The following is a 54696-nucleotide window of genomic DNA, read 5'->3' as shown; positions in this document are numbered from 1 at the left end:
CGAGCGCAATGCCATTGTTGCGTGCCGTCGCGGCCAGTTCCTCCGCGCCATAGCGCCAATAATCGAGTCCGCCGAGCAGGCGCACCACGATCACCCTGGCATGGCGAGCAGTCTTCTCGATATAGAGGTCAACAGACATCGGATGGCGCAGCTTCTGCAACGGCGCCAGGCGCAAATCGTCAAGGCCGGAAGCGGCCGCCAGAGCGAGGTCGCTATCGGTCAGCGAGGCGAACACGATCGCGCCGGGTGCCTGACCCAGATCGATGGCGGCCTCGCTGGCGTCGAGCGAACGCGTATCGGCCGGCAGCAGATGCATCAGCCCTCCAGCGTCTTGCGGATGCCGGCCTGGTCGATACCCTTCTCGCCGATGATGACGAGGCGGCTCGAACGGGTTTCCTCCGGCGCCCAGGCGCGGTCGAAATGCTGCGAGAAACGGGCGCCGACGCCCTGGACCAAGAGGCGCATCGGCTTGCCGTCGACAGCGACGAAGCCCTTGATGCGCAGGATATCATGTTCCTCGGCCGCCGCCTTCAGCTTGTCCACCAGGGCCTCGGCATCGAGAATGGCGGGCAGGTCGACGATGAAGGTATCGAAGTCGTCGTGGTCGTGCTCGGCCTCGTGGTCGTGGTGGGAGGGACGCGCCTCCAGATCGTTCTCGGCCGCGGCCCCGAGGCCGAGCAGCACGGCGGCATCGATGCGGCCCTCGGAGGTGCGCACCACCTTGACGGCGCGCGGCACCGTCTTCTCGATGTCCTTCTCCACGCTGTCGGCTTCGCCGGCGGAAAGGAGATCGGCCTTGTTGAGCACGACGAGGTCGGCGCAGAGGAGCTGGTCCTCATAGACCTCCTCGAGCGGATTGTCGTGGTCGAGGGAGGCGTCGCCCTCGGCCTGGCGCTTGAGCTCTTCCGGATCATCGGCAAAGCGTCCGGCCGCAACCGCGGCGCCGTCGACCACGGCGATGACGCCGTCGACGGTGACACGCGAACGGATCGCCGGCCAGTTGAAGGCCTTGACCAGCGGCTTGGGCAGAGCGAGGCCAGAGGTCTCGATCACGATATGCTCGGGCGGGTTGGGGCGCGACAGCAACATTTCCAGCGCCGGCACGAAATCATCCGCCACGGTGCAGCAGATGCAGCCATTGGCGAGTTCGACGATGGCGTCTTCCGGGCAGCTCTCGATGCCGCAGGACTTCAGGATATCGCCGTCGACGCCGACATCGCCGAACTCGTTGACGATCAGCGCCAGCCTGCGGCCATTGGCGGTGGCCAGCAGATTGCGGATCAGCGTTGTCTTGCCGGCTCCGAGAAAGCCGGTGACGATGGTGCAGGGAACTTTGGTGTGCGCGTTCATTCGGCGGCGTCCTTGAGAGTTGGCATGGGTGGAATGCGCGCGATCATGCTGCGCTTGAAGACTTCAGGACGGCCGCGCCAGGGCATCAGGCCGTCGGTGGAATGGGCCAGCAGGCTGACGCCGGTGAGGACGTCGGGGCCGCTCTCGGCACTGAGATCACCGAAGACATAGGTCCAGGTACCTTCGGCCGTGAGCGCCACCGTGCAGGAACGCTTGCAATTGCCCAGACATTCGACCCGCTGCAACTCGACGCCTTCAGGCAGCATGCCGGCGAGCGCATCGCGCAGCCGTGCCCCCTGGCGCGGCGCGTCGGGATCGTCGCCCTCGCGCCTGCAGGTCACGCAGACGAGCAGCCGAACTGGAAGAGGTGTTTGTGGCATCGGCCCTGTTCATCGCCGCCGAAGCGGATGGAGGGCGCGGGACCGACGGCGAGGCCGACGATCGTCCGGGAAAACGGAACCGGCCTCCGAGGCGCCCCGCCCGGACCGATGACAAGGTTGCGAACGGCAGGTCTCCTGGCTCGCAGCTCATCGCCCCCCGCCGCCTTCCCGGTTACCCAGTGGCCTCGAGGCGGGGCGCTCGCCGCTTACAGTTGCGGGGGCAGCCGCGGCTTTGGCATCCAAGGCAGCCATCGACTGGCTGCTCTTCATCCGCACCGCATTCCCTCTTCTCTCATAACGAGAGACCGATCGTGGCTGACATAAGGGGTGTGCGGACGGGCTTGTCAATGTTCCCGCTTCCAAAGCACGCGCAAAATCCGGCATAAAGGGCGGCGACGTCGCCACACCAACGAGGTTGCCATGCCCGAAGAGAAGCTGCCGCCGATACCGTCATCCGAGCCGCAGAAGATCGACGTCATCTTCCGCGGCGGTTCGGTGACGGCCATCGGCGTCGTGCTCGCCTTCTCGCTGGGCTTTCTCAACAACTGGGCATCGCAGCCAGGAACCTGGATCCCGGAAGACCTGGCCGCCGTCTTTCTCATCGGGGGCGGCATCATCTTCCAAGTCTGGGCGCTGGCCGGCATGCTCTCGGTCAAATCACTGGAGGCGCCAGTCTATCGCCGCATCGTGCGCACCTTCATGATCGGCCTCATCCTCGTATCGGTCGGCGTCCTCGTCGCCATCGCCGGCGACGCGCTCGGCTACAGCCGGATCTGGTTCAAGCAATAGGCCGGGGGGCCCTTCGCAACTGGCGGCCGCATTTCTCGACCGTTTCCAGACTGCACAAACTCTCACGTCTGCGTTACCCGTCACCCCGCCGCCATGATTGCCGCCACAATTCTGCCTTCCCGCAATCGCCCACCAGAAGGCCGACGCCGATGGGCCCGGCACTTCTGCCCGGCATCAGCCGCTGGAAGGCCTGCCCATGGTTGCCATCACCGTCAATTCGACCGTCCACCGGCTCGACATCGAGCCCGAGACCCCTCTGCTCTGGGTCCTGCGCGATGAACTCGGCCTCACCGGCACCAAGTTCGGCTGCGGCATCGCCCAATGCGGCGCCTGCACCGTCCATGTGAACGGCGCCGCCATCCGTTCCTGCCAGACCCAGATCGGTGACGTCGACGGCGCCACCATCACCACGATCGAAGGCCTGTCGGCGGACGGCAAGCATCCGGTCCAGCAGGCCTGGCTCGCCGAGGACGTGCCGCAATGCGGCTATTGCCAGTCGGGCCAGATCATGGCCGCCGTCGCCTTCCTGAAGGATACGCCCACCCCTACCGACGCGGATATCGACAACGGCATCACCAATATCTGCCGTTGCGGCACCTATCCGCGCATTCGCGCCGCCATCCATCGCGCCGCCGAACTGATGAAGGGATGAGGCCATGAACGCAATCGACCGCACGCCCACCGCGCTGAGCCGGCGCAGCTTTCTCGCCATCGGCCTCTCTGCCGCCGGCGGCCTGATGATCGGCGGGCTCATCCCCGCTGCATCACAGGCCCTTGATATCGCCGACCAACCCTGGGGCGGTGCTTCCACCGACGGCGAGATCAATGCCTGGATCCTGATCGAGCCCGACGACACCGTGATCATCCGCGTGGCGCAATCGGAAATGGGCGAAGGCATCTTCACGGCCCTGCCGATGATCGTCGCCGAGGAACTTGGTTGCGACTGGGCCAAGGTGAAGCCCGAATATGCCTCGGCCAACCGGAATTTGCGCGAGAACACCGTCTACAAGCGCATGGGTACCGGTGGTTCGGGCGCCGTGCGCCGCTCGCGCGAATTCCTGCAGGCAGCCGGCGCCAATGCCCGCGAAAGGCTGGTGCAGGCTGCTGCCTCGCGCTGGCAGGTGGCGGCCGAAAGCTGCAGCGTCGATGCCGGCAAGGTGCTGCATCAGGCCAGCAATCGCAGCCTGCGCTTTGGCGAGCTGGCCGGCGAGGCTGCCAAGGTCACGCTGACGAGGGAGCCGGCCATCAAGACGCCCGAACAGTTCACGCTGATCGGCAAGCCGCTGGCGCGTCTGGATACGCCGCCCAAGCTGACGGGGGCGGCGCAATTCGGCATCGATATCCGCCTGCCTGACATGGTCTATGCCGCCGTGGTGACCTGTCCCGTCTTCGGCGGCCGCGTGAAATCCCATGACGAAGCCGCCATCAAGGGGCGCCGCGGCATCCTGGCGGTGGTGCCGATCGAGGGCGGCCTCGCCGTGGTGGCCGACCGGTTCTGGCGCGCCAAGGAAGCGGCACTCGCCTTGCCCGTGATATGGGAAGAAGGCTCGGCCGCCGATACGGACAGCAAGGGTTTCGATGCCGACTATGTCGCAGCCCTCGACGGCCCCGCCGTCACGGCGCGCAAGGAAGGCGATGTCGACGCCGCCCTCGCTCGCGGCAAGCGTGTCGACGCCCTCTACCAGGCGCCGCATCTGGCCCATGCGCCGATGGAACCGCTCAACTGCACCGCCCATGTCCATGACGGCAAGGTCGAGGTCTGGATGGGCACGCAGAATCCCGACATGGCGCTCCAGCTCGCCGCCAAGGCGGCCGGTGTCGCGCCCTCCGAGGTGGAGATTCACAATTGTTTCCTCGGCGGCGGCTTCGGCCGGCGCGCCGTCAACGACGAACTCGTGCAGGCCGTGACGGTGTCGAAGGCGGTGGGCAAGCCGGTCAAGCTGGTGTGGACGCGCGAGGAGGACATGCGCCACGACCGCTATCGCCCGCAGGCCGCCATCCGCTTCCAGGCGTCCCTCGGTGACGACGGCCTGCCGGCCGCAATCCATGTCCGCACAGCCGTGGGTTCCATCCAGCGTTCGCTCGGCTGGGGCAAGGTGGAGAACGGGGTCGAACCTTCCGCGGTCGAGGGCCTTGCCAACATGCCCTACCGCTCCGGCGCGGCCCAGGTCGACTGCATCCTCAAGAACACCCATGTGCCGGTGATGTTCTGGCGTTCGGTCGGCTCGTCGCAGAATGCCTTCGCCCTGGAGAGCTTCATCGACGAACTCGCGCTGGCCGCCGGCCAGGATCCGTATCGCTTCAGGCGCAAGCTCCTCGAGGGCAAGCCTGATTTTCTCGCCGTGCTCGATACGCTGGCTCAGAAGAGCGATTGGGGCAAGCCGCTGCCCAAGGGCCAGGGGCGCGGCATCGCCATCCATGAATCCTTCGGCACCATCGTCGGCGAGGTCGTCGAACTCGCCGTCAGCCCGCAGGGTGAGGTGAAGGTTCAGCGCGTGGTGGCAGCCGTCGATTGCGGCCATGTCGTCAATCCGCTCACCGTGGAGATGCAGATCGAGAGCGCGGTGATCTATGGCCTCTCGGCCGCCCTGTTCGGCGAGATCACCATCGAGAAGGGCGCGGTGGTGCAGGGCAATTTCGACGACTACCAGGTCGCCCGCCTTGCCGATACGCCTGTCATCGAGACCCACCTCGTGCTCAGCGGCGGCAAGAAATGGGGCGGGATCGGTGAGCCCGGCACGCCGCCGATCGCCCCGGCGGTCTGCAATGCGATCTTCGCCGCTACCGGCAAGCGCATCCGCAGCCTGCCGGTCAGGAACACCGACCTGAAATGGGGACCGGTGTGAGCTTGTTCGGAGCGCGGACTTCCAGTCCGCATCTTGGAAACCTGGCGCTTGCGGTAGAGGAAGATGCGGACTGGAAGTCCGCGCTCCACTTGCCTTCCTGCCCAAGACCCGGCAGGAAGGCTCCATGTCCCAGCCTCGACTCACCCTGGTCCTCGGCGGCGCGCGTTCCGGCAAGAGCCGGCATGCGGAGAACCTGATATCGGCCCATCCCGCCCCCTGGACCTATATCGCCACCGCCGAGGCCTTCGACGACGAGATGCGGGCCCGTATCGGCGAGCACCAGGCCCGGCGCGACGCCAATTGGCGCACGGTCGATGCCCCTCTCGCCCTACCCGGAGCACTCGCGGCAACGCAGGGCCCCGTGCTGGTCGACTGCCTGACGCTCTGGCTCACCAACCTCATGCTCGGCGGCCACGACCTCAAATCCGCCTTCCTCCGGCTTCAGGAGAGTCTCGGGGCGACGTCCGGCCCGGTGGTGATGGTCTCGAACGAGGTCGGTCTTTCCATCGTGCCTGACAACGCCCTGGGCCGCGCCTTCCGCGACGAGCAGGGCCGGCTCAATCAACAGATCGCAGCCCTCGCCGACCAGGTGATCTTCATGGTGGCAGGCCTGCCGATGGTGGTGAAGTGATTGGATGCTGACATGACCGACGATGCCGCGCGCCACAAGGCGAAGATGGAAAAGCGCAAGGCGGTGCAGGACGCCGAGGTCGCCTCCAAGACCATCACCGAAAAGGGCCTCTTGATCGTCAATACCGGTCCCGGCAAAGGCAAGTCCACAGCCGCCTTCGGCCTGATCATGCGCGCGCTCGGCCATGGCTGGCAGATCGGCGTGGTGCAGTTCATCAAGGGCGCCTGGTCGACTGGCGAGCGCAAGGCGCTGGAACGCTTCGAGGATCTGGTGACCTGGAAGAGCATGGGCGAGGGCTTCACCTGGGAGACCCAGGACCGCGAGCGCGACGTCGCCGCCGCCGGCCGCGCCTGGGAGGCGGCCAAGGCGATGCTGGCAGACCCCGCCATTCGCCTCGTCGTGCTCGACGAGATCAACATCGCGCTACGCTACGACTATCTCGACCTCATCGAGGTCGTCGAGACCCTGAAGGCACGCCGGCCGGACCTGCATGTCGTCGTCACCGGCCGCAACGCCAAGCCGGAGCTGATCGAGGCCGCCGACCTGGTGACGGAGATGACTCTGGTGAAGCATCATTTCGCCGCCGGGGTGAAGGCCCAGCAAGGCATCGAGTTTTAATGATTCGATACGATACTTGTCATCCCCGGCAAGGCCGCAGGCCTTGGGAAGGGGATCCAGGGGTTGCAGGCAGCGCTTTTAGGCCCCTGGATCCCTTTCCCCTCACGTTCACAAGCAAGCTTGTAAACGCTCGGCCGGGGATGACAGCCGGCTCCAGCGTCTTCATCGTTAGCAGAGCCTCGCAATCCTCATGATCCAACAGCATCCCGAGCGCTCGGCGCTGGTCGCCATCCTTTGCGTCGCCGGCGCGGCCCTGATCTTTGCCGTGCTGGCCGGCCTGGTCACGCAGGGAGGCACGGAAGCCTTCGATCGCGCCATTCTCCTGATGATGCGCAATCCCGCTGATCTCACCGATCCGCTCGGGCCGGGCTGGCTCGAGGAAATGATGCGCGATTTCACCGGCCTGGGCGGCGTCGGCGTGCTGACGCTGACCACCCTGGTCGTAGCGGGTTTTCTTGCGCTTTCGGGATCGCCGCGCAGTGCCGTCTTCGTCATCCTCGCCATCGGCAGCGGCATTCTGATGAGCTCGCTCTTGAAATACGGCTTCGACCGGCCGAGGCCGGACCTGGTGGCGCATGGGTCCAGGGTCTACACCTCGAGCTTTCCCAGCGGCCATTCGTTCATGTCCGCCACCGTCTATTTCACGCTCGGCATCATGCTGGCCCGCAGCTTTCCCTCGCGAGCCCTGTCGATCTACATCATGGTGGTGTGCACGCTGCTGACCTTCGTGGTCGGCATCAGCCGCGTCTATCTCGGGGTGCACTGGCCCACCGACGTGATCGCCGGCTGGGTGATCGGCGCCGGCTGGGCCCTGTTCTGCTCGCTCCTGGCGCAGCGTCTGTCGGGACATTGATCAGCCAGACTTCGCCGGCGGCGCATAAACTTCGATGGCGTGGCGCCGGAGCTTGAAATGCGCCGGCGTCCAGGTGGTAAGCTCGCCGTCGGTGTTGACCGGGCGCGGCCGGTTGGTGCGGATCACCAGTTCGGTGGTAGCGAAGGCCCGCACATCGTCCCACTGGCCATGGGTACCCTTGCGCAGGCTCGGCAGCAGCTTGAGCAGGCGCCACCAATGATCGACCTCCAGGCTGTAGAAATCCAGCTTGCCGTCGTCCGCCGTGGCGGTTTGCTCGACGCTCATGCCGCCACCGTAATATTTGCCGTTGCCGACCGAGACCTGCAGGGTCTTGATCCTCTCGGTGTGGCCGTCATGGTCGAGATAGGCGGTGAAAAGCTGCGAGCGCGCCAAGAGCCGGGCCGCCACGATGCCATAGCCGAGCTTGCCGAACATCTTCTTGGCCTTCTCGGAGAGCTCGGCGGCAAGGTCGGCACTGAAGCCGATGCTGGCCACGTTGAAATAGAGCTGGCCATTGACTTCGCCCAGGTCCATGGGTCTGGGCTGCCCCGATACGATGAGCTCGGCAGCTTGCACAGGATCGGCCGGGATCTCGACCGTGCGGGCGAAATCGTTGGCGGTGCCGAGCGGCAGCACGCCCAGCGGCAGGCCCGCCTCCATCAGCCCTCGGGCGGCGGCGTTGAGGCTGCCGTCGCCACCACCGACGATGACGAGGTCGCACTCCTCCCGGCGCCGCAGGATCACGTCGGCGATCTTCTCATCCCCTTCCGGGCTCGCCTCGAGGAGATCGATGCCGCCCGTCTCCAGCACCTTGCGGATCGCATCGGTGCCCTTGCCGCCATTGCGCGCGTTGGGATTGACGATGAAAAGGGCACGCCTGCCCTGTCGTGAATCAACCATACTCTTCCCCAGTGCCCCTCGCGCAGGGCGCGAGACCTAAAACCGAATTGCCTAATCGGCAATCTGGCGCATTCCGTGGCCATGGCACGGCGAAGTTCGGGATCTCGGCCCTGTCGAAAAGCGCGGCATCCGGTGTGCCGGCCACGCTCCATCGGCCTGATGGAGCTGGGAAGACCTATTCCGCCGCCTCGGCCTTCGTCGCCTCGTCCGCCTCGATATGACCGGAACGGATGCGAATCATGCGGTCGCAGCGGGCGGCAAGACCGAGGTCGTGCGTCACCAGCACGAGGGTGGCGCCGCGCTCGCGCTTCAAACGGAACATCAGTTCGACGATGCCCGCGCCGGTGCCCTCGTCGAGATTGCCGGTCGGCTCGTCGGCGATCAGGATGGCCGGCTCGGGCGCCAGGGCGCGGGCCAGCGCCACGCGCTGCTGCTCGCCACCCGAGAGCTGGGCCGGATAATGGGCTTTGCGTGCCCCGAGCCCCACAGCCTCCAATTCGGCTTCCGCCCTGGCGAAGGCATCGCGCCGACCGGCCAGTTCCAGCGGCACGGCGACATTTTCGAGCGCCGTCATGGTGGGGATGAGGTGGAAGGACTGGAAGACGATCCCGATATGCCGCCCGCGGAACTTGGCGAGGCCATCCTCGTCGAGGACACCAAGATCCTGCCCGGCGATGCGGATGCTGCCGCTGTCGGGCCGCTCCAGGCCGCCCAGCGTCATCAAAAGCGTGGATTTGCCCGAACCGGAAGGACCGACGAGGCCAACCGCTTCCCCCTGCCTTATTTTCAGCGTAACGCCCTTGAGAATGTGAACGCGCGCCGCACCGGTGCCGAGGCTGAGATGGACATCAGCCAGATCGATCGCTTCGCTCATTCGCATCCTGCCTGAAAGGTTTTCGTGATCGTGTATCGTATCTATGCATCGATTGTGGCAATTCTCACATTGCTTGTCATGACCCCGCTCACGAGCGTGTCGGCAGCCGCCGAACCGCTGCGGCTGGTGGCCCTGGGCGACAGCCTCACCGCCGGGCTTGGCCTGGAAGCCAAGGATGCCTATCCCGCCAAGCTGCAGGCCGCCCTCGCCAAGCTCGGCGTCGAGGTGGTCATCGACAATGCCGGCGTCTCCGGCGATACCACCGATGGCGGCCTCGCCCGGCTCGACTGGTCGGTGCCCGACGGTACCAAGGCGGTGCTGATCGAACTCGGCGCCAACGACATGCTGCGCGGGCTCGATCCCAAGCTCGCCCGGGCCAATCTCGCCGCCATGCTGGAGCGCCTCAAGGAGCGCAAGATCCCGGTCCTGCTCATGGGCATGCGCGCCGCGCCCAATCTCGGCGCAGACTATCAGAAGGCGTTCGATGCTGTTTACCCCGATCTCGCAAGCCAATATGGGGCTGTACTCTATCCCTTCTTCCTGGATGGCGTCGCTGGCACACCGGGCCTCAATCAGGCCGACGGCATGCATCCGACCGCCGCCGGCGTCGACGTGATCGTTACAAGGCTGGCGCCGGTGGTAGCGGAGTTCGTAAAGAAATTGCGATAAGGCTGCGCATCAAAGGTTGAGCGCGTCAGGCGCCGAGGCAATTTCAAGGGAGGCAGCACGAATGGGCATCGAGGCGCGAGCGAAGGGTGAATTGCGGCTCATTCCGGCGCGCAAGGGCGTGGCCGAGCGGGTGAAGGCCGGGCAGACTGTGACGGTGATCAACACCCATGGCAGCCAGGTCGTCGACAGTTGGGCCTTCAATGCCGAGGATCCCGGCGAGTTCATGTCGATGGAGCACAGCCGCGGCGCCATGCTGCGCGTCAATCCCCAGGTCGGAGACACGCTGCGCAGCAATCGCCGCCGCCCCATGCTCACCTTGACCGAGGACAATTCCGGCGGCATCCACGACACGCTGATCGCCGCCTGCGATCGCTATCGTTATGAGCAGCTAGGCCATGTTGGCCATCACGACAGTTGCACCGACAATCTGGCGAATGCCCTGGCTTCGGTCGGCGTCACCGACGCGGAGACACCGAGCCCGCTCAACCTGTTCATGAACATCCCGGTCGGTGAGGACGGCAGCGTCTCCTTCCAGCCGCCGGTGTCGACGCCGGGATCCCATGTCCGCCTCAGGGCCGAGATGGACCTGATCATCGTTTTCTCGGCCTGTCCCCAGGACCTGGTGCCGGTAAACGGCGCCGACTGCATCCCCCAGGATGCGCATTACACCATCGACTGACCGCCTCAGGCGCGGCTTGAGAGCAGAGTGCTCTGTCATCCCCGGCGCCGCCATAGGCGGCGGGAAGGGGATCCAGGGGCCGAAAGGACTTCGCCTGGAATTCCTGGATCCCCTTTCCTCGCCACTGCGTGGCTCGCCAGGGATGACAATCTCTTCGATATAACCCTTCAGATAAGAGCCCTCTGGCTCCCCGGACAGGAACGAAAAAGTGAGCAGCAACAATTCCTTCCAGCCGCTCGATTCGGGCGTGGTGCCGCGCTTTGCCGGCCCCTCCACCTTCATGCGCCTGCCCATGGCAAGGCCGGAGGAGGTCGAGATCGCCCTGGTCGGCATTCCCTTCGATGGTGGCGCGACCAATCGTACCGGCGCTCGGCACGGCCCCCGTGAGATCCGCAACCAGTCGAGCCTGGTGCGGCGGGTACACCACGTCACCGGCATCTCGCCCTTCGACCGGGTACGGGCGGGCGATTGCGGCGATGCGCCGATCAATCCGCTCGACCTCATGGCCAGCCTGGAGAGCATCGAGGCCTTCTATGCCGAGATCCATGCCGCCGGCGCCCGCCCATTGACGGCGGGAGGCGACCATCTCACCACCCTGCCCATCCTGCGCGCTTTGGCAAAGCAGGCCCCGGTGGGCCTCATCCAGTTCGACGCTCATTCCGACACCTATGACAGCTTCTTCGGCAGCCGCTACAACCACGGCACGCCGTTCCGCCGCGCCATCGAGGAAGGGCTGGTCGATCCCAAGCGCATGATCCAGATCGGTATTCGCGGCGCGATCTCCGACGCAGCCAATTACGACTTCGCCCGCGCCGCGGGCGTCCGCATCGTATTCATCGAGGAGTTCATGGCCCGCGGCGTGGCCGATGTCATGACCGAAGCGCGCGCCATCATCGGCGAGCACCCCGCCTATCTCACCTTCGACATTGACGCGCTCGATCCTTCCTTCGCGCCTGGCACGGGCACGCCGGAGATCGGCGGGATCTCCTCGCGCGAAGCCCAGGCGATGATCCGCCTGATGGAAGGCGCCAATCTGGTCGGCGCGGACCTGGTGGAAGTCTCTCCGCCACTCGACCCCTCGGGCCTCACCGCCCTGACCGGCGCAACGCTGATGTTCGAGCTGCTCTGCGTGATGGCGAGTGGCGGCTGAGGTAATCCGGTTTTACGGTTATCCCGGATCTGCGGCGCAACACTGCATGCCGCACCGCGCGAGGGATGACCGACGTCCTCACATCACCAGGCGCAGCGGCTTGTCGATGGCCTGCAGCACGCGCGCCAGATCGTGGCCGCGCTTGAGGATCATGCCGGTCGGCGCCAACACGCTATAGGCGCCCTGGCGCTGGGCGAGCGAGGGATCCTTGACGATGCGATAGAGCGGCATCTCCGAGGCGCGCCGAAAGATGGAAAACACGGCCTTGTCGCGCAGGAAATCGATGGCGTAGTCGCGCCATTCGCCATGGGAGACCATGCGACCGTAGAGATTCATGATCTGGCGCAGTTCGTGCCGGTCGAAGGCGATGGCTGGTGGATCGGGGCGGCGCGAAGCGGGAAGGTGCGCGACATCTGCGCTTTCGCTTCGCGAAAACAGCGATCCAGGCGGATCAGCCTCCGTCATGACGCCTCCTGTGTAAGCGGCTTGTCGTCACAGTGTCATGATTGCGCCGATCCGCCTCGCATTCAAGTTTTATTGCCTCCCGAACCGGTCATCGCAGGGGAAGACTGCCGTCTCCGGTGGAAAGCCGGCCGTAAAGCTCGGGCCGGCGATCGCGAAACAACCCCCAGGCGGCGCGTTCGGCGCGAATCGCCTCAAGATCGAAGCTTGCCGTCAGCACGGCTTCGCCGGAGCGCCCCGCCTCCGCCACCAGCTCTCCGTGCTGGCCGGCAATGAAGGAAGAACCGTAGAAGGTCAGATCCTGCTCGCCGAAGCGCTCGACACCGATGCGGTTGGCCGCCATCACCGGCATGATATTGGCGCCGGCATGGCCGCGCATCACCGTGCGCCAATGCTCCATCGAATCGAAGCCGGTGGCGGGCTCGGAGCCGATCGCGGTGGGATAGAGCAGTGCATCCGCACCCATCAGCGCCATGGACCGCGCCGCTTCGGGGAACCACTGGTCCCAGCAGATGCCGACGCCGATGGTGCCGAAACGGGTAGGCCAGACCTTGAAGCCGGTATCGCCGGGCCGGAAATAGAACTTCTCCTCATAGCCCGGCCCGTCCGGGATATGGGACTTGCGATAGAGGCCGAGGACGCCGCCATCGGCGTCCACCATGACGAGGCTGTTGTAATAGGCTTGGTTGGCCCGCTCGAACAGGCTGACCGGCAGGACCACGCCGAGCTCGGCGGCAAGGGCGCGCATGGCCTTGAGGGTCGGATGATCCTGGTCCAGCGTGCGCGCCTTGGCGAAATGCTCGGCCTTCTCCTCCTGGCAGAAATAGAGATCCTCGAACAGTTCCTGCACGAGCACGATTTGGGCACCAGCACCGGCCGCCTCGCGCACCAGGCGCGTTGCCGTGGCCACATTGTCGTCAACGCTGTCGGTGCAGGCGAACTGCACCACGCCGAAGGTCGTGTTGGCCATCATACCTCCTCGAAGCCGGTAAGGACGCCAACCGCATTCACCGCGATTTCGGCCACGGCATAACCGCCTTCCATCACGAAGAGCGTCGGCAGCCCGAGCTTGGCGATCCGCGCGCCGATGAGCGGATAATGCTCGGTCTTCAGCTTAAAGGCGCTGATCGGGTCCTTCTCGAAGGTATCGACCCCGAGCGAGACCAGCAGCACGTCGGGCTTGTAGGCCGCCGCCTTGGCGCAGGCATCGTCCAGTGCCGCGCCCCAGACTTCGAAGGTGGTACCTGCCGGCATGGGATAGTTGACGTTGAAGCCCACACCCTTGCCGGCGCCTGTCTCGTCGGCATGGCCGAGGAAGAAGGGATATTCGTTGGCGGGGTCGCCATGCAGGTTGAGCACCAGCACGTCGTCGCGCTCGTAGAAGATCTCCTGCGTGCCATTGCCGTGATGATAGTCGACGTCGAGGATGGCGACCTTGCGTGCGCCATTGTCCAGGAACCATTGCGCCGCCACGGCCGCATTGTTGATGAAGCAATAGCCGCCCATGAAACCGGAACCGGCATGATGGCCGGGCGGACGGCAGAGGGCGAAGGCCGACTTCTCGCCACCCTTGACCAGTCCCGCGGCCGTCAGCGCCACCTCATAGGAGGATTTGATCGCGTCCCAGGTGCCCTCCACGAAGGTCGCCCCGGCGTCGAAGGAATAATAGCCGAGCAGCGCCTCGATCGATTCCGGCGGCTTGTCGCCCCTCAGGCCGCGCGTCGGCCAGGTAAAGGGCATCGCCGTGCCCTCGCGCCCGGCAGCCTTCCACATCGGATAGGCCCGCCCGAGGAAATCGATGAAATCAGGCTTGTGCACGCGCAAGGCGGCATCGAGCGAATGGGTTTGCGGCGCCAGCACCGGGCCGAGCCCGACCGCGTCGATGCGGGCGCGGATGAATTCGGCACGCGAGGGCATCTCGAAGGCCGGCACGATGGCGCCGGCCACCAGTTCGACATTGCCGGCATGGCCCTTGTGACGCTCGGAATAGACGGATTTCATCGGGGAGCGGGTTCCAGTGACTGTTCCTGGAATTGTGATCACAATTTCCAGGCCTTAGCAAGGGCAACCAGATCGAAGGGGACAACCGGCGCCATTCTGCCCCTATTGCTTTTACCTAGGGGCAATGTTTCATTCGCCGGACGGGATGACATTTGCATGATACGAGCTAAGAAGCATTCCGATACCACCCAGGGAGGTTCTATGCGTTTCGTAAAATTCGCGGCCGGCGCATTGGCGCTGATGGCCAGCATGGGCATGGCCAGCGCCAAGGATTGGTCGACCATCAAGATCGGCACCGAGGGGGCCTATCCTCCCTTCAACAGCCTGACGCCATCGGGTGAGATCGTCGGCTTCGACGTCGACATCGCCAAGGCCGTCTGCGAGAAACTGAAAGCAAAATGCACCGTCGTCGCACAGGATTGGGATGGCATCATTCCTGGCCTGAAGGCCGGCAAATACGATGCCATTTTCGCCTCGATGTCGATCACGGACGAGCGCAAGAAGCAGGTCGATTTTTCCAGGTCCTATTACCAGACGCCGGCCGTCTGGGTCGCTCCCAAGGACAGCAAGATCAAATCCTTCGACTCCGAAGGCCTGAAGAGCGCCATCGTCGGCACCCAGTCCTCCACCATCCATTCCAACTTCCTGGAGGGTGAGATCGGCACCGGCGGCGCGCAGGTGAAGCTCTATCCCGCCCAGGATGAGGCCAATGCTGACCTGGCCGCAGGGCGTATCGACGCCGTCGAGGCCGACAAGAGCGCCATGACGGAGTGGCTCAAATCCGATGCCGGCAAGTGCTGCGAGATCAAGGCCGAGATCGACATCAAGAAATATGTGAAATATTTCGGCACTGGCGTCGGCGCGGCCGTGCGCAAGGAGGATACGGATCTTCGCGACGCCATCAGCAAGGCGATCGAGGAAATCCACGCCGACGGCACCTACCAGAAGCTGAACGCCAAGTATTTTCCGTTCGACCTCTGGGTGCCCTGACGCCACCGCCTGAGACGCGTGACGCATAGGCCGCTGGCCCCGTATGAGGCCAACGGCCATGACGTGACGGCGCATTGATCGGCCTGGCATCGAATCCGGTGCCAGTGCCCTATCCCGATGGCTCGGCGGCGGGGAGACGGAATGGAACTTCTGGGATTTGGCGCAACGGGATGGGGACCCCCGCTGCTGCAAGGCGCCATGATGACCCTGGGCCTGGCCTTGTGCACCCTGCCTTTCGGCCTGTTGCTCGGGCTCGCCGTGGCGATGGCCAAGAATGGCGGCCCCATATGGCTCGGCGTCGTCTGCGGTATCTATACCTCGCTGTTTCGCGCCTTGCCCGAGCTTCTCACCATCCTGATTGTCTATTTTCTGGGCCAATCCGCCATCAATGCGCTTCTGACGGCCCTGGGGATCGGCATCCAGATCGAAGTCAGCGGTTTTGCCGCCGGTTTCATGGCCCTCGGCCTGGTGCTCGGCGCCTTTTCCAGCGAGGTCTGGCTCGGCGCCCTGCGCAGCCTTTCCAGAGGACAGAGCGAGGGGGCGACCGCACTGGGCCTCAGCCGCGGCCAGACATTCCGCATGATCATCCTGCCGCAACTGATCCGCACGGCCCTGCCCGGCCTCGGCAACAATTGGATGGCGCTCCTCAAGGACACCTCGCTCGTCTCCGCCATCGCCGTCAGCGAACTGATGTACATGACCAACCGAGCCGTGTTTGCGACCAAGCAGCCCTTGATGTTCTATGCAGCCTGCTGCCTGCTCTATCTGGTGATGGCCATCCTGTCCGGCGTCGCTCAGACGATGCTGGAAAGGTATTTTAATCGCGGCCAGAACCTGGCGAGGGCTTGAGCATGGATACGCTTTGGTCCGGTTTTCTCGGCCTCGTCGGTGATATCGGCCTCAACGCCGATCTGCTGGCGACCTACGGCCCGCGCTTCCTGGCCGGCCTGCGCCTGACGCTGCTGCTGGTCGCCCTGGCAATGGTGCTCGGCGCCTTGCTGTCCTTCCCGATCGCTCTGGCGCGCATGTCGCGCAATTCGATCCTGAGGGGGCTGGCCTATGGCTATATCTATTTCTTTCGCGGCACGCCGCTGCTGGCGCAGGTCTATCTGATCTACAACGGTCTTGGCATCTTCCTTGGTACCCACAAATCCTTCTTCGAGGATCTCGGCCTGTGGTGGCTGCTGCGCGACGGCTTCTACTACGCGGTGGTGGCCTTCACCCTGAATACTGCCGCCTATCAGGCCGAAATCCTGCGCGGCGGCATCGAGTCGTTGCCGAGGGGCCAGACCGAGGGAGGCCTCGCCCTTGGCCTGCATGCAGGCCAGATTTTCCGCAAGATCATTCTACCCCAGGCCCTGATGGTGAGCCTGCGCCCCTATGGCAACGAGTTGATCCTGATGCTCAAGGCGAGTTCGGTCGCCGCCCTTGTGGCGGTACCGGAACTGATGGGCGTGACACGTCTTGCCTTCTCGCGCACATTCGATTTCCAGGCCTATATGTGGACCGCGATCATCTACCTGATCATGGTCTTCGCCATCGCCCATGTCTGGAACCTTCTGGAGAAGCGGCTGACGCGGCACCTGCATCGCGCCATGCCGCAATTGGCGGCGACCGCTCAGGCGCATTGAGTCCCGGTGGGCCGGTCTTCTCGGCTCCGTCGAGAGATGGAGCGGAACCGGCACACCAAAGCTAGATCCTGTCGACCAGGGTGGCGCCAGCCTGCCGCATGGCGTCAATCCCCGCAGCGACGGAACCATCGAGATCGATGCCGCGGCAGGCATCGAGTACGACGATGGTCTCGAAGCCCAGGCGCCTGGCATCCTCGGCCGAGAAGCGCACGCAGAAATCGGTGGCGAGGCCGACGCAGAACAGTCGACCGAGACCGCGTTCCTTGAGATAGCCCGCGAGCCCGGTCGGGGTTTTGCGATCGTTCTCGAAGAAGGCCGAATAGCTGTCGATGGCGCGATTGTAGCCCTTGCGGATGATCATCTCCGCCCTGGGCAGGGCCAGGCCGGGATGGAATTCGGCCCCCTGGCTGCCCTGGATGCAATGATCGGGCCAGAGCGTCTGCTCGCCATAGGGCATGGTCGTCGTGGTGAACGGCGCCTTGCCCGGATGGCTGGAAGCAAAGGAGGAGTGGCCGGGCGGGTGCCAGTCCTGCGTCAGCACGCAATGGGCGAAATCCACGGCCATCCGGTTGATATCAGGCACCACTGAATCACCGTCGGGCACCGCCAGAGCCCCGCCCGGGCAGAAGTCGTTCTGCACGTCGATCACCAACAGGACGTCGTTCGGGCCGGGCTTCATGAAATCTCTCTCTTCACGGCGTTATGCCTCTATCTTGATCACCCCGGCTGGAAGATCAACTTGCCTTTGATTCTCAGGGAGCTACACAGAAGAATAGGCTGCGGATTGCGACTCGCGGCCGGCAAAGGCAGGACCCCATGCGTCCAGATTTCTCTCCCGCCATCGTCGACGCCGAGCACAGCTATTTGCTGCATGGCCAGCGCTTGACCGCCCCCTCCCTGTTGCCGGGTCTCCATGTGGTGGCGACGCCCATCGGCAATCTTTCGGACATCACGCTTCGGGCGCTGACCACGCTGGCGGCCGCCGATCTCATCGTCTGCGAAGATACGCGCGTCACCAGCCGCCTCACCAATCATTATGGCATCAGCGCCCAGCTCCTGGCCTATAACGACCACAACGCGCCCCGCGTACGGCCCCAGATCCTGGAGCGCCTTACCAGCGGCCAGGGCGTCGCCCTGGTTTCGGACGCCGGCACGCCGATGGTGTCGGATCCCGGCTTCAAGCTGGTGCGCGAAGCGATCGAAGAGGAAATTCCCGTCTTCGCGGCGCCCGGCCCCTCCGCCGCGCTTGCGGCGCTGGCCGTCGCAGGCCTGCCGACCGACAGCTTCTTTTTCGAGGGCTTCCTGCCCAACAAGGACGGTGCCCGGTCCAACCGCCTCGCCGAGCTCAAGACCATTCCCGCCACCCTGATCTTCTACGAAAGCGGCCCGCGCCTCGCCGACAGCCTAGCCGCCATGGCGACGGCACTCGGCGATCGAGCAGCGACCGTGGCGCGGGAACTGACCAAGGCCTACGAGACCGTCTATCGCGGCACGCTGGTGTCGCTGGCCACCGATTTCGCCATTGCCGACGAGCCGCGAGGCGAGATCGTCGTGGTGGTCGGCCCGCCCGTCGAGGAACCAGCCAGCGCCGACGACATCGAGGCATCGCTCGCCGCGGCCCTCGAAACGCTTTCGGTGAAGGATGCCGCCGCCGCGGTCTCGGCCCGCCTTGGCCTGTCCAAGCGCGACGTCTATGCCCGCGCCGTCGAGATGGCCTCGGAGCGCCGCAGCAGGGCCTCTTGAGCAGGCTCGAACGCCAGGCTGCCTTCCGTGTCGGCCTCAATGCCGAGACAAAAGCGGCCTGGGTGCTGCGCCTCAAGGGCTATCGCCTGCTCGCCCGCCGCTTCAAGGTGCCGGGCGGCGAGATCGACCTGATCGCCCGGCGCGGCAGCACGCTAGTGTTCGTTGAAGTCAAGGCACGAGCGGATCTGGCGGTGGCGCTCGAAGCGATCACGCCCACCCAGCAGCGGCGTATAGCCACCGCCGCCCGGGCCTGGCTGGCGCGCCATCCCGATCAGGCCCAGCTCACCCAGCGTTTCGATGCGATCTTCGTGATGCCACGGCGCTGGCCGCGACACCTGGAGAACTGGTTCGAAATGGATCTGGGATAAGGGGAGCTGATCTTCAAACGACTGCGTCACGAATGAGGCACGACCCCACCCTCCCCACGAAGCTGGGGAAGGATTACCGCGCCCTACCAGCAACCGCCACATTGCAGGCCGGTCCTGCAAACCAGTCCTCCAAGACTTACCGCCCCAGTACCCGGTTCAGCCAATCCGCGATCGGCCGGCCGGTGTTCCGCGGCGCATTGGCCGTCATCACCGGCTCGACAGCCACCGGCTGGTCCTCCGGCGCTCCGTCGAATTGCGGCTGCGCCGCGATGACGTCCTCCGGCGGCGGCGCCTCGCGCACCCAGGGCTTGCCGGGCAACGGCGCCGGCGACACGCCCTTGTGGGCACCGCGCATGAACTCGTTCCAGATCTGGGCCGGCAGGCTGCCGCCGGTCATGCGCGAGGTGGAAGTGCCGTCGTCGTTGCCGAGCCAGACGGCCGTCACCATGTGGCTGGTATAACCGATGAACCAGGCATCGCGATAATTCTGGCTGGTGCCGCTCTTGCCGGCCGATTGCCAGCCTGGCAGGCCATATTTGCGCGCCGTGCCGACCGTCAGCGTCTGGCTCATCATCGCATTCATCATGCCGACCTTGTCGTCCTCGATGACGCGCTGATTGCCGGGAGCCTGGCGCTGGAACAGCACCTTGCCCTTCTCGGTCTTGATGCTCCTGACCACATAGGGGATCACCATGCGCCCGCCATTGGCGAAAGTGGCATAGGCCGAGGTGATCTCCAGTGGTGTGACTTCCGAGGTGCCGAGGGCGATGGAGGGATTGGGCTCGAGATTGGAATTGATGCCGAGGCTGTGGGCAACCGCCACCACCGCCTTGGGGCCCACTTCGGCGCACAGGCGCACCGCGACCGTATTGAGCGAGAGGGCAAGCGCTGTGGTCAGCGAGACCGGGCCGCGATATTCGCGCGAGAAGTCCTTCGGGCTCCAGCCCGCCAGAGTGATCGGCGCATCGTCACGCACGGTTTCGGGCGTGGCGCCGTTCATCAGCGCGGCGAGATAGACGAAAGGCTTGAAGGTGGAGCCGGGCTGGCGATAGGCCGAGATCGCCCGGTTGAACTGGCTTTCGGCATAGGAGCGCCCGCCCACCATGGCGCGCACGGCGCCATCGGGATCCATCGCAACCAGGGCCCCCTGGCTCACGCGCAGCTTGCCGCCGGACTTGTCGAGGCCCTGGCGCAGGGATTGCTCGGCAAGGTTCTGCAGCTTGGCGTCGATGGTGGTCTCCACCACCACGTCGGTGTCGAGCGGGCCAGTGAGATCGCTGAGCTGGTTGGAAATCCAGTCGGCCGGATAATTGCCGGAAGAGCGAACCGCCAATTTGGAAACCTTGACCGGCGTGGCCTGAGCCGCCTTCTCGTCCTGTGCGGAAATCGCCCCGGTATCGACCATGGCGTCGAGCACGAGCTGGGCCCGGTCATGCGCACCCTTGGGGTTCTTGGTCGGGTCGAGTGACGACGGAGCCTTGACCAGGCCGGCCAGGGTCGCGGCTTCGGCAATGGTGAGATTCTTGGCAGGTTTGCGGAAATAACGCTGCGCCGCCGCCTCGATGCCATAGGCACCCGCGCCGAAATAGACGCGGTTGATATACATCTCCAGGATCTGGTTCTTGGAGAATTTGCGCTCGAGATAGACGGCGAGGATGGCCTCCTGGATCTTGCGGCGCAGGCTGCGTTCCGGCGTCAGGAAGACGTTCTTGGCCAGCTGCTGGGTCAGCGTCGAGCCACCTTGGGTCAGGCGATGGGTGGTGAGATAGACATAACCGGCGCGGGCCAAGCCCTGCGGGTCGACGCCGTAATGGGAATAGAAGCGCCGATCCTCGATGGCGACGAAGGCCAGAGGCACATATTTCGGCAGATCCTTGAGCGAGACGGCGGCGCCGCCCATTTCGCCCTGATTGGCGAGCACGGTGCCATCAGCCGAGACGATCTTCACATTGGGCGGCCGCGGCGGCACTTCCAGGTTCTGGATCGGCGGCAAATTGGCGGCATACCAGGCCACCACGCCGCCAACGCCGAGCAGGCCCCACATGCACATCACGAAGGACCAATAGGTCAGGCGGTAGAGCATCGAGCGGCGGCGCTTGGGCTTGCGTCCTCCGCCGCCAGAACTACCACCGCCTCCGCCGCGGCGGGACGAACCACCGCCACTTCGAGAGGAGGATCCGCCGAACAGGCTCCAGCCCTTCTTCGAACGCACGGCCTTGGCGCGCGAGGGCGCGCGATCGCGCTGCTCCAGCGGTACGGGCGCGGGCCGATCTTCCCGGGTCAGGCGAAACGTATCGCCCTGATCGGCCTCCTGGCCTGCTTCCGGCTCGAAACGCGGCTCGACCCGCTCAACCATGCGCCGTTGCCCTTGCGCCATCCTTGCCTTCCAAAACTCCAGAACAAAGCGCGTTCAAGCGTGGACGCTCCCTTGCTCTAACTCATCATTTCCAGCCGATCCGACGGATTGGCTATCGCGTCATTACGATTGTCTTGCCAATTCTTGGCGATACCGCCAATCGCAAGACGCCCCTGCAATCAGACCAGTCATAGCAGCGTTGGGTTAACAACGGTTACCACCGGAATTTCCTCCTGCTTTCCGCTGCGCGAAAGGCATGAACAAGGCGTCAATCCGTCATTGTCGTGGCGCATTCAAGCATCGATGCCGTGCAAAGCGTGGAAAAACCATGCAGGCCGCGGCAGGCGAGAGCAAAACGCGTTTGGACGCAAACGCTTCTTCGCCCTCGCTCTATGTTTTGATGCGTCATTGCGATTCTTAGCGATTCCGCCAAATCGCAAAACGCTTTGGCCCTTTCGTAAAATCTCCGCGCCTTGTAGGAGACGTTTCCTGGAGCGTTTTGCGACACTTGGCTATTCAGCCAAATCGCAAAACGCTCCAGGAAACGGCAGGAGGATCTATGGCGCTCATCTACAAGATCTTGACGGTGCAACAATGGCGCAATGCCGAGGCCAGCGGGCGCTTCGATGGGGCGCCCGTCGATGTCCAGGATGGCTACATCCATTTTTCCTCCGCCGAGACAGCGCAGGAGACGGCCGCCCGGCATTTTGCCGGGCAGGACGATCTCATTCTCGCCGCCGTCGAGGCTGACAGGCTGGGCGAGGCCCTCAAATGGGAAGTCTCGCGCGGCGGTGCCCTGTTCCCGCATCTTTATGCCGCCCTGCCCCTCGATTTGGTCGAATGGACGGCGCCCCTGCCGCTCGGAGCGGACGGCCACCATGTCTTCCCGCTCGAGTTCCTTTCGAGCCAGCAGCCATGATCGGCGCAGCCTTCGCCCTGATCCGTCCCCGCTTGTTCCGGATGGATCCCGAGCAAGCGCATGAGGCTACGCTCTCCGCCCTGCGCAGCCTGCCGATGCCGCCTTCCCTCCCCGATCCGGCCTCGCTCAAGGTAAAGGCCTTCGGGCTCGATTTCCCCAATCCGGTCGGCGTGGCCGCCGGCTTCGACAAGAATGCCGAGGTCGTCGATCCGCTGTTCAAGCTCGGCTTCGGTTTCGTGGAGATCGGCAGCGTCACGCCGAGGCCGCAGGATGGCAATCCCCGCCCCCGCCTGTTTCGCCTGCCGGCGGACGAGGGCGTGATCAACCGCTTCGGCTTCAACAATCAGGGCCATGCCGCCGTACTGGCCCGCCTCAAAGCCCGCAAGGGCCGCGGCATCCTGGGTGTCAATGTCGGCGCCAACAAGGACAGCGAGGACAAGGCCGCCGACTATGCCGCCGGCATCATCGTCTTCGCCCCGGTCGCTTCCTATTTCACCCTCAATATTTCCTCGCCCAACACGCCGGGCCTGCGCAATTTGCAAAAGCGCGAGGCGCTCGACGAATTGCTGGCCCGTGCGGTGGAAGCGCGCGATACGGCCGCGCTCATCGGGCCGCGTCGCCCGCTTCTTCTCAAGATCGCGCCCGACGTCACCATGTTCGAACTCGACGACATCGTCGACCGCGCCCTCGCCCACAAGCTCGACGGCATGATCGTCTCCAACACCACGATCTCCAGGCCCGAGACGCTCAAGGAGCGTGAGACGGCCAAGGAAACCGGCGGCCTGTCGGGCGCGCCCTTGTTCGAACTCTCCACGCAGGTGCTGGCCGAAACGGCGCGGCGTGTCGGTGGCCGTTTCCCCTTGATCGGGGTCGGCGGCATTCATTCAGCCAGGACCGCCAAGGCCAAGCTCGAGGCCGGCGCCACGCTGGTGCAGCTCTATTCGAGCCTGGTCTACAAGGGCCCCGGCCTGATCCGGCAGATCAAGAAGGGACTGCGGTAATCGTCCGGGATCGCAGGCGTTCTTGCCCGCGATCCCAGAAGTCATTACGCCGCCTTCTTTTCCGGCTTGAAGCGCTGGTAGAAACGCTCATCCTTTGCAGCCATGTCGCGCAGCAGCTTGTTGGGCTGGAAGCGCGGGCCAAAGGCGGCTGCCAGCTTATCGCACAGGGCCACGAAGGCCTTGCTGCCCATGCCGTCGATATAGGACAGGGCTCCCCCCGTGAACGGCGCAAAGCCGAAGCCGAGGATGGAGCCGACATCCGCCTCGCGCATGTCGGTGATGATGCCGTCCTCCACGGTACGAGCCGCTTCCAGTGCCTGGACCACGAGGAAACGGTGCTTCAGGGTCTCCTTGTCGATGGTGTCGGGATCGAGTTTCACCGCCTGAAGATCCGACAGGCCCGGCCATAGCCGCTTGGAGGCGCCGGCGGGATAATCGTAGAAGCCCTTGCCGTTCTTGCGGCCGAGGCGGCCATGCTGATTGAGCAAAGCATCGAGCAGCTTCTCCTGCGCCGGATCGATGGCGGCCTCACCGAGATCCTTCTTGGTGGCCTGCAGGATCTTCCATGCCAGGTCGATGGCGATCTCGTCGTTGAGCGAGAGCGGCCCGACCGGCATGCCGGCCGCGCGGGCGACGTTCTCGATCATCGCCGGCGGCACGCCCTCGCCCAGCATCAGATGGCCTTCGCGGATATAGTTGAGCACGCAGCGATTGGCGAAGAAGCCGCGGCCGTCATTGACCAGGATCGGCGTCTTCCTGATCGCCCGCACGAAGTCGAACGCCACGGCGATGGCCTTGTCACCGGTCCTGGCACCCTTGATCACCTCGACCAGCAGCATCTTGTCGACCGGCGAGAAGAAATGCACGCCGACGAACTGTTCGGGACGGGCCGAGTTCTCGGCCAGCGAGGAGATCGGCAGCGTGGAGGTATTCGATGCGAAGACGGTATCCTCGCTGATCACTGCCTGGATCTTCTTGATCACCTCGGCCTTGACGGTGCGATCCTCGAACACGGCCTCGACGATGAGGTCGACGCCCGCGAGCGCGTTGAAATCGGCCGTGGCGGTGATTCGGCCGAGCAAGGCTTCCTTGTCCGCCATCGAGGCGCGGCCCTTCTTGATCTGGCCGGTGATCAGGCCGTCGGAATGGGCCTTGCCCTTGTCGGCGGCTTCCTGATCGCGGTCAACAAGCACCACGTCGAGCCCGGCCAGTGCCGAGACATAGGCGATGCCTGCGCCCATGAAGCCGGCGCCGACCACGCCGACGCGCTTGAGGTTGGACGGCGGCAGGGCCGGACGGCGCGCGCCCTTGTTCAACTCCTGCATGGAGACGAACAGAGTGCGGATCATCGAGCGCGCCTCGGTCGAGCGCAGCACATGGGCGAAATAGCGCGATTCCACCGTGAGCGCGCGGTCGAAGGGCAGCTGGAGGCCCTCATAGACCGATTGCAGAATGGCCCGGGCGGCGGGATAATTGTCGTATGTCTCGCGGCGATAGAGCGCGTTCGCCGGCGGGAACACCATCATGCCGGCCTTGGAATAGACCGGGCCGGCCGGCAGGCGGAAGCCTTCGACATCCCAGGGCGCCACCGGCGAGCCACCGTCCCTGATCCATTCCTTGGCCTTTACAACCAATTCCTCACGCGGCGCGACGGCATGCAGCAAACCCATCTTCTGGGCCTGGCTGATGCGCAGTTGATCGCCCTTGAGCAGCATCTGCAGGGCCTGGTCCGGCTTCATCAGGCGGGACACGCGGGTGGTGCCGCCGGCACCGGGGAACAGGCCGACCTTGACTTCGGGCAGGCCGACGCGGGCCTTGTCATTGTCGGAGGCGCCGATGCGGTAATGGCAGGCCAAGGTAAGCTCGAAAGCGCCACCCAGGCAGACGCCGTTGATGGCGGCAGCGAAGGGCTTGCCTGCGGTTTCGATGCGTCGATAGAGCTGGGAGAGAAAGCGGCTCTCGGCGAAGAAGGTCTCCATCGCCTTCTCTTCGCCGAGCTCGGCGCGCGCCTTGGCATAACGCTGGCCCATGCCCTCGAGCATGGTGAGGTCGGCGCCGCCGGAAAAAGCGTCCTTGCCCGAGGCGATCACGCACCCCTTGATGGCGGCATCGGAGGTCACGCGCTCGAGGATCTGGCCGAGCTCCTCCATCACCTCCACGGTGATAACGTTCATCGAGCGGCCGGGCATGTCCCAGGTGGCGAGAGCGATACCGTCGCTGTCGACATCGAAGCGGAAATTGTTCATCTCAGATCCTCTCGATGATGGTGGCGGCGCCCATGCCGGCGGCAACGCACAGCGTGATCAGGGCGGTCGACTTGCCGGTGCGCTCGAGTTCGTCGAGAGCGGTGCCCAGGATCATCGCACCGGTGGCGCCGAGCGGATGGCCCATGGCGATGGCGCCGCCGCAGGGATTGACCTTGGCGGGATCGAGATCGAAGGCCTGCATGTAGCGCAGCACCACCGAGGAGAAGGCCTCGTTGATCTCGAACAGATCGATGTCGGCCTTGCTCATGCCGGCCTTGCGCAGCAAGAGTTCAGTGACGTCGACGGGACCGGTCAGCATCAGGGCGGTATCCGAGCCGATCGAGGCAGCTGCCCGGAGACGGGCGCGCGGCTTGAGGCCGAAGCGCTTGCCGGCCTCGGCCGAACCGATCAGCACGGCGGAAGCACCATCGACAATGCCGGAGGAATTGCCGGCGTGATGGACGTGGCTGACCTTCTCGACTTCCGGATGCGACTGTACCGCGACCGCGTCGAAGCCGCCCATCTCGCCCATCTGCACGAAAGAGGCATTGAGCGAGGCCAGGGACTGCATGGTGGTGGACGGGCGCATATGCTCGTCCTTGTCCAGGATGGTCAGGCCGTTGATGTCCTTGACGGCAATGACGGAGTTGGCGAAGCGCCCCTCGCTCCAGGACTGGGCGGTACGGCGCTGCGATTCCACCGCATAGCCGTCGACGTCGTCACGCGAGAAACCGTATTTGGTGGCGATCAGATCGGCGGAAATACCCTGGGGCATGAACCAGGTCGGCACCGCGCTGGAGGGGTCGAGCGCCCAGGCACCACCCGAGGCCATCATGCCGATGCGCGACATGCTCTCGACGCCGCCGGCAACGACGAGGTCCTTCTGGCCGCCGGCGATCTGGCCGGCCGCAAGGTTCACTGCATCCAGGCCCGACGCGCAGAAACGGTTGATCTGCACACCCGGTACCTTCTCGCCAAGGCCTGCATGCAGGGCCGCGATGCGGGCGATGTCGCCGCCGGCCTCGCCGATCGGATCGACGCAGCCGAGGATGACGTCCTCCACCGCATTCTCCGGCAGCTCGTTGCGCTTGGCCACGGCCCTCAGCGTCTGGCTCGCCAGCGACAGGCTGGTGACCTCGTGCAGGGCGCCATCGGCCTTGCCCTTCCCGCGCGGCGTACGCACGGCGTCGTAAATGAAGGCTTCGCTCATTGGGTCTCTCCCTGGGAGCGCGGGCATCTTGCCCGCTTTTCCCGATCAGACATACAGCTTACAAGAGCGGACATCGCGACATGTCTGCATGTCGCCGAGATGGCCGCGCTCCAATCAAAACGCCTCGGCTTCCAGAGCCATCACGTCGCCGGCACCAGCCGTGACACGGGCCAGGCGCAGCCCGGTTTCCGGCAGCAGCCTGTCCGCGAAGAACCTGGCCGTCACCAGCTTGTTCCTGGCAAAGGCATCGTCTCCCTTCGCCAGCGCCGCCTTCGCCATCTGCGCCCACATCTGGCCGAGCGCGACCAGGCCGAAAAGGTGGAGATAATCGGTCGAAGCCGCGCCGGCATTGTCCGGCTTGGCCAGGGCATTCTGCATCAGCCACATCGTGGCCTGCTGCAGGTGGCCGGCCGAAGCCTTCAAGGGAGCAATATAGGGCTTGAGCGCCTCGTCTGCCTCATGGGCCTTGAGAAAACCGTTCAATTCCCCCAGATAGGCCATCATGGCGCGGCCACCGTCGCGCGGCAGCTTGCGCCCGACGAGGTCGAGAGCCTGAATACCGTTGGCGCCTTCATAGATCAGGGTGATGCGCGCATCCCGCACGAACTGCTCGACGCCGACCTCGGCGATATAGCCGTGACCGCCAAACATTTGCTGGCTATTGATCGCATTCTGCAGGCCGTTTTCGGTAAGGACGGCCTTGACGATCGGCGTCAGCAGGCCAAGCCGGTCATCGGCCGCCTGGCGCGCGGCCGCATCGGGGGAACGACGATGGATATCGGCCTGGAGCGCAGTGGCGAGCGCCAAAGCGCGGCCGCCTTCGTTGAGGGCCCGGGCGGTCATCAAGGTGCGCCGCACGTCGGGATGCACGATGATGGGATCGGCCGCCTTGCCCGCTTCCTTGGCGCCGGTGAGGGCCCGGCCCTGTAGACGGTCGCGGGCATAGGCAGCTGCGTTCTGGGTGGCGACATCGCCGAGCGCCAGACCCTGCATGCCGACCGCCAGGCGCGCCTCGTTCATCATCACGAACATGGCGGCGAGGCCCTTGTTCTCGGCACCGACGAGATAACCAATGGCCTCTTCATAGTTCATCACGCAGGTCGAATTGGCGTGAATGCCCATCTTCTCCTCGATCTTGCCGCAGGAGACCTTGTTGCGGTCACCGAGGGAGCCGTCGGCGTTGACCAGAACTTTCGGGCACACGAACAGCGAGATGCCCTTGGTGCCTTCAGGCGCGCCCTCGATGCGAGCGAGCACCAGATGCACGATGTTGTCGGCCAGGTCATGCTCGCCGGCGGAGATGAAGATCTTGGTGCCGGAGATCTTGTAGGAGCCATCGCCGACGGGCACGGCCTTGGTGCGGATCAGGCCGAGATCGGTGCCGCAATGCGGTTCGGTGAGGTTCATCGTGCCGGTCCATTCGCCGGCTATCATCTTGGGCAGGTAGGCCTGCTTCTGCTCATCGCTGCCATGCTCCAGGAGAGCGGCGATGGCGCCCTGGGTCAGTCCCGGATACATGCCGAAGGCCAGATTGGCGCCCGACACGAATTCCTGCATCACCGAGTTGAGCACAGCCGGCAGGCCGGCGCCGCCATATTCCGCCGGGGCCGGCAAGCCGACCCAGCCGCCTTCGCGATAGGCTTGATAAGCCTGCTTGAAACCATCCGGCGTCGTCACCGCGCCATCGTCGGAGCGAATGCAGCCCTCGCGGTCGCCGCTGACATTGAGAGGCTGCAGCAGCTCCTCGCACATCTTGGCGCCTTCGCCGAGAATGGCGCCGACGGTTTCCGGGGAGACGTCCTCGAAACCGGGAAGATTGTTGTACTTGTTGATGTCGAGCACGTCGTTAAGGAGGAACATCACATCCTCCACGGGAGCCTTGTAGCTGGGCATCTGTCTGTTCCTGTTCGACTATTTCTGCTGACGGGCGAGGCGGCTGCGCACGGTGTCGCGCGCATGGCTGAGTTCGGCATAAGCGTGGTCGATGTCGCGACGGCGACGGTCGAGCTCGGCGAGCTTCTCTTCGAACCGCTCGAGGGCGACGCGCAGCTGCGTGGCCTGGCCATCGCCGAGATCGTAGAGGTCGAGCATCGACTTGACCTCCTCGAGCGAGAAGCCGACGCTCTTGCCCATTAGGACAAGCTTGAGGCGCGCGCGATCACGACGGGAATAAATACGCTCCTGGCCCCGCCTCGTGGGGGTCAGCAGGTCCTTTTCTTCGTAGAAACGCAGGGTACGCGAAGTCACCTCGAACTCGGTGACCAGTTCGTGGATGGTGAACTGCTCCTTGCGCTGTCCACCCTTCCGCAGGTCGGCGGCTTCATCGGAGAAGGCCATCTCGCTCAGTGACATCGTACACCTCTGCATCGCGGATGAGGAGGAAATACATTCAGTTTACGTTAACGTCAAGATGCGGTCGCAAGAATGTGAAGCCCGCGAGGTCGAGGATTCACTCCGCCCAACCCTGCCCTCCGTGTTTTATCGGCGCCGTTGCCCACAGAGTTCGTAGAGCGCTCCGCTATGGGGCGGCGGCAGGCTGGTCGACCCCAACCGCTGCGGACCAAGCCTTCTGGCTACGGCGATGGGGGCCGCGTTGTCGGGATGGATGACATGGACGATCTCCTGCCATCCGAGCTCCTCTAGACCCAGGTGACGCAGCGCGCCGCAGCCTCCGTGGCATAGCCCTTGCCCCAATGGGAACGATACAGCGCCCAGCCGATTTCCGTGCCTGGCCAGCCTTCGGGCTGCCAGGGGCCGACGCGGCCGACCCACTGGCCCATCGCCGTCTCTACACCGACACGCGCCGGTCATCAAAGTCATCGCCCGCCACGCCGGCGCGCGCTCCATCAGGCCGCCAATGTAGCGCGCCGTCTGCGGAACCACCATCATCGCGGCCCATGGCTCGAAAATCCTCCGGCCCCGGCGGGCGCAGGACAGGCCTGGCTGTCTCGAGTGCGGGTCCCAGCATGGCTGCCTCAATGTCCCCCGTCGCCATGCCCGCAGCCGCCATGGCCATCCCCACAGCCGACTGGAGCATCGGCACCGCCAGCATCCCACTCCGATGCGGCAAAAACGAAAAAGAGCGGGCGCAAGCGACGCCGCCTGTAAAGCTGCCGCCGCCTTTCCCAGGCCGCAGACCCCCACAGGATGGCAACTACCAGCCCCAAACCGGCGAACAGGCCGCCGATGGCCAGCAAGGTCGTCGCGTAAACGTCGGTCGCCATGCTGCCTCCCGGCTTCACCCTGAGAACAAAGAGACGCCTCTCGGGAATCCTAACCGAAATCGACGCAGGGTCCAGAGCAACGCGTGGTGACGACCAGACGATCTTGGCTCCAACGCCTTGCTTCGACGCACCCTTGCGTTTCCCGGTGGCTCCGCCGAGCCGCAAAACGCCCTAGAGTCAGCGCTACATTTGACGTAAACGCGGCCGTGCTGCTGGCCGAACGCGGCTATCGGGTCCAGGGCATCGACATCTCGCCAACGGCCATCGCCTGGGCCAATGAGATCTTCAAGGCCGCCGGGCATGCCGGCCGTTTCGTCCAGGGCGATGTCCGCGCCATACTCGACATCGGAGCCGCGTCCTTTGCCCTGGTCTTCGGCGCCTGCCTGCATTGCCTGATCGGCGCCGACCGCTGCCTCTGCCTGGCAGAGGTGCGCCGCCTTCCAGCTGGATAGCGTCTTCATCGCCAGCACCATATGCGGCCCGCCGCACTCGTCAGGGGCCTGCGCCCGCTACGATGCCGCTCATCAATGCCTCGTCGAGGATGGCGTTCCCACACGCACCCTCAGGCCGCTGCCCGCTCTCCTGGCGGAACTGGAGGAGGCCGGCTTCGAGGTGATCGACCATCGTATCCGCCGCAATCCCTGGTGTGACTGCGCCACAATCGTCACCCCCTCGCATCCCTTGCTCAGAACTTGTAGCTCACGCCGAGCAGCGCCGTGGTTTCGTTGAAGCGGACCTTGCCGGAGGGATTGCCGCGCAGCCGCCATTTGCCGAAATCGGAATAGCGCACCTCGCCGCGCACCGACCAGTTCTCGTCGATCGCATATTCGAGGCCGGCGCCCACAGTCCAGCCCACGCGAGTGGTGCTCTGCGATGACACGCCAGCCGGTATGGTGACGCGGTATTTCTCATCGGCAAAGGCGACGCCCGCGGTCAGATAGGGCAGGAAACGATCGAAAGCGTAGCCGAGGCGGCCGCGGACGGACCCCTGCCACTCGCTCTTGAAGCGGACGGCGTAGGGCGTGGCGGCGGCGATGCCATGGCGCGTCTTGGAAAGGGAGCTATAGTCGATGTCACCTTCCAGGCCGACCACGATATGGTTGTCGAACTGGTAGTTGTAGCCGGCATGCAGGCCCCCGACGAAGCCGACATTGTTGAAGCCCTGGCGATAGCCGTCGCTCGAGGTGATCTTGGCATTGCCGAAGGCAGCGCCGGCATGGGCACCGACATAGAAACCGGTCCAGCTATAGGGGGCGACCGGCGCGATCGGCTCGGCGGTGGCATAGCCAAGGTCGGCGGCCAGAACCGGAGTGGCACTCGCCAGGAGGGCGGCTAGGGCAAGACGCAGGCGCATGGGACAATCCAGGTTGAGCGTTCGATATCAACACTCATGCCACGAGCGGCGGCGGCTGTTTGTATCGGGAGAAACAGGAGAGGTTTTCGAGGCAAGGAAGGGCGGACGAGACGTCCGCCTCTTTCTTGCCTCAACCCACTCCCGTGAGATCGACGAGCAGGCTTTCGGCCTTCAGGCGCGCCTTGCCGACGGTTCCACCGGCCCGGCCGACGCGCAGGGCATTGATCAGCCGCCGCCCGTCCCCAATGCCGAAACGGCGCCGGCATTCGCCGGCACAATCGGGATCATCGGCGAGAACAGCCATCGGCCAGGCCGACAAGCCCACGCGGGTCAGTTCCAGCCAGCAGCGATGGAAAGCCCGGCCCGATTGCAGCGCTGTTTCCTCGAAGGGCCGGTGAAACAGCACGATGCCAGCGGCACTGAGCGTCTTGCCGCGCTCCCCGAAGAGGGCGGGTGCGAGCTTGAGACGATCGACCAGCGAGAACAGGCCTCCGCCCATTACCTGGCGCGCCAGGAAGCCTTCGATCGGGCTGAGGTGCAAGGCATCAAGATTCATGCCGTCCTCGCCATAGGCCGGATCGGACCTCGACAGCCGCATCCAGCTCAACAGTTCCAGGCGAAAAGCCCTGTCGCGGAGGAGATGCAGGCTCGCCTCGTCCGCGAGGCCGGCGAGAAACGCCCTGTGTTCCGGTGCTGCCACCAGCGTGACGTCGGGCCGTTCACCGGCCCAGGTTTGCAAATCACGCGCCTTGCTTGTCTCGACTGCGAGAAAGGGCGCGCGCCAGGTGACCCGGCTGCGCAAGGCCTCGGCCATGCCGGACGGCTGCGTGCCTTCCGTCACCTCGAAGCGTGCCAGCCGCCGCAATCCGCCCGGGCCATCTTCATCGACTTCCGCAATGGTGCCGGCGCCAAGGCCGAGTTCGGCGAGGGTGATCAGCATACCCTCCAGCGCAGCGCCGCAGGAAACCGCTAAATCGCGTCCCTCCGGATCCCCCACGGCGAGGCGTCGGGCAGGATCGGCCAGGAGCGCGATGGAGCCATCGGCCTCGAAGCACCAGCGCGCCGGCTGGGTGTTGTGCACCGACGGCGCGAGGTTCGCACCTCCAACCAATCGTCGCTGCGTGGCGGCATCGAACATGGGTCACAGGACCTTGCGATAGAGGTGGAGGCGATGCAGCTGGCGGGCGCCGGCCTTCTCGGCCTGGCGCAGGCTTGCCCGGTTCACATCGGCGATCCAGGTGCCGCCGACGCTGCGATAACCCGCCGCCTTCATGGCGGAGACGACATGGTGCAGCATCAGCGGGTTGACGCCCTCGCCGTGATAGGCCGGCAGCACACCCTGGAAGATGATCACGGCACGCGTGCGGGTCAGGCGATAGCGCAAATAATGCCAGGGCGTCGTGAGCTTGAAACGTGCGCCTGTCGCCCGGACGAGTGGGTTGAGATCGGGGATGGCGATCACGGCCCCGATCGGTTCGCCGCGCCTCTGCATCACCACGGAAATGCGCGGATCGATGATGGTCTTCATGTCGCGCGCCTGGAACTCGAATTCCTCCCAGCTCAGCGGCACGAACATCGGATTGTCGGCGAAGGATGCGTTGAGGATGGCATGCGCATCCTTAAGCCGCGCCGGCAGGGTCTTGCGATCGACCGGCGCGAAGGCATAGTCGCCACTCGCCAGCAGGGCCCGTTGCTTGGGGCCGAGCAGCATCGCCGGATCGATGGTGGTGAGGTCGAGCGCGGTGGTGCTCATCGGAAATTCCGCGCGGTAGCCGGCCCCCTCCAGCAGCTTCATCACGTGAGGCGGGCTGTAGATCTGGTCGGTATAGGGGGCCTGCTCAAACCCGCCGGTCTGGACGCCGGCCTGCTGCATCGCCGTCAGGTTGAAGTTGCCGATCAATTCGTCGAGGCCGCGCTCGCGCGCCCAGGCTTCCGCCTCGCCCAGCAAGGCCCGCGCGGCATCGGCATCGTCGGCACAGTCGAAATAGCCGAAAAGGCCGCGCTTCTGCCGGTAACGCTCGTTCGAGGCGCTATGGACATGGGCCGTGATCCGCCCGAGCACCCGCCCGCCCGCATGGGCGGTGAAGAAGGCCAGGTCGTCCTGCCCCGAGAACAGCGGATTCTCGCGCACCGACAGGAAGCGCTGGAGATCGTTCCGCATCGGCGAGACATAGAGTGTCTGCCTGCCATAGGCCTCGAAGGGAGCCGCAAAGAAAGCGTCGAAATCGCCCCTACGAATGGTGACCATCATGTCTCTCCGACAAGAGCATGGCGACACGCTGCATCGCCCTGAGCTCGGTCTCGATTGCCCTTCCCGACACCATGCCGGGGATCTTCAGGGCGAGCAGCGTCAAAGGCTGCCGGTCGGCCATCAGAATATGCGTGGCGCCATAGCGCTCGAACAAGGCCGCCATCTGTTCCTCGGGGCTACCGGCCGCCCATGTCGCCCGAAAATCTCCGGCCCGGCGCACGGGGTCACGCTCGAACAAAGCCGCGAGGGCCTGCCCGTCGAAATCCTTGAGGTCGGCGGCCTCCACGGTCAGCGCGTCCTCCACCAACCAGATACGCCGCAGCATGGCCAGGAAGCCCGCAGCATCCATCGTGCCATGGCCGGCGATATGGGCGAGCAGGCTTCTCTGGCGTTCGGCCGCGGCCAGGTGCTGGCTGTCGCTGAAGATGGCGGCGAGCAGGCAGGCGGCAAAGATCACGGCCACGGTCTGGACGCCGCCCGTGAGGCTCAATCCCTCCATGACGGCGACGCCGATGCCCGCGGCGCAGGCCGAGGCCGCGAGTACGAGAAAGGCCCGGATGGTCTCGCCCTGGCTGAAATGGCCACGGCCCATGCCCACCACGATCCAGCAGGTGAAGAGAATGGCGATGCCGCCCAGCCGCACCGGAAGATCGAAGCCGTCGAAGCGGAAATCCGTCAGCAGTAATGGCAGGATCAGCACCAGCGGCAGGATCATGCGGTCGACAAGCCAGTTCTCGCTTGCCGTGAGCGAGGCTCTGTCACGGCGCAGCAGCATCCAGCCCGCCAGGGCGAAGCCGGCGAGCTGGGCAGCGCACAGGAACCAGGAACGTCCGGGCTCGACCAGGCTTTCGGGGCAGAGCGCCAGCACCAGCAGGACGATCGTCGCCGCCAGACTGGCATATTTGACCGTTGGCCCAGCATGGCGGCGCAGCAGTCCTTCCGCAATCATGATGGTTGCAAGCGGCATCAGGGCCGCCGCGATGAACATCGCCGCCGAGAACAGGCCGATGCCGGTGAGCCAGCTCAGCACCCGGGCGCCGAGCAGGATCATCACCAGCCAGAGTCCGAACCGGACCCGGCGCGTCGCGATGTCGGTGCTGCCGCCTCGCCGCAGGACGGATGTCACCACGGCAAGCCCGCCGATGGCCGATATCGACACCAGGCTGTCGGCAATGAGCTGGGCCCGCGTCATGCTCCGCCCGTGAGCTTGCCGAGAAAGCGCCGCACCACCGGGCGCAGCAGCGCCGCCACCACGGCATTGCGCGGGTGTTCGACGCGCGCGCGATAGGGGTTGAAGAACCAGCCCCGGCAGTCGGTGGCGGTATGCCGGCCGAGGATGAGTTCGATCGTCTCATAGGCCATCAGCATGCCGGTGGTCACCACCATAGGGGCAAAGGACATGCGGCTGCGCTTGCCCGCCGCCACCTCCCCCGCCAGGGCAAGATCGATGTGATGCCGCGAGGAGGAGTGCACCATGACATGCTCCGCCTCGCGCAGGAACGCCTGGCTGCGCTGCTCGGGACTCACCTGGTTCCACTGTGTCGCCAGCGTAGGATAGCCCAGCCTCTCCTCCGGCATGGGATCGCCGGGCCGGGTGACATAGACGGAGGGCAAGGGCGAGGCATAGGCATCGACGACCGTCTTGCCGAGCGCTTTCGCACGCCGGTAGAGCAGGAGCGAGGCGGAAAGGTCGTCGGTGCCGTTCACGACAACGTCGCAGCGGGCGATCAGAGCGTCGGCGCTGCCTGGCCAATCGCGGCCATGTACCTCGATGAGGAGATCCGGATTGATCCGGTGGCACTGGTCGCGCGTCGCCTCGGCCTTGGGACGGCCGATTGTGTCGAGATTGGCGAAGACCTGGCGGTTGAGGTTGGAAAGCTCGAATGCATCGAGGTCGGCTAGATCAAGCCCGCCGACCCCGGCTCGCGCCAGAGCGAGCACGCAGCCGCCGCCCATGCCGCCGGTGCCGCAGACGAAGATGCGGGCATTGCGCAGCCGCTCCTGCTCCGCTTCGGTGACGAAGCCGATATTGCGGGTGATGAAGCGCCCATAGTCGAAATCCTCGTGGCCCTCAGGCCTTGCCAGGTCCGGCTTGGCTATTTCCGGCATGGACGCAGCTCCCCCCATTGACGATGCGGCGCCAGCCAATAGACCAAGGGCAGGATCAGGCCCTGCAGCCCGGCGAAGGCGGCGGAGAGCAGGAGGCCACGCAGCGATTCGCGCGGCACGCTCTCGGTGAGATACCGGCGGGCCGCCCCGATATCCATGACGCCGAGCTGGAGAATGTCGTCACCACGCTCATAATCCAGCACAGTACGGCAATAGTCGTTGAAACGCGTGTCGCGATGCTTGGCGGCCTGTTCGAAGCTCTTTTTCAGGGCATCGGACCCGCCGGTATAGGCATTGGCGATCACGAAGCGCTCCTCGTCGAATTCAGCCTCCTCGCCCACGCCGAAGACAGCGCGGTGGCGCTGCAGGATCTGTCGGGCCAGCAGAAGATGGGTGAAGCCGCGCCCGTCGGTACCGGCCGGATTCGGAAAGCTTCGCGAATAGCCCTCCGCCACCAGGCCGATCACGGCGGGCACCTGGGTGACGTTGGAGATCCAGAATGGCCTGAGCTGGTTGCGGGCCAGCAGGAGGAGGCTGGTCAGGCCGTAGAGAACCCAGGAAAGACCCTGGCTGCGCTCGGCCGGATCGACCATCACCAGGCCGAGATGGATAACGCGTTCCGGGCGGCCGTTGAGGTCGACATCCATCATCGCCAGGGCGTTGAAGGCAACCGGGCGCGGATTCTCTCCCCGGCGATAGACGATCGTGACGATGCTACTGCCCAGGGCCCGGCGGCCGCCGGCGAAGACGCCATAGTTGAGAACCTGCCCCGGCAGATTGGCCGCCGCCACGGCGGACAGGTCCTGCCGCACGCCTTCGAGCGCGTCATCGTCCATCCACAGGCCCGGACGCTCGAGGATGCGGACCTCCAGGCTCGCGCCCGCGCGCAGGCCGAGGTCGAGGTAGACCTGGGTCAGGGATTGCAGCCAGACGCCGAGCATGGATGGCTCCTCAGGCGCTTCGCACGAAGAGGGGCATGCCGCCGCGGGGCCTCAACGTGATGCTCATTTGCGGATAGATGGCATGATCGGGGTCGGGCGCAAAGCGCAATTCCCGCATCAGCGTGGCCAGCAGCACCGTCGCCTCCATGGTCGCCAGCTTCATGCCGATGCAGATGCGCGCGCCACCACCGAACGGCATGTAGGCGAAGCGATGGCGCTTGCGGATTTCCGCTTCGTCGAAGCGATCGGGGTCGAAGCCAGCCGGATCGTGCCAGTGCTTGGCATGGCGCTGGAGGACATAGGCGGCGATGGTCAGGTGATCGCCCTTGCCGATGGTCAGGTCTCCCAGCCTGGTGGAACGGATGGCCGTCCGACCGACAGCCGGTGTCGGCGGATAGAGGCGCATAGTCTCCTGGATGACGCGCCGATGCAGGTCGAGCCGATCGATCGCCTCGGCGGTGACCGGGTCCTTCCCGCATATCTCCTCGGCCTCGGCGTGCAGTTGCTCCTGCAACTGGGGTAGATTGGCAAGGATGCTGAGCGCCCAGGTGACCGCCAAGGCTGTGGTCTCGTGACCAGCACCGACGAAGGTCACGACATTGTCGACCACCTCCTCCAACCGCAAGGCCTTGCCTGTTTGCGGATCAACGGCCCGGCCGATCAGGCTGGTGAGACTGTCCATCCCATCGACAGGCGTCGCTCGCGACTCGGCGAAGGCCCGGGCGGTCTCCCGCAAGCGCCGGATCGCGCCTCTTCCGCGATGACGCAGGCGCGGGAACCATTCGGGGAGGCCGACATAGTCGGAAAACCCCACCACGCCATGCGTCCGGAAATAGCGGTCGACGTCCTCGATGGTCCTGTCACGGTCGTAATGGGGGCCGGGATCCCCGAACAACGTCTCGACCACGATGTCCAGCGTGGTGGCCATCATGACCTGCATGACATCCACGCGGCTGCCATCCGGCAAGGCCCGCAACGCAGCGGCCGTCTGGCCGACGAATTTGCTCATCGACGGCACGAGGGGAACCAGTTTTTCGTGCCGGAACACAGGAGAGGCGGCTCGCCTTTGTGCACGCCAGGCCTCGCCTTCCGCCGTCAGCAGCCCTTCTCCCATCGCTGGCTTGAGGATCCGGTTCACCAGGGTCGACTTGACGTAGGACCCGGCATCGTCGAGCAGCACCTGTCTGGCGAGCTCGGGGCTGGTCACCGTGATGAAGCGCCCACCCGGCCAGCGCATCACGCTGACATCGGTCTCGAACATGTCGGCAGACCACATTTCCAGCGGATTCTTCAACGCGGCAGCCAAACTCCGCCACGTCCCGAGCGGTGCGGGCGGCGGCGTGACGGTTGAGGGATAGAAGGTCATCGAGCGCAAGCCCGGGCGCGCCCAGCGCCATAACCACTGCGATTTGGGAGACCTCGATTTTCCGACCCTATCGAATAGGACTCTGATTTTCCGAGGGCGCCTACGAAACGGACGGGTTGCGATGCCTGAATCGTCATTTCGCCAGCACGAAGGCTTGCAGCGCTGCCAGCGTATCGGCCCCATAGCTGCCATCCGCAGCACGATTGAGCAGGCCCGCCTTGGCCAGCCGCTGTTCGACGGCCTTGCGCAGTTGCGGCGTGAGCGAGGTCGAGGCCTTGTCGATCAGAAGACCGCGTGCCACCGGCGAGCCACCCCTCAAGGCTTCCAGACCATAATCGGCAGCCTTGCCGGGATCACGCTTGATGCCGCCCGCGCCCGCCATCAGGAAAGGGATCAGGCTGGCCTTGGCATTGAGGTTGCCGATCGCAGCTGCTCTCTCGAAGAAATCCGCGGCCTTGCCGAAATCACGCAGCCCGCCAATGCCATTGGCCGCCATGTTGCCGAGCATGACGTTGCCGTCGCCGTCGCCCAGTTCGGCGGCGCGTTGGAACAGCTTGCGGGCCGTGGCGAAGTCCTTCACCGCGCCGGTCTGACCCAGCAGCACATAGCCGACCCGCAGCATGGTCTGGGTGTGCTCGGTCTCGACGAGCCGGTCGATCCATTGGCGCGCCTCGCCCGCGTTTTTAGGAACTCCCGTGCCCTGCAGGTAGAGCACGGCGAGGAAACCCATCGCCTGCGGATCGCCGGTATCGGCCGCCTTCCTGTACCACTGCGCCGCCTGCACTGCGTCGCGTGGGCGGCCAGTGCCGTTTTCGAACTCGATGGCGATGTTGCGGATCGCCGAGACGTTGCCGGCCGCTGCCGCCTGATCGAACAGGCTCACGGCACGCGCCAGGTCGACAGGTCCGCCCTCGCCCGTCTCCAGCATCAGTGCCAGATCCGACATGGCCGAAACCGAACCCGCAGCGGCGGCCTTCGTCAGCAGGTCCCGAGCCTCGGTATCGCTGCCGGCGACATCGAGCGCTCGCGCCAGCTGGAACTGCACACGCCGATCCTCGGGAGCGGCCGCGAGTGCCGCCCGGCAGGCCTCGACGGCCAGGCGGGGCTGGATGCGGTTGAACTCGACACCGGGCACGCCCGAAGGGCGGTCCATGTCCTGCGGCGAAGCCGCCATCTTGTCGCATCCTTCCACAGCAGCCCGCGCCCCGGCATCCAGCGGCGCCGGCGTGGGCGTTTGTGGCGCCACCGTCGTCGGAGTGCTGGGCGCGGAGATCGCAGGAGCGGTCGTAGCCCCGCCGGCAAAATAGAAATCGCCCAGCAGCGAGAAGGTGACCTCGGGCAGTTGCCGCTCATTGGTGGCCTTGTAGACATTGGCGGCGACACGGCGGAACAGCGCGCCGATTTCGACGCCCGGCTTGTCGACTTCTCCCAGAAAGGCTGCCGCAAAGGGGCTGTTGCGGCCGCCTCCATCGGCGGCAACGGCCCCCGGCTGGGTGGAATAGGCGATCACGCTGCCCGCCGTCTGCTGGATGCGGGCCAGCCCCCGGCTGACGCCGAGGGAGCGGGTCGGGCTGGCCTTGGACAAAAGCTGCTGGGCCAGGGGGTTGTCGCGGCAGGCATCGAGCATGACGATGCGCACGCCGTTGGCACGCTGCAGGTCGGACAGGATGTCGTCGACCCGCGCCATCTCGTAATTGACGTCACCGACCCCGGTCAGCTTGGCATCCACCGGCATCAGATAGTTCGAGCCCTGGAACTGGAAACCGTGGCCGCCATAGTAGAACAGCGCCGCGTCGGCGCCGTCGGCTTCATTGGCGAAGCGCCTGAAGGCATCGTCCATGCCGCGCTTGTCGAGATCATAGCCCTCGACCACCGTAAAGCCGACCGCCTTCAGGGCCTTGGCGACATCGGTGGCATCGTTGCGGGGATTGGGCAGCGGCACCGTATTGCGATAGGCCGAATTGCCGATCACCAGGGCGATACGCTTGTCCGCCAGTGCGGGGGTGGAAAGCGCCGTACAGCAGATAAGGGCAAACGCGAGGCCGGCGAGCACGGGCCGCAGAGGAAATCGCATCGTCGAAGCTCCCTGTCGCTCTTGCGCCGGACCGTCGACCGAAGCCGCATAATCGACAATGCCCAAGGGAACAGATCGTTGATGGCGGCGTCAAGGCCATCATGCGAGGCCTGGGAAACACCGCGACTGGGACCGCGGACGTCCCGTCCGTCTCTTCCTTTCCCGCAAACGCCGTGGTTCCAAGGAGCGGACGAGGACGTCCGCGGTCCCAGCCGTGTCGCTTGTTGATCCCCTACCGCAAGCCGTCCTCGCCCTTGATCTCGGCCTTGGTCAGGCCGCCGACACGCGGCAGGGGACGGCCGCTGTCGGTGACGACGATCGCCACCAGAATCTCGTCGGCGCGGGGTGCGTCGGGCACGCGCACTTCCATGGCATCGAAATGGCTGCGCACATAGGCGGCGTCCTTGTGGCCGAGCGGCACGTCGAGCACGCCGCCGAGGCCGCAGCGCTTCTTGGCCGACGGGATCAGCGCCGCGCCCTTGCCGAGCACCTTGCGCACCGGCGTGCCCATCCTGGGATGCAGGATGGCGGCAGCATGTTCGAGCTCGCCATTCTCGCCCACGGCCGCAGCTTTGCCGTAGCTCTCGGTATCAGGCCCCTCGATGCCGAGGGCGGCGACCGCCCGCTCAGTCAGCAAGGCGCCGAGCTCCTCGCCGATCTCCATCAGCGGCGTGAGATCCTCGACATAGCGGCCGGCGAAGGGATTGGCGATCACCGCGATCGCCGCCGCCCGCCGGGTCGGCGGCTCGACGAGGCGGTCCATCTCGCGGCGGACTTCCTCAACGAAGGTGACGAGCTTGCGAATGCTGGCCGGCATGACGGCGTTTCCTTTCCAGAACAGAGTTACCGCAGCCCATCCACGCCCTTGACGTCTTTGGCCGCGAGGCCGCCGACGCGGGCATGGATGCGTGCTCCGGTGGTCATCACCAGGACCAGTAGGACTTCATCCGCCTTGGGCCCGTCGGCAAGCCCCACTTCCATGGCGTCGAAATGGCTGCGCACATAGGAGGCGTTGATATGGGTGACGGGAACGTCAAGCCGCGTGCCGGGTCCGCCGAGCTTCTTGGTCGAGGGCACTATCGCCTTGGCGTCCCCGAGGATCTCGCGCATGGCGTAGCCGCCGGGCACATGCCAGAGCGCGCCATGTTCGAGTTCGCCCGCGGCGCCGACGATGGCGCCCTTACCATAGCCCTGGACCTCCCCGGCCTTGCCGCCGAGCGCCGCCAGCAGTGCCTCGGCCATCTCCACGCCGAGCGGCTTGAGCTCCTCCATGAAGGGCGCGATCTCCTCGACATAGCGGCCTGCAAAGGGATTGCGGATCACGCTCAGAATGGCGCCGCGCTTCAGCGGCACGGCGCTGACGGGGCCGCCCTCGTGGAAAATCTCTTCGACGATGATGGCGCGCTTGCGCAGAACGATTTCGGGCATGTCAGGCGGCTTTCGGTTGCAGCAGAGTGTTGTCAGTCGACACCAGCGCGGTGACGCCGGCAAGATGGAGGGCGGCGGCGCGGATCAGCCCATCGTTGAGTAGGCCGCGAGCCTTCGCCTCCCCCGCCCGCAGCGCCGCGGTTATGTCCTCATGTGTGAGGGAGCCGACATCCCGCGTCACCAGGCGTTCCCCGAGATCGCTGTCGGGCTGCAGTGAGGACGCCGGCACCCGCAGGATGCCGGGATGGCCGAGGATATCAACCGCATTGGCGATGATGGTGGCCGCCGCATCCGCCGCCGCCGCATCCGCGGCCAGAACGGTAACAGCGTCGGCAATACCCAGGGAGAAGCTGCGCCCACGCCAGCCGGAGGTGGCGATGCCACCGATCCCCTCGCCCGCCCGTATATGGCTGCGGGCGAACAGACCAGGCCTGTCGGGGCGGTCGACAAGGCCGATGGCGAAGTCCTCGCCCTCGGCCAGATGCACGGCAATGTCGCCGCCATTGTTGACGAAGGCGCGGCGCAGGGGCGCCGCCGCCCGCATCGCCGACAGGATCTCATCCGCCACGGCACCGGCCACCGCCGCCATCGGCGTGATGAAATGGCTGCCGGCATGGGGGGAGACCGCGGCCTGCATGCGCCGTGCAACCACGCCCTGCGCCGGCAGGCTCCTCGCAGTCTGAGGCGATCGCAGGAGGGGGAGTTCCTCGCAGAGTGTCTCGAGCAGACCGTCGAAACGCTGCATCGCGGCGCCATAGGCTGATTGCACCGCCTCAGTCTCGGCCTGTGCCTCGATGATGAGATCGATCGGGCCATGCTGCAGGTGCAGGCGCCTGTTATCGCCCAGGAATGCGGCCTGCGGCCCGGCCCTCATCCGTGCGACCTCCGGGCCGCATGCGGGGCGAAAGGCCAGGGATTGTCGGCGCGCTGGGCGAGATCGACCCCTTCGCGCAGGCTGGAGAGTGGCCTGATATGGCCCATATGCCCACCCATCGCCTCGTAATCGTCGAGCCGCAGCGTGAACTCGATCGGCGCCACCAAAGCCGGCGTCGGTACATAGCCGAAGGCGTTGTCCGGCAGGCGGGTGACGTCGACCATGAAGGTGATGCCGCCGCCCGGCCAGACATAAACAGGCGCACCGCCGCAGGTGACATAGGTCAGGGCATCCTTGACCGAACGGGTCAGCCGCACCGGGTTTTCGGTGACACCCGCCCTCAGGGACCCGCCGGCGCCGCCGATAAACAGCACCGTAGCGAGAGCCGGCTCGCAATTTTCGGCAATGCGCTCCACCGATTCGACCAGGGATGTCGGCAGGTCCCGCCGCACCGGCCGCAGCGTCTCGTCGAGTTCGTAATAGCCGTGATGCTCGCCGGTAGTGCTCACCATCAGCAGGCGCAGGCCCGGCCAGGCCGTCTTGGGGTCGAATGGGCCTAGAATGGCGAGAGGATCATCGATATTGGTGCCGCCCCAGCCGGTACCGGGCTCCGCCACCTGGAAATAGCGCCCGGGCGTGGAGCGCCGCCCCTTGAGCTTGATGCCGGTGTCGGGGATGTCGAGCAGCTTGCCGGCCTGGTGCTCGGACAGAACGCCGGTGATGTGATCGTCGACCACCACCACCTCGTCAGCCTTGCCGAGCCATTGCCGCGCGAAAATGCCGATAGTGGCCGAACCGCAGCCGACACGCATGCGCTGTTCGAGCTGCCCATTGACCACTGGCGCCTTGCCGGCCTCGATGACCAGGGTGGCGCCACCATCCACGGTCATCTCGATCGGCTTGCGGTTGCACAGGTCCAGCAGGGCGTCGCAGGTGACGCGCCCCTCCTTCTTGGAGCCGCCGGTGAGATGATGCACGCCGCCCAGCGACAGCATCTGCGAGCCATATTCGCCGGTGGTGACGTGGCCGACCGCTTCCCCGTTCACCCGCACCGTGCTCTGCTCGGGCCCGACGAAGCGATCCGTGTCGATCTTCACCTTGACGCCGCAATAGGAGAAGATGCCCTCGGTCACCACCGTGACCATGTCGACGCCCTCGACCTGCGAGGACACGATGAAGGGCGCCGGCTTGTAGTCGGGATAGGTGGTGCCCGCGCCGATGGCGGTGACGAATTTTTCGGGACTCGGTACCAAAGAGCCGTCCCATCCCCTCGCGCCGCCGAAGGGCACGAGGTCACCACCTTCGGAAACAGTACGCTCCAGGAGGATGTGCGGATCGACCCGGACCAGCGTGCCATTGTCATTGGCATAGCGGTCGCAGGCCCCCGCCATGCCCGGCTTGATGTAGCACATCACCGGACAGGCATCGCAGCGGATCTTGCCGTCTGCCGAGACTGCCGGAGCCGGCGTCTCGAACTCGCTATGGGCGGAAAACTCACTGTAGGACGGCATGGAGCGAGCCCCCGAAGGCGGGTCAAATTCGTTTGTATACTAACGATAGTCGACCCGGACTCCCCTTTTGTCAAGGCTGCGGGCAAAGCCTTCTGCGATGCCTGCCCGGTGATGCGCTCCACCCAGCCGGCCATGACTGGATAGCACCTATTGCCCGAAGCCGCTTTCCTCAGCGGATATGTCCTTGCAGGCGCCGCGATCCTTCTCCCCCACCATCCTCTTGTCGCGGATGACAGCCCGTCTGGACAGATCGATCTCCCACGCCACAGAGCCCTCATTCGCCGTGACCGTGCTCGCGCCGAACACCGCCCTCACCTTTCTCTCGCTGCCGGTCTCGGGAACATGGACCCCAAGCGTTCCCGATGACGCATCGAGGGCGAAATTGAAGATCTGTGGCTCTTTCGGGGGATTGGGGAAACTGCACGACAGATAGGTCGGCGCCCCCAAGGCAACGGAGACCGGCAGCATTGTCAGGCAGATGGTCAGGCCGGCTCGCGAAAGCAATTTCATGCGACAAGCTCTCAATTGGCAGGTTGATATCGGCGAGGCCAAACATTGACCGACATCCGTCATTGCGCGCGCAGCGAAGCAATGACGTCGGCCGCTGCGCCTACCCCGTTTTCTCCGGTCCCTTCTCGATCAAGGTGGTGACGTCCTGCAGGATGTGCGGCAAGGCAAAGCCCGCCGTACAGGCAAGATAGCGCGGCTCGAAGCGGGGATTGAAGCGGGCCTTGAAACCGCGCAGCGCGTCGAAATTGGCGATGTGATCACCGAAGCGGAACAGCAGCGGTGTGACGCGTTGCCAGGCCGGGCCGAGATTCTCGCCGGCCTGCGCCGGGTTGGGCGTCAGGCCGAGATCGAAACGCCGGGCGCCCCGGGCCTTGGCGAGACGCAACAGGCGCAGCAGCATGAAATCGAGCGTCGAGATGCCGAGTTCCGGCAGATAGCGCAGGATGTCGACCGCCCATTCCTCATTGTCGGCACTGCGCATCACCACGGCAAAGCCGACGATCTCGCCCGCCCGGCGCAGGATGGCGCAGTCATTGGTCCGGATCCAGCCGGGCGAGAAGCGTCCGACAACGAAATGGCCTTCGCTTCGGCCGGTGCCCGCGAGCCAGGAACGGGACACGGCTTCCAGCGTCGGCATGATCGCGGCCGTGGCGCCGGCGGGAACCAGATCCAGGCTGAGGGCATGGATATCGGCCCAGGAGAAAATAGCATTGGCGCCGCTATAGGGCTCTTCCGCCAGGCCGGCGAGATCGAGCGTGGCGTGATCGCCGATCGGCGTCAGCGTCAGGCCGGCCTCGAGATAATCAGCCCGCATCCGCGGCGAGGCCGAAAGGATTACCGGCCACAATCTTTGCTGCTCGGCCCTCTCGCCGAAGACCCACAGCAGATCCTGCACCAAGGCGGGATCACCCATGGGATCGCCCAGCGCGATCGAGGACGCCCCGGCGCGGGCCACCACCATGGCAGCGTTGCCCTGATCGTTGGCGAGCAGCATCTGGCCGGGCAGCAAGGCAAGCCGGGCCTCCGCCGAAGGCACCCGCGCGACCAGGCCGGATATATCGATCGAAGCTGATGGCACCAAGCCGATGCCGCCCTTCCAATAGGCACTGAGAATGCCGATGACGATGGCGGCTGTGACAGCCAGGCTGGTCGAGCGCAGGAAGCGCGACATCTCATCGCCATAGCCGAAGGCGACCCACAGCTCCGGCGTGTAGTCGACGAAGCGGAAGGCAAAGAAGCCGATCCACACCGTCACCGCCAGCATGGCCGTGATGGCGCCGAGCAGGAGCGGCGAATAATCGATGCCGAACACGCGCGAGCCACGGGGAAAGGCCGGACGGCTGAGGGCAAGCACCAGCAAGGCGCAGCACAAGGTCAGCATGAAGCGCCAATCGGCGCTACGCAGCAAGGTGGCGACGGTGGCGATCACGAGGACGAGCATCGCCGCGCGCCAGGCGGCCTCCATGCGCCGGATCAGGCCTCGCGCCAGGAACAGCAGTGCCACGCCCGACAGCGACGCGATGATGTGGGCCGTTTCCACCACCGGCAGCGGCACCAGGTTGGAGAGCAGGATGCGCCGGGCCTCGGTGGCCGGCACCGCGCCGGTGATCAGCAGGGCGCCGCCGGCAAGGAACATGGCGCCCGCCACAAGGATCGGAGCTAGCGGCTTCATGATGCTGGCGACCTGGTCCACCATCTTGCCGACGACATGGCGCCGGCGCGCCAGCTCATAGGCCCCCAGAATCGCCAAAGCCAGGGCGAAGGGCACGAAGTAATAGATGACGCGGTAGAGAATGATGCGGCCGAGCAGATCATCCTTGGCGATCATCGGCAGCGCGATCAGCATCGTGGTCTCGAACACGCCGATGCCGCCCGGCGCATGGCTGAGCACGCCGAGAAAGGCGGCCAGCACATAAATCACCATGAAGGTGAAGAAGGGCACGTTCGCCGCTTGATCCGGCAGCAGAATGTAGAGCGCGCCGGCGCCGGCACAGACGTCGAAGACGCCGAGCACGATCTGGGCGACGGTGACCTTCCCGCCCGGCAGCGGCATCGACCAGCCCTCGACCGCCACCACGCGCTTGCCTGTCGAGACATAGCCGACATAGCCGACGATCACGGCAATGATGGCGACGCCGATCGACATGTTGAGGGACAGCGGCAAATGGTCGACGCCGGCCACCGACCCCGGCACCAGCACCAGGCCGAACGCCAGGACAGCCCCCATGCCGAGCCAGAAGGTCAGCGTGCACACCAGGGTCAGGGCGGCGATCTGCGGCGCAGACAACCCCGCGCCGCCATAGACCCGGTAGCGCACCGCGCCGGCGGTCAGCAGGGGCACGCCGAGCGTGTAGCTGATCGCATAGGAGGTGAAGGAGCCGATGGCGGCGGTGGAATAGGGAATGTCCTTGGCGCCGATCTGGCGCAGCGCCAGGCCGTCATAGCCGGTCAAGGCGAGATAAGACAGCGCCGTGAACAGGATCGAGAGGGCGATCGCCGTCGTCGGCGTGGCGGTGAAGGCGGCCACCACCTTCTCCGGCTCGACGCCGCGCAGGATCGACGCCAGCACGATGAGCGCACCGACGAACAGCCCGATCGACAGGATCGGCCCGACATAGCGCCAAGGCACGCGGCGCAGCAGCCGCCGAAAGGTGGAGTGCTTCTCATTCCCGGGCGGCAGGACGAGCAATCGCGCGGCCGGCTTGTTCTCGTCCTTGTTCGCCGTCACATACCAACTCCCGAGCTACTCGAACGGCTTGCCTTATGCGCGCAGGAAGACCGAATTGTGAAGAGGGGCGTGATGCGATTTGGCACGCCTGGATATCCGGCCTTCATGTTCCATCGATCGCCTTCAACCGGGCCAGCATCGCCTCGACCTCGGCCTCGGGCAGTTTCGCGATGTCCTGGGCCAGCCGGTTGGCAAGCTCTGTGGCCTGTGGCGACAGACCGGCGGTATCGACCACGACGCGTGGGTCGGACAGCGCAGCCAGGCGCTGCAGGTCCTCGGCTTCGTCCCAGATGATATTGAAATGGGTGATGATCCGCTGCAGCAAGATCCAGGTCGGTTGCCCGCGCTTGCCATGCTCCAGGGCCGACAGATAGGCGGCCGAGACGCCGAGCGCCTCCGCCATCTCCTTGAGGCTCTGGCCGCGGGCGGCGCGCAGGGCGCGTAATCGGGCACCAAAGGGGGTCATCGTTCGCCAAGCCTGCGGATGCGGCGCAGACGGACATAGAGGGCGCCGCTGCCGCCATGCCCGTGATGCGCCTCCTCGAAGCCGAGAATCAGGGGCCTGAGATCGGGCATGCGCAGCCATTGCGGCACGACGCGGCGCAGCACCCCGCGCTCATCGCCCGAAAACGCCATATCGCCGCCACCGCCCTTGCCGGTGATGACCAGCACCATGGAATAACCACGCATCTGGGCAATGGCGAGAAAGCCCCGCAGGGCGCCGTGAGCCTCGACCTGGCGCATGCCGTGCAAATCGATCCTGGCATCGATGGCTCGCGTGCCGCGCACGACCTGGCGCCGCTCATTTTTGTCGATGGGTGCTATCGGCGGTATCGGCGGTGCGGGAGGGGGCTTGACCGGACGGCTGGCCGCGGCTTTCGGCTTCGCCGCAGGCCTGGCGGGCGGTGAAGCAGGCTCCGGTGGCGTTTCCGCCGCCTTGGCTACAGCCGTGGCCAGCTTGCGGCGGCGGCGTTTCAGCGGGATGATTTCCCGGGTGACGAAGGCCCAGAGTTCGCTGTCCTCGGCGGTTAGCCCCTTGCGGCGGGTCATGGCCGCGCCTCGGGGCCATTATCCGTACTGGGGGAGGATTTGGGCCACAGCACGTAGAAGCCGCCGCCATGGCGGACCGCACCGGCAACCGCACCGGCCTTGGCGCCCGATCCGAAGAAAATGTCGGCCCGCGCCGGCCCGATGATGGCCGATCCGGTGTCCTGGGCGATCATCAGCTTGCGGACAGGTTCAGGTTTCACACCGCCGCCGACATTGGGAATTGCCGTCTCGACGAAGACGGGCAGGCCGTAGGGCCAGATCTTGCGATCGATGGCGATGGAGCGCAGCGGCGTCACCGGCAGCCCCTCGCCGCCGATCGGGCCGGCATCGGCGCCAAGGAAGGGGGCCACCTTGAAGAAGACGAAGGATTTGTTGTGCCACATCACCTCGCGCGCAACCTGGGGGTCGCGCGCCAGGAAATCCCTGAGGCCTGCCATGGTGACGTCGCGGGGCGGGATGTTGAGCCTATCAGCCACCGCCTTGCCAATGGCGGAATAGGGCTGGCCGTTCTTGCCCGCATAGGCAAAGCGCACCACGCTGCCCGTCGGCAGCCGCAGGCGTCCCGAGCCTTGCACCTGCATGAAGAAGCGGTCGACGGGATCGGCGACATAGGCAATCTCGAGCCCTCGCCCGTCCAGGGCTCCCTCTTCGATCGCCTTGCGGTCCGGATAGATCTCCAGGCTGCCGTCGAGCTTTCGCCGGGCTGCGCTGTAGCCTTCGAAACCGGGCGGTATGGCGTTGGGTTCGAAGCTGACGAGATCCGCCGGCCGGTCATAGAGCGGGGTCTGGAACTCGCCTTCGCGCACCAGCGATCCCCGGAGCTCAGGTTCGTAATAACCGGTGTAGAATGCTTTTCCGCCCGTGGGCCCGCTGCCCTTCTGCGTGGTGATGCGCCAGGCATTGAAATGGGCCTGGAAGAACGCGCGGGCCGCCGGGCCATCCAGCGCTCCGCGCTTCAGGGCTTCGCGGCAAAGGCCGGCCAGATCTGTCGGGACCGGCACGCCGGCATCGAGGGCGGGATTGTTCGCGGCCTGCGAGCGACAGGACGCGAGCCAGACCTGCCAAGCCTCGGCGTGATCGTCCCGTTTCCAACCCGGAAGCTTGCCGAAGGGCACTAGCGCGGCCGTCGCTCCCGCCGGAAGCGGAGGCGGCAGCGGACGTTCGCCGGCCCAGGCTAGGCCGGCCGCAACGAAGAAAGCGGCGAAGGGCCCGATTCGGCGCAAGATTCCCATGACATCGATACCGTGGCCCGCCCGCCTCTATCCGACCGCGCTCAACCGCCGGTCGCCACGAGGCGCCAATTCGGGTCCTTGGTGCTGGTATCGCGCGCGAATGTCCAGGTATCGGAGACGGTCGCGACCTGATCGGCGCTGCCATCGACGACCGCGCCGTTCCTGTCCTTGGTGGCGCTGATCATCTGCGAGACGAAGCTGACGGTCAGTTCGGCAACGCGCCCCTTGACGCCGGCGGCGACGATGTCGGCCTTGTCGATCGAGACGAAATTGGCCTGCACCGTCTCGCCACGCGCCTCGCGCTCGGTGATGTCCTGGGAGAACGCGTCGAAATTCTCGCGCGACAGCAGGTTCTTCAGTGTCTTGCGGTCACCATTGTTGAAGGCGGTGACGATCATCTCATAGGCCGCCTTGGCGCCCGGGACGAAGCTCTGCGGCTGGAAGCTCGGATCGACGACGGCAATCGCATCGAACCCGGCCGCGAGGGGCGTGTCCTTCTCGGCGAAACCTTCCCAGGGGAAGGCGGGTGTCGGCGCCTGGGCTTCGATAGGGGATTCGGCCTCGCGCTGCGGCGGGTTTACGGCCCTGTCGTCGCGGGTCGCAGGCTGGGCGTCTCGCCGCAACCCTTCGAATGTTGGAGGCTCGGCGCCGGTGCGCTCCCCAAGCACGGAACGGAGTTTGAAGATCACGAACACCGCGAGCCCCAGAAACACCAGCGTGATGATATCGAAACTACCCATTTGTGCCTTCAGCATCCCCACCGACCGAGTGACGACTCGAAATAACGGCTCAAGTCCCCTGTGGCAATGCCACAATCCTCACCTATATGGTGTTTATCGAGCAGTTTGCCAGCTTCATGCTACCATGAAGGGCAAACATGGCCAGCATGCGGCGTGTGCCGCTGCGCAAGGCCCAAACAGAGTTTCCCGGTGGGGCCGACGACGGCCCCACCGGGAAACTCTGCAAATGTTTGATATCTTGCAGGGGGGCTCCGACAAAGCGGTTGCTGTTTGGCGGGACCACCAAGACCCGCAAGGACGCATTTTCGGCAAACGCGTCCTTGCTTCAGGAGAAAAGACACCGATGATCGCACGCAGCTTCAATGTTCCCGCTGGCTGGGCTTGGCTCGGCCTGGCCGGACTTGTGATCCTGCCTTTTGCGGAAATCGCCGCCTTCGTCTGGGTCGCGGGCCGGATCGGCATCGCCCTGGCGCTGATCGCCCTGGTGGCGACCTCCTTCATCGGTGCCTCGCTGCTGCGCCGGCAGGGCGGAAGCGTGTTCTCGCGCCTGCTGCGTGCGATGCAGGGCGGCGAGCCAAGCAACGGCGCCGCCCGCGAGAGCATGATGGTGGCGCTCGGCGGCGTGCTGATGATCATCCCCGGCTTCGTTACCGACATCATCGGCTTCGCGCTCCTTTTACCGAGCCTGCTGCGGCAATGGCGTGAAGGCCCCGTTCCGGCCCCGCAGGGTCGCGCCAGCACCGCGAGCAGCGATCCCAAGGTCATCGACCTCGGACGCGACGAATGGAAGCCGGTGGACGAATAGGACCGGCCTCCGCCTCAGCAAATTTCAGGCCAGAAGCCGCCTCGCCTCCTCGTCACCGAGCGGCGCGGGCCGCTCGCAACCCTGCTCGATCAGCACCGGCCGCTTCTGCTCGGCGGCGGTGAGGACACCTTCCATCACGGCGAGGACATGCAAGCCGATATCGCCGTTGGCGCGATGAGGGCGGCCGTCGATGATGCCGCGTGCCATGTCGGCAAGGCCGAGACCGCGATAATTGGCATTGACGGGATGTTCCGCCGGCCAGTTCGGTTGGCCGAAACGGTCACCGGACGAAGCATGGCTTTCCCAGGCCTCGCGCGGGCGGGCCAGCGAGACCTCGCCGCCGAACCAGTTGGGATCGGGCACGCGCAGCGACGCATCGGTGCCGTGGAGCTCGATCGGCAACTGGCCATGGGCCCAGACGTCCCAGCTTGCCAGGAAGGTGATCTGCGCACCGGACTTGAAGGCGAGCAGCGCCTGGATGCTGGTCGGCGTCTCTACCGCGATGCTCTGCCCCTTGAACGGCGAGCCCTCGGTGGTCACCACCCGCTCCTCAAAGCCGCTCTGGCTCAAGGCCATCACCGAAGCGACCGGTCCGAGCAGATTGACGAGGGTGGAGAGGTAGTAGGGACCCATGTCGAAGACCGGGCCGGCGCCCGGCTTGAAGAAGAACTCCGGATTGGGGTGCCAGTGCTCCATGCCGTGCCCGAGTACCGCGGCGGTACCGATCAGCGGCCGGCCGATCTCGCCGGCATCGATACGCAGCCTTGCCTGCTGGATGGCGGCGCCGAGCACCGTATCGGGTGCGCAGCCGACCCTCAGTCCCTTCGACTTCGCCGCCTCCATCAGCGCGATGCCATCGGTGAGGCGCGTGGCGAGCGGCTTTTCGCCATAGACGTGCTTGCCAGCCGCAATCGCGGCGCGGGAGACCTCGGCATGCGCCTCGGGCACGGTGAGGTTGAGCACGATGTCGACATCGTCGCTCGCCAGCAGCGCTTCGATGCTGCGCCGCTGCAGATTGTATTTCTGGGCCTGTTTCTTCGCCGCCTCCTCCCTGAGGTCGGCGCAGGCGACGAAATCGAAATCGCGAAACAAGGCGGAGTTGAGAAGATAGATGTCCGATATATTGCCGCAGCCGATCAATCCGACGCGCAATGGCATGGGAAGCTCCTGAATATCTGGGGTGCCGATCTCCTCAGCGACATCGACGGCAGTCGGTGGCGCGGGATCGGCATTGAATTTGAAAGTTATGAACTGGTCGCGGCTTCATAATCTGTCATCCCCGGCCGAGCCGCTCGCGAGCGCAGCGAGAGAGGGCGAGGGGATCCAGGGGCTGAAGGGCTCGATCTGTGGCCCCTGGATCCCCTTCCCGCCGCCTGCGGTGGCGCCGGGGATGACAGCTTTTCCCGCTCACACTCCGGCGAGCTTGCGCATCGCCTCGGCACTCACCGTGGCAAAACGCCTGAGGTCAGAGGGATTGTCGTGTTCGGCGACCATGATCTCGGCGCCCGCAGCCACACAGAGCGGCCAGATCGTCGCCCAGTCGACCACGCCGGTGCCGACATCGGCCCAGCCATCCTCGTTGACCTTCTCGCCGGCCGGCGCGATGTCCTTGACGTGGACAAGCGGCATGATGGCGCCATAGCGCGCGATCCAGGGCTTGGGATCGGCATTGGCGCGCACGATCCAGGCGATGTCCGCTTCCCATTTCACACCGTCGACCAGCAGATGTTCGATCGGATAGGAGCCATCCGGCAGGGCGATGAACTCGAAATCATGGTTATGCCAGGCAAAGGTGTAACCGGCCTCACCGGCCTTGCGCGCCACCGCCGCCAAGCGATTGCCGAATGCCTTCCAGCCCGCCGCATCCCTGGGGCGGGCATCGGGCATCAGATAGGGCGCCACGATCGTGCCGATGCCGAGCGCTTCGGCGATGCGCAGATTGCCGTCGAGATCTGCCTCCAGGCCATCGATACCGAAATGGCCGCTCTTGGCCGTCAGGCCGAACTCCTTGAACAGGCGGGCAGCGGCGGGCACGTCCTGGTAGAAGGCGCCGTAGGGCTCGACATTGCTGAAGCCAGCCTCGGCGATCGTCCTGAGCTGCCCCTCGAGTGGCGGGAAGTTGCGGCCCGAATAGAGCTGGAAAGACAGGGGATATTGCAGAGCCATGACAGATCCTTTCATGAAATGAGAAAAATCAACGGGTTGGGTGGCAATCGCGGCTGGGCTTTTTCACAGGCGCTCTCCGCTTTCCGCGTCGAACAGCGAGGCACGCCCGACGTCGAAATGAAAACCGATCTCGTCGCCGGGCCCGCTTTCATTGTCGCCGTCGACGCGAATGGTGGCGGGCTTCCCGGCAAAGCTGGTCCACAGCACCGTCTCGGCGCCCATCGGCTCGACGATGTCGATCCTGCCGCGGGCGGCATGTCTTCCCGCCGATGCAGGGCCGACGTCGATATGCTCGGGCCGAATGCCAAGCACGGCCTTGCGCACACCCGGTTCCACCGAGAACGCATAGGCCGCAAGGTCGATGCTCTCGCCATCCGCCTCGAAACGCCAGTGTCCCGGCGCCCCCGAAAGCTGGCCCTCGATGAAATTCATGCCGGGCGAGCCGATGAAGCCAGCCACGAACTGGTTGGCCGGCTTGTGATAGATCTCAAGCGGGCTGGCGAGTTGCTGGATGACGCCGCCCTTCATCACGGCGATGCGGTCGGCCAGGGTCAACGCCTCGATCTGGTCATGCGTGACGTAAATCATGGTGTTGCCGAGGCTTTGGTGGAGCTTCTTGATCTCCACCCTCAGTTCGTTACGCAGCTTGGCGTCGAGATTGGACAGGGGTTCGTCGAACAGGAAGACGTCGACATTGCGCACCAGAGCGCGGCCGATGGCGACGCGCTGGCGCTGGCCGCCCGACAATTCGGAAGGCTTTCGCTGGAGCAAGGCATCGAGTTGCAGGAGCTTGGAGGCCTTGGCGACGCGCTCGGCAATCTCGGTCTTGGGCACGCGAGCCATTTTCAGGCCGAAGGACATGTTGCCCTCCACGCTCATGCGCGGATAGAGCGCGTAGGACTGGAACACCATGCCGATGCCGCGATCGGCCGGCTCGGCCCAGGTAACGTTCTTGCCCGAAATCCAGATCTCGCCATCGCTGATCTCCAGGAGGCCGGCGATGGCATTGAGCAAGGTGGACTTGCCGCAGCCCGAGGGCCCGAGCAGCACGATGAACTCGCCCTGGCGGATGTCGAGCTGGAGATCGTCGATGACAGCCACCGCGCCGTAGCGGATCGCCAGATCCTTCACCGAGACCGAGACGTCCTTCACCGAGGCAGATGCATTCGCGGAAACGTTCATGATGCTTACCCCTTGACCGCGCCGGCGGCGATACCGCGCACGAACCAACGACCGGAGATGAAGTAGACGACGAGCGGTACGGCGGCCGTGAGCAGGGTCGCCGCCATGTTGACATTGTAGGCCCGCTCGCCCGTGGTCGAATTGACGATGTTGTTGAGCTGTACCGTCATCGGCGAATTGGCGCCGCCCGCGAAGGTGAGGCCGAGGATGAAGTCATTCCAGATGCCGGTGACCTGCAGGATGGCGGCGACGATCAGCATCGGCGTCGACATCGGCAGGATGACGTGGAAGAAGATCTGCCAGAAGCCGCCGCCATCCACGCGCGCCGCCTTGAACAATTCGACCGGCAGGCTCGCATAATAATTGCGGAAGATCAGCGTCATCAGCGGCATGCCGAAGATGGTGTGCACGATCACGATGCAGGGCAGGGTCTGGAAGATGTTGGCGAGCGAGGAGATGCGCACCAGCGGATAGATGAAGACCTG

58 protein-coding genes and 1 riboswitch (2 of these 59 only partly in view) are annotated in these 54696 nt (G+C 65.2%); of the genes, 18 read left to right on the top strand and 40 right to left on the bottom strand.

Annotation, left to right across the window (positions count from 1 at the left end; translation table 11 throughout):
• The 3 genes in view from cobN to ACZYTC_RS00535 are tightly spaced (each overlapping or abutting the next) and all read right to left on the bottom strand, a layout consistent with a single transcriptional unit that may run on beyond the window.
• Positions 1 to 316 carry the 5' end (the start) of a cobaltochelatase subunit CobN gene (cobN, locus tag ACZYTC_RS00545; protein ID WP_488988666.1) on the bottom strand. It extends 3113 nt beyond the left edge of the window, so only the first 316 of its 3429 coding nucleotides appear in the window; its start codon is at positions 314 to 316; the stop codon falls past the left edge of the window.
• Positions 316 to 1350: a cobalamin biosynthesis protein CobW gene (gene cobW / locus ACZYTC_RS00540; protein WP_488988665.1), complete on the bottom strand. Its 1035-nt coding sequence runs from the start codon at positions 1348 to 1350 to the stop codon at positions 316 to 318. The genes cobN and cobW overlap by 1 nt, the downstream gene beginning before the upstream one ends.
• On the bottom strand, positions 1347 to 1730 hold the full coding sequence (locus ACZYTC_RS00535) for a DUF1636 family protein (protein ID WP_488988664.1): 384 nt from the start codon (positions 1728 to 1730) through the stop codon (positions 1347 to 1349). Before ACZYTC_RS00535 ends, cobW begins: the two co-directional genes overlap by 4 nt.
• A gap of 108 nt (positions 1731 to 1838) precedes the next feature.
• Positions 1839 to 2055, bottom strand: a riboswitch (cobalamin riboswitch).
• A 95-nt stretch (positions 2056 to 2150) separates the two neighbouring features.
• Here ACZYTC_RS00535 and ACZYTC_RS00530 point away from each other — a divergent pair.
• The 6 genes from ACZYTC_RS00530 to ACZYTC_RS00505 all read left to right on the top strand — a co-directional run bounded on the left by ACZYTC_RS00530 (position 2151) and on the right by ACZYTC_RS00505 (position 7467).
• On the top strand, positions 2151 to 2519 hold the full coding sequence (locus tag ACZYTC_RS00530; protein ID WP_434958018.1) for a hypothetical protein: 369 nt from the start codon (positions 2151 to 2153) through the stop codon (positions 2517 to 2519).
• Positions 2520 to 2715: 196 nt separating this feature from the next.
• Positions 2716 to 3171 (top strand): (2Fe-2S)-binding protein, encoded by a 456-nt coding sequence (locus ACZYTC_RS00525; protein WP_434958019.1) that lies wholly within the window; start codon positions 2716 to 2718, stop codon positions 3169 to 3171.
• A gap of 4 nt (positions 3172 to 3175) precedes the next feature.
• The gene (locus ACZYTC_RS00520; RefSeq protein ID WP_488988663.1) at positions 3176 to 5365 is read left to right on the top strand and encodes a xanthine dehydrogenase family protein molybdopterin-binding subunit; all 2190 of its coding nucleotides are present in this window, start codon (positions 3176 to 3178) and stop codon (positions 5363 to 5365) included.
• A gap of 124 nt (positions 5366 to 5489) precedes the next feature.
• Positions 5490 to 5996 (top strand): bifunctional adenosylcobinamide kinase/adenosylcobinamide-phosphate guanylyltransferase, encoded by a 507-nt coding sequence (gene cobU / locus ACZYTC_RS00515; RefSeq protein ID WP_454815813.1) that lies wholly within the window; start codon positions 5490 to 5492, stop codon positions 5994 to 5996.
• 12 nt (positions 5997 to 6008) lie between these two features.
• Positions 6009 to 6614, top strand: coding sequence for a cob(I)yrinic acid a,c-diamide adenosyltransferase (gene cobO, locus ACZYTC_RS00510; protein WP_488988662.1), 606 nt, complete (start codon positions 6009 to 6011; stop codon positions 6612 to 6614).
• A gap of 190 nt (positions 6615 to 6804) precedes the next feature.
• Positions 6805 to 7467, top strand: a complete 663-nt coding sequence (locus tag ACZYTC_RS00505) for a phosphatase PAP2 family protein (RefSeq protein ID WP_434958023.1) — start codon at positions 6805 to 6807, stop codon at positions 7465 to 7467.
• Here ACZYTC_RS00505 and ACZYTC_RS00500 read toward each other — a convergent pair whose 3' ends face one another.
• Complete coding sequence (locus tag ACZYTC_RS00500) at positions 7468 to 8367, bottom strand: lipid kinase (protein ID WP_434958024.1); 900 nt, start codon at positions 8365 to 8367, stop codon at positions 7468 to 7470. It lies immediately after the preceding gene.
• A gap of 175 nt (positions 8368 to 8542) precedes the next feature.
• Positions 8543 to 9241 (bottom strand): ABC transporter ATP-binding protein, encoded by a 699-nt coding sequence (locus ACZYTC_RS00495; protein ID WP_434958025.1) that lies wholly within the window; start codon positions 9239 to 9241, stop codon positions 8543 to 8545.
• Positions 9242 to 9319: 78 nt separating this feature from the next.
• Here ACZYTC_RS00495 and ACZYTC_RS00490 point away from each other — a divergent pair, with 78 nt between their 5' ends.
• From ACZYTC_RS00490 to speB, 3 genes are all read left to right on the top strand, one after another.
• Positions 9320 to 9910 (top strand): arylesterase, encoded by a 591-nt coding sequence (locus ACZYTC_RS00490; protein WP_434958026.1) that lies wholly within the window; start codon positions 9320 to 9322, stop codon positions 9908 to 9910.
• A 61-nt stretch (positions 9911 to 9971) separates the two neighbouring features.
• Positions 9972 to 10589: a DUF1989 domain-containing protein gene (locus ACZYTC_RS00485; protein WP_488988661.1), complete on the top strand. Its 618-nt coding sequence runs from the start codon at positions 9972 to 9974 to the stop codon at positions 10587 to 10589.
• Positions 10590 to 10869: 280 nt separating this feature from the next.
• Positions 10870 to 11739, top strand: coding sequence for an agmatinase (gene speB, locus ACZYTC_RS00480; protein WP_441770522.1), 870 nt, complete (start codon positions 10870 to 10872; stop codon positions 11737 to 11739).
• Positions 11740 to 11817: 78 nt separating this feature from the next.
• Here the strand turns inward: speB and ACZYTC_RS00475 are convergent, their stop codons facing one another.
• The 3 genes from ACZYTC_RS00475 to ACZYTC_RS00465 all read right to left on the bottom strand — a co-directional run bounded on the left by ACZYTC_RS00475 (position 11818) and on the right by ACZYTC_RS00465 (position 14202).
• The gene (locus ACZYTC_RS00475) at positions 11818 to 12204 is read right to left on the bottom strand and encodes a DUF2794 domain-containing protein (RefSeq protein ID WP_488988660.1); all 387 of its coding nucleotides are present in this window, start codon (positions 12202 to 12204) and stop codon (positions 11818 to 11820) included.
• Positions 12205 to 12292: 88 nt separating this feature from the next.
• Positions 12293 to 13171 carry an N-carbamoylputrescine amidase gene (gene aguB, locus ACZYTC_RS00470; RefSeq protein WP_454816848.1) on the bottom strand — a complete coding sequence of 293 codons (879 nt, stop codon included), beginning with the start codon at positions 13169 to 13171 and terminating at the stop codon, positions 12293 to 12295.
• Positions 13171 to 14202, bottom strand: a complete 1032-nt coding sequence (locus ACZYTC_RS00465; protein ID WP_434958028.1) for a histone deacetylase family protein — start codon at positions 14200 to 14202, stop codon at positions 13171 to 13173. The genes aguB and ACZYTC_RS00465 overlap by 1 nt, the downstream gene beginning before the upstream one ends.
• A gap of 201 nt (positions 14203 to 14403) precedes the next feature.
• On the opposite strand from ACZYTC_RS00465, the gene ACZYTC_RS00460 reads away from it, so the two are divergent.
• From ACZYTC_RS00460 to ACZYTC_RS00450, 3 genes are all read left to right on the top strand, one after another.
• The gene (locus ACZYTC_RS00460; protein WP_434958029.1) at positions 14404 to 15192 is read left to right on the top strand and encodes a transporter substrate-binding domain-containing protein; all 789 of its coding nucleotides are present in this window, start codon (positions 14404 to 14406) and stop codon (positions 15190 to 15192) included.
• 141 nt (positions 15193 to 15333) lie between these two features.
• Positions 15334 to 16041, top strand: coding sequence for an ABC transporter permease (locus ACZYTC_RS00455; protein WP_488988659.1), 708 nt, complete (start codon positions 15334 to 15336; stop codon positions 16039 to 16041).
• Positions 16042 to 16043: 2 nt separating this feature from the next.
• Positions 16044 to 16823, top strand: a complete 780-nt coding sequence (locus ACZYTC_RS00450; RefSeq protein WP_434958031.1) for an ABC transporter permease — start codon at positions 16044 to 16046, stop codon at positions 16821 to 16823.
• A gap of 61 nt (positions 16824 to 16884) precedes the next feature.
• Here ACZYTC_RS00450 and pncA read toward each other — a convergent pair whose 3' ends face one another.
• The gene (pncA, locus tag ACZYTC_RS00445; RefSeq protein ID WP_488988658.1) at positions 16885 to 17502 is read right to left on the bottom strand and encodes a bifunctional nicotinamidase/pyrazinamidase; all 618 of its coding nucleotides are present in this window, start codon (positions 17500 to 17502) and stop codon (positions 16885 to 16887) included.
• Between the two features lie 137 nt (positions 17503 to 17639).
• Between pncA and rsmI the strand changes: the two genes are divergently transcribed.
• Both rsmI and ACZYTC_RS00435 read left to right on the top strand, forming a co-directional pair.
• The gene (gene rsmI, locus ACZYTC_RS00440; protein ID WP_434958033.1) at positions 17640 to 18566 is read left to right on the top strand and encodes a 16S rRNA (cytidine(1402)-2'-O)-methyltransferase; all 927 of its coding nucleotides are present in this window, start codon (positions 17640 to 17642) and stop codon (positions 18564 to 18566) included.
• Positions 18563 to 18934 carry a YraN family protein gene (locus tag ACZYTC_RS00435; RefSeq protein ID WP_488988657.1) on the top strand — a complete coding sequence of 124 codons (372 nt, stop codon included), beginning with the start codon at positions 18563 to 18565 and terminating at the stop codon, positions 18932 to 18934. The genes rsmI and ACZYTC_RS00435 overlap by 4 nt, the downstream gene beginning before the upstream one ends.
• 136 nt (positions 18935 to 19070) lie before the next feature.
• On the opposite strand, the gene ACZYTC_RS00430 is transcribed toward ACZYTC_RS00435, so the two are convergent.
• A complete protein-coding gene (locus ACZYTC_RS00430) occupies positions 19071 to 21311 on the bottom strand; it encodes a transglycosylase domain-containing protein (RefSeq protein WP_434958035.1) in 2241 nt (746 codons plus the stop codon).
• 538 nt (positions 21312 to 21849) lie between these two features.
• Between ACZYTC_RS00430 and ACZYTC_RS00425 the strand changes: the two genes are divergently transcribed.
• Positions 21850 to 22209, top strand: a complete 360-nt coding sequence (locus ACZYTC_RS00425) for a DUF952 domain-containing protein (RefSeq protein WP_488988656.1) — start codon at positions 21850 to 21852, stop codon at positions 22207 to 22209.
• Entirely contained in the window at positions 22206 to 23210 is a 1005-nt protein-coding gene (locus ACZYTC_RS00420) for a quinone-dependent dihydroorotate dehydrogenase (protein WP_434958037.1), read from the top strand. The genes ACZYTC_RS00425 and ACZYTC_RS00420 overlap by 4 nt, the downstream gene beginning before the upstream one ends.
• A 44-nt stretch (positions 23211 to 23254) precedes the next feature.
• Here the strand turns inward: ACZYTC_RS00420 and ACZYTC_RS00415 are convergent, their stop codons facing one another.
• The 7 genes from ACZYTC_RS00415 to ACZYTC_RS00385 all read right to left on the bottom strand — a co-directional run bounded on the left by ACZYTC_RS00415 (position 23255) and on the right by ACZYTC_RS00385 (position 29890).
• Positions 23255 to 25456, bottom strand: a complete 2202-nt coding sequence (locus ACZYTC_RS00415) for an FAD-dependent oxidoreductase (protein WP_488988655.1) — start codon at positions 25454 to 25456, stop codon at positions 23255 to 23257.
• 1 nt (position 25457) lies between these two features.
• On the bottom strand, positions 25458 to 26666 hold the full coding sequence (locus ACZYTC_RS00410; RefSeq protein ID WP_434958039.1) for an acetyl-CoA C-acetyltransferase: 1209 nt from the start codon (positions 26664 to 26666) through the stop codon (positions 25458 to 25460).
• A gap of 114 nt (positions 26667 to 26780) precedes the next feature.
• Positions 26781 to 28559: an acyl-CoA dehydrogenase C-terminal domain-containing protein gene (locus tag ACZYTC_RS00405; protein ID WP_441770163.1), complete on the bottom strand. Its 1779-nt coding sequence runs from the start codon at positions 28557 to 28559 to the stop codon at positions 26781 to 26783.
• 18 nt (positions 28560 to 28577) lie between these two features.
• Positions 28578 to 29018 (bottom strand): MerR family transcriptional regulator, encoded by a 441-nt coding sequence (locus ACZYTC_RS00400; RefSeq protein WP_434958041.1) that lies wholly within the window; start codon positions 29016 to 29018, stop codon positions 28578 to 28580.
• 287 nt (positions 29019 to 29305) lie between these two features.
• A complete protein-coding gene (locus tag ACZYTC_RS00395) occupies positions 29306 to 29446 on the bottom strand; it encodes a GNAT family N-acetyltransferase (protein ID WP_441770162.1) in 141 nt (46 codons plus the stop codon).
• A gap of 8 nt (positions 29447 to 29454) precedes the next feature.
• Positions 29455 to 29634 carry a hypothetical protein gene (locus ACZYTC_RS00390; RefSeq protein ID WP_441770161.1) on the bottom strand — a complete coding sequence of 60 codons (180 nt, stop codon included), beginning with the start codon at positions 29632 to 29634 and terminating at the stop codon, positions 29455 to 29457.
• Positions 29635 to 29641: 7 nt separating this feature from the next.
• Positions 29642 to 29890: a hypothetical protein gene (locus ACZYTC_RS00385; RefSeq protein WP_441770160.1), complete on the bottom strand. Its 249-nt coding sequence runs from the start codon at positions 29888 to 29890 to the stop codon at positions 29642 to 29644.
• Positions 29891 to 30096: 206 nt separating this feature from the next.
• On the opposite strand from ACZYTC_RS00385, the gene ACZYTC_RS00380 reads away from it, so the two are divergent.
• A complete protein-coding gene (locus tag ACZYTC_RS00380) occupies positions 30097 to 30342 on the top strand; it encodes a class I SAM-dependent methyltransferase (protein WP_434958045.1) in 246 nt (81 codons plus the stop codon).
• Positions 30343 to 30382: 40 nt separating this feature from the next.
• Here the strand turns inward: ACZYTC_RS00380 and ACZYTC_RS00375 are convergent, their stop codons facing one another.
• From ACZYTC_RS00375 to ACZYTC_RS00285, 19 genes are all read right to left on the bottom strand, one after another.
• Positions 30383 to 30514 (bottom strand): hypothetical protein, encoded by a 132-nt coding sequence (locus ACZYTC_RS00375; protein ID WP_434958046.1) that lies wholly within the window; start codon positions 30512 to 30514, stop codon positions 30383 to 30385.
• A 61-nt stretch (positions 30515 to 30575) separates the two neighbouring features.
• On the bottom strand, positions 30576 to 31244 hold the full coding sequence (locus ACZYTC_RS00370) for an outer membrane protein (protein ID WP_441770159.1): 669 nt from the start codon (positions 31242 to 31244) through the stop codon (positions 30576 to 30578).
• A gap of 130 nt (positions 31245 to 31374) precedes the next feature.
• Positions 31375 to 32382: a nitroreductase family protein gene (locus ACZYTC_RS00365; protein WP_434958048.1), complete on the bottom strand. Its 1008-nt coding sequence runs from the start codon at positions 32380 to 32382 to the stop codon at positions 31375 to 31377.
• A gap of 3 nt (positions 32383 to 32385) precedes the next feature.
• Entirely contained in the window at positions 32386 to 33495 is a 1110-nt protein-coding gene (locus tag ACZYTC_RS00360; RefSeq protein WP_488988654.1) for a GNAT family N-acetyltransferase, read from the bottom strand.
• Positions 33476 to 34687, bottom strand: coding sequence for a hypothetical protein (locus ACZYTC_RS00355; RefSeq protein ID WP_488988653.1), 1212 nt, complete (start codon positions 34685 to 34687; stop codon positions 33476 to 33478). Before ACZYTC_RS00355 ends, ACZYTC_RS00360 begins: the two co-directional genes overlap by 20 nt.
• Entirely contained in the window at positions 34684 to 35604 is a 921-nt protein-coding gene (locus tag ACZYTC_RS00350) for a HesA/MoeB/ThiF family protein (protein ID WP_441770156.1), read from the bottom strand. The genes ACZYTC_RS00355 and ACZYTC_RS00350 overlap by 4 nt, the downstream gene beginning before the upstream one ends.
• Positions 35592 to 36545 carry a hypothetical protein gene (locus tag ACZYTC_RS00345; protein ID WP_441770155.1) on the bottom strand — a complete coding sequence of 318 codons (954 nt, stop codon included), beginning with the start codon at positions 36543 to 36545 and terminating at the stop codon, positions 35592 to 35594. The genes ACZYTC_RS00350 and ACZYTC_RS00345 overlap by 13 nt, the downstream gene beginning before the upstream one ends.
• Positions 36546 to 36555: 10 nt before the next feature.
• Entirely contained in the window at positions 36556 to 37911 is a 1356-nt protein-coding gene (locus ACZYTC_RS00340) for a cytochrome P450 (protein ID WP_441770154.1), read from the bottom strand.
• Between the two features lie 133 nt (positions 37912 to 38044).
• Positions 38045 to 39985, bottom strand: coding sequence for a caspase family protein (locus tag ACZYTC_RS00335; protein ID WP_434958054.1), 1941 nt, complete (start codon positions 39983 to 39985; stop codon positions 38045 to 38047).
• A 232-nt stretch (positions 39986 to 40217) separates the two neighbouring features.
• The gene (locus tag ACZYTC_RS00330) at positions 40218 to 40802 is read right to left on the bottom strand and encodes an amino acid synthesis family protein (RefSeq protein ID WP_488988652.1); all 585 of its coding nucleotides are present in this window, start codon (positions 40800 to 40802) and stop codon (positions 40218 to 40220) included.
• Between the two features lie 26 nt (positions 40803 to 40828).
• The gene (locus ACZYTC_RS00325; RefSeq protein WP_488988651.1) at positions 40829 to 41413 is read right to left on the bottom strand and encodes an amino acid synthesis family protein; all 585 of its coding nucleotides are present in this window, start codon (positions 41411 to 41413) and stop codon (positions 40829 to 40831) included.
• Position 41414: 1 nt separating this feature from the next.
• On the bottom strand, positions 41415 to 42287 hold the full coding sequence (locus ACZYTC_RS00320) for a UPF0280 family protein (protein WP_488988650.1): 873 nt from the start codon (positions 42285 to 42287) through the stop codon (positions 41415 to 41417).
• Entirely contained in the window at positions 42284 to 43798 is a 1515-nt protein-coding gene (locus tag ACZYTC_RS00315) for a 6-hydroxynicotinate reductase (RefSeq protein ID WP_488988649.1), read from the bottom strand. The genes ACZYTC_RS00320 and ACZYTC_RS00315 overlap by 4 nt, the downstream gene beginning before the upstream one ends.
• A gap of 147 nt (positions 43799 to 43945) precedes the next feature.
• Positions 43946 to 44308 carry a hypothetical protein gene (locus ACZYTC_RS00310; protein WP_434958059.1) on the bottom strand — a complete coding sequence of 121 codons (363 nt, stop codon included), beginning with the start codon at positions 44306 to 44308 and terminating at the stop codon, positions 43946 to 43948.
• A 100-nt stretch (positions 44309 to 44408) separates the two neighbouring features.
• Complete coding sequence (gene mprF / locus ACZYTC_RS00305; RefSeq protein ID WP_434958060.1) at positions 44409 to 47036, bottom strand: bifunctional lysylphosphatidylglycerol flippase/synthetase MprF; 2628 nt, start codon at positions 47034 to 47036, stop codon at positions 44409 to 44411.
• A 103-nt stretch (positions 47037 to 47139) separates the two neighbouring features.
• The gene (locus tag ACZYTC_RS00300) at positions 47140 to 47502 is read right to left on the bottom strand and encodes a helix-turn-helix domain-containing protein (protein WP_434958061.1); all 363 of its coding nucleotides are present in this window, start codon (positions 47500 to 47502) and stop codon (positions 47140 to 47142) included.
• Complete coding sequence (locus ACZYTC_RS00295; RefSeq protein WP_441770149.1) at positions 47499 to 48086, bottom strand: Smr/MutS family protein; 588 nt, start codon at positions 48084 to 48086, stop codon at positions 47499 to 47501. The genes ACZYTC_RS00300 and ACZYTC_RS00295 overlap by 4 nt, the downstream gene beginning before the upstream one ends.
• Entirely contained in the window at positions 48083 to 49318 is a 1236-nt protein-coding gene (gene mltA, locus ACZYTC_RS00290) for a murein transglycosylase A (RefSeq protein ID WP_434958063.1), read from the bottom strand. The genes ACZYTC_RS00295 and mltA overlap by 4 nt, the downstream gene beginning before the upstream one ends.
• Positions 49319 to 49359: 41 nt before the next feature.
• Positions 49360 to 50058 (bottom strand): Tim44/TimA family putative adaptor protein, encoded by a 699-nt coding sequence (locus ACZYTC_RS00285; protein WP_434958064.1) that lies wholly within the window; start codon positions 50056 to 50058, stop codon positions 49360 to 49362.
• Between the two features lie 343 nt (positions 50059 to 50401).
• Between ACZYTC_RS00285 and ACZYTC_RS00280 the strand changes: the two genes are divergently transcribed.
• On the top strand, positions 50402 to 50863 hold the full coding sequence (locus ACZYTC_RS00280; RefSeq protein WP_434958065.1) for an FxsA family protein: 462 nt from the start codon (positions 50402 to 50404) through the stop codon (positions 50861 to 50863).
• A gap of 24 nt (positions 50864 to 50887) precedes the next feature.
• Here ACZYTC_RS00280 and ACZYTC_RS00275 read toward each other — a convergent pair whose 3' ends face one another.
• The 4 genes from ACZYTC_RS00275 to ACZYTC_RS00260 form a co-directional block, all read right to left on the bottom strand.
• Positions 50888 to 52021 (bottom strand): Gfo/Idh/MocA family protein, encoded by a 1134-nt coding sequence (locus ACZYTC_RS00275; protein ID WP_488988648.1) that lies wholly within the window; start codon positions 52019 to 52021, stop codon positions 50888 to 50890.
• Between the two features lie 249 nt (positions 52022 to 52270).
• The gene (locus ACZYTC_RS00270; RefSeq protein ID WP_434958067.1) at positions 52271 to 53029 is read right to left on the bottom strand and encodes a sugar phosphate isomerase/epimerase family protein; all 759 of its coding nucleotides are present in this window, start codon (positions 53027 to 53029) and stop codon (positions 52271 to 52273) included.
• A 63-nt stretch (positions 53030 to 53092) separates the two neighbouring features.
• Complete coding sequence (locus ACZYTC_RS00265) at positions 53093 to 54211, bottom strand: ABC transporter ATP-binding protein (protein WP_441770147.1); 1119 nt, start codon at positions 54209 to 54211, stop codon at positions 53093 to 53095.
• Positions 54212 to 54216: 5 nt separating this feature from the next.
• A protein-coding gene (locus ACZYTC_RS00260; RefSeq protein ID WP_434958069.1) for a carbohydrate ABC transporter permease crosses the window boundary here: on the bottom strand, positions 54217 to 54696 show its 3' portion. It continues 408 nt past the right edge of the window; 480 of the gene's 888 nt are visible here — the last part of the coding sequence; its start codon lies beyond the right edge, outside the window — the gene reads right to left on this strand; the stop codon is at positions 54217 to 54219.

The organism is Labrys sp. F242 (assembly GCF_057813875.1).
This window is presented reverse-complemented; position numbering and strand designations above follow the sequence as displayed.

Excerpts from the sequence above, each read along its gene's own strand:
- cobW (WP_488988665.1), bottom strand. The coding sequence starts at position 1,350 with ATGAACGCGCACACCAAAGTTCCCTGCACCATCGTCACCGGCTTTCTC.
- ACZYTC_RS00535 (WP_488988664.1), bottom strand. The coding sequence starts at position 1,730 with ATGCCACAAACACCTCTTCCAGTTCGGCTGCTCGTCTGCGTGACCTGC.
- ACZYTC_RS00530 (WP_434958018.1), top strand. The coding sequence starts at position 2,151 with ATGCCCGAAGAGAAGCTGCCGCCGATACCGTCATCCGAGCCGCAGAAG.
- ACZYTC_RS00525 (WP_434958019.1), top strand. The coding sequence starts at position 2,716 with ATGGTTGCCATCACCGTCAATTCGACCGTCCACCGGCTCGACATCGAG.
- ACZYTC_RS00520 (WP_488988663.1), top strand. The coding sequence starts at position 3,176 with ATGAACGCAATCGACCGCACGCCCACCGCGCTGAGCCGGCGCAGCTTT.
- cobU (WP_454815813.1), top strand. The coding sequence starts at position 5,490 with ATGTCCCAGCCTCGACTCACCCTGGTCCTCGGCGGCGCGCGTTCCGGC.
- cobO (WP_488988662.1), top strand. The coding sequence starts at position 6,009 with ATGACCGACGATGCCGCGCGCCACAAGGCGAAGATGGAAAAGCGCAAG.
- ACZYTC_RS00505 (WP_434958023.1), top strand. The coding sequence starts at position 6,805 with ATGATCCAACAGCATCCCGAGCGCTCGGCGCTGGTCGCCATCCTTTGC.
- ACZYTC_RS00500 (WP_434958024.1), bottom strand. The coding sequence starts at position 8,367 with ATGGTTGATTCACGACAGGGCAGGCGTGCCCTTTTCATCGTCAATCCC.
- ACZYTC_RS00495 (WP_434958025.1), bottom strand. The coding sequence starts at position 9,241 with ATGAGCGAAGCGATCGATCTGGCTGATGTCCATCTCAGCCTCGGCACC.
- ACZYTC_RS00490 (WP_434958026.1), top strand. The coding sequence starts at position 9,320 with ATGACCCCGCTCACGAGCGTGTCGGCAGCCGCCGAACCGCTGCGGCTG.
- ACZYTC_RS00485 (WP_488988661.1), top strand. The coding sequence starts at position 9,972 with ATGGGCATCGAGGCGCGAGCGAAGGGTGAATTGCGGCTCATTCCGGCG.
- speB (WP_441770522.1), top strand. The coding sequence starts at position 10,870 with ATGCGCCTGCCCATGGCAAGGCCGGAGGAGGTCGAGATCGCCCTGGTC.
- ACZYTC_RS00475 (WP_488988660.1), bottom strand. The coding sequence starts at position 12,204 with ATGACGGAGGCTGATCCGCCTGGATCGCTGTTTTCGCGAAGCGAAAGC.
- aguB (WP_454816848.1), bottom strand. The coding sequence starts at position 13,171 with ATGGCCAACACGACCTTCGGCGTGGTGCAGTTCGCCTGCACCGACAGC.
- ACZYTC_RS00465 (WP_434958028.1), bottom strand. The coding sequence starts at position 14,202 with ATGAAATCCGTCTATTCCGAGCGTCACAAGGGCCATGCCGGCAATGTC.
- ACZYTC_RS00460 (WP_434958029.1), top strand. The coding sequence starts at position 14,404 with ATGCGTTTCGTAAAATTCGCGGCCGGCGCATTGGCGCTGATGGCCAGC.
- ACZYTC_RS00455 (WP_488988659.1), top strand. The coding sequence starts at position 15,334 with ATGGAACTTCTGGGATTTGGCGCAACGGGATGGGGACCCCCGCTGCTG.
- ACZYTC_RS00450 (WP_434958031.1), top strand. The coding sequence starts at position 16,044 with ATGGATACGCTTTGGTCCGGTTTTCTCGGCCTCGTCGGTGATATCGGC.
- pncA (WP_488988658.1), bottom strand. The coding sequence starts at position 17,502 with ATGAAGCCCGGCCCGAACGACGTCCTGTTGGTGATCGACGTGCAGAAC.
- rsmI (WP_434958033.1), top strand. The coding sequence starts at position 17,640 with ATGCGTCCAGATTTCTCTCCCGCCATCGTCGACGCCGAGCACAGCTAT.
- ACZYTC_RS00430 (WP_434958035.1), bottom strand. The coding sequence starts at position 21,311 with ATGGCGCAAGGGCAACGGCGCATGGTTGAGCGGGTCGAGCCGCGTTTC.
- ACZYTC_RS00425 (WP_488988656.1), top strand. The coding sequence starts at position 21,850 with ATGGCGCTCATCTACAAGATCTTGACGGTGCAACAATGGCGCAATGCC.
- ACZYTC_RS00420 (WP_434958037.1), top strand. The coding sequence starts at position 22,206 with ATGATCGGCGCAGCCTTCGCCCTGATCCGTCCCCGCTTGTTCCGGATG.
- ACZYTC_RS00415 (WP_488988655.1), bottom strand. The coding sequence starts at position 25,456 with ATGAACAATTTCCGCTTCGATGTCGACAGCGACGGTATCGCTCTCGCC.
- ACZYTC_RS00410 (WP_434958039.1), bottom strand. The coding sequence starts at position 26,666 with ATGAGCGAAGCCTTCATTTACGACGCCGTGCGTACGCCGCGCGGGAAG.
- ACZYTC_RS00405 (WP_441770163.1), bottom strand. The coding sequence starts at position 28,559 with ATGCCCAGCTACAAGGCTCCCGTGGAGGATGTGATGTTCCTCCTTAAC.
- ACZYTC_RS00400 (WP_434958041.1), bottom strand. The coding sequence starts at position 29,018 with ATGTCACTGAGCGAGATGGCCTTCTCCGATGAAGCCGCCGACCTGCGG.
- ACZYTC_RS00395 (WP_441770162.1), bottom strand. The coding sequence starts at position 29,446 with ATGGGCCAGTGGGTCGGCCGCGTCGGCCCCTGGCAGCCCGAAGGCTGG.
- ACZYTC_RS00390 (WP_441770161.1), bottom strand. The coding sequence starts at position 29,634 with ATGCTGGGACCCGCACTCGAGACAGCCAGGCCTGTCCTGCGCCCGCCG.
- ACZYTC_RS00385 (WP_441770160.1), bottom strand. The coding sequence starts at position 29,890 with ATGGCGACCGACGTTTACGCGACGACCTTGCTGGCCATCGGCGGCCTG.
- ACZYTC_RS00375 (WP_434958046.1), bottom strand. The coding sequence starts at position 30,514 with ATGGTCGATCACCTCGAAGCCGGCCTCCTCCAGTTCCGCCAGGAGAGC.
- ACZYTC_RS00370 (WP_441770159.1), bottom strand. The coding sequence starts at position 31,244 with ATGCGCCTGCGTCTTGCCCTAGCCGCCCTCCTGGCGAGTGCCACTCCG.
- ACZYTC_RS00365 (WP_434958048.1), bottom strand. The coding sequence starts at position 32,382 with ATGTTCGATGCCGCCACGCAGCGACGATTGGTTGGAGGTGCGAACCTC.
- ACZYTC_RS00360 (WP_488988654.1), bottom strand. The coding sequence starts at position 33,495 with ATGATGGTCACCATTCGTAGGGGCGATTTCGACGCTTTCTTTGCGGCT.
- ACZYTC_RS00355 (WP_488988653.1), bottom strand. The coding sequence starts at position 34,687 with ATGACGCGGGCCCAGCTCATTGCCGACAGCCTGGTGTCGATATCGGCC.
- ACZYTC_RS00350 (WP_441770156.1), bottom strand. The coding sequence starts at position 35,604 with ATGCCGGAAATAGCCAAGCCGGACCTGGCAAGGCCTGAGGGCCACGAG.
- ACZYTC_RS00345 (WP_441770155.1), bottom strand. The coding sequence starts at position 36,545 with ATGCTCGGCGTCTGGCTGCAATCCCTGACCCAGGTCTACCTCGACCTC.
- ACZYTC_RS00340 (WP_441770154.1), bottom strand. The coding sequence starts at position 37,911 with ATGACCTTCTATCCCTCAACCGTCACGCCGCCGCCCGCACCGCTCGGG.
- ACZYTC_RS00335 (WP_434958054.1), bottom strand. The coding sequence starts at position 39,985 with ATGCGATTTCCTCTGCGGCCCGTGCTCGCCGGCCTCGCGTTTGCCCTT.
- ACZYTC_RS00330 (WP_488988652.1), bottom strand. The coding sequence starts at position 40,802 with ATGCCGGCCAGCATTCGCAAGCTCGTCACCTTCGTTGAGGAAGTCCGC.
- ACZYTC_RS00325 (WP_488988651.1), bottom strand. The coding sequence starts at position 41,413 with ATGCCCGAAATCGTTCTGCGCAAGCGCGCCATCATCGTCGAAGAGATT.
- ACZYTC_RS00320 (WP_488988650.1), bottom strand. The coding sequence starts at position 42,287 with ATGAGGGCCGGGCCGCAGGCCGCATTCCTGGGCGATAACAGGCGCCTG.
- ACZYTC_RS00315 (WP_488988649.1), bottom strand. The coding sequence starts at position 43,798 with ATGCCGTCCTACAGTGAGTTTTCCGCCCATAGCGAGTTCGAGACGCCG.
- ACZYTC_RS00310 (WP_434958059.1), bottom strand. The coding sequence starts at position 44,308 with ATGAAATTGCTTTCGCGAGCCGGCCTGACCATCTGCCTGACAATGCTG.
- ACZYTC_RS00300 (WP_434958061.1), bottom strand. The coding sequence starts at position 47,502 with ATGACCCCCTTTGGTGCCCGATTACGCGCCCTGCGCGCCGCCCGCGGC.
- ACZYTC_RS00295 (WP_441770149.1), bottom strand. The coding sequence starts at position 48,086 with ATGACCCGCCGCAAGGGGCTAACCGCCGAGGACAGCGAACTCTGGGCC.
- mltA (WP_434958063.1), bottom strand. The coding sequence starts at position 49,318 with ATGGGAATCTTGCGCCGAATCGGGCCCTTCGCCGCTTTCTTCGTTGCG.
- ACZYTC_RS00285 (WP_434958064.1), bottom strand. The coding sequence starts at position 50,058 with ATGGGTAGTTTCGATATCATCACGCTGGTGTTTCTGGGGCTCGCGGTG.
- ACZYTC_RS00280 (WP_434958065.1), top strand. The coding sequence starts at position 50,402 with ATGATCGCACGCAGCTTCAATGTTCCCGCTGGCTGGGCTTGGCTCGGC.
- ACZYTC_RS00275 (WP_488988648.1), bottom strand. The coding sequence starts at position 52,021 with ATGCCATTGCGCGTCGGATTGATCGGCTGCGGCAATATATCGGACATC.
- ACZYTC_RS00270 (WP_434958067.1), bottom strand. The coding sequence starts at position 53,029 with ATGGCTCTGCAATATCCCCTGTCTTTCCAGCTCTATTCGGGCCGCAAC.
- ACZYTC_RS00265 (WP_441770147.1), bottom strand. The coding sequence starts at position 54,211 with ATGAACGTTTCCGCGAATGCATCTGCCTCGGTGAAGGACGTCTCGGTC.